Below are 57032 nucleotides of genomic sequence, written 5' to 3' on the forward strand. Positions count from 1 at the left end.
ATTTGAGATTTTGGAAGTACTTGTTTTTTTGCCTGAAGCTACCAAAAGAATTGAAATAGCTCGACCCATTCGACGAGTTAAGGTCAAGCTGGCTCATTATAAATAAAAACCCCCGATTTCTTGGGGGATTTTTGTTTTCATTGCCCACTATACCCTATTGGCTTTTGGCTATTCTATTTGAATCGTAGCATCAGACCGAGGCCAAGTTCTTTTCGGTCAGACGTGCCGGCTCTAGTATAGCCGGCGTCGGCGAATACCCAAATGCCTTTGTAAATCTTTACATCCAACTCGGCTGTGATTCCGTATCTGTCCGAGCCTTCGGAAAACATCCAGAACGGTTTGAGGTGGAGTTCAGCCCGATTATCATAGGTAAAATCAATCGGAAGTTCCAGGGCGGCGAAAGCACAACTCTCTTCTCGGCTGTACAACTCTTTGATTGCTGATGGCTCGCGGTTGTTCACGAAGAGCTTCGGTTTCAGCTGAAACTTCAACTGCCACTCATCTCCTCGGAGAAATCCCGGCCCTTTAAGTTTTAGGAAGTCGATCTCCGCGAACAGCCAGTCTTTAGACTTCCCTCCGACGCCTTTGAATTTCGCGTCGGCGTTGTGCCAGCTGTGATGGCCATAGCCAATCCTGAAGCGTTCATTCAACTCATCTCCCAGAAAGAAAGCGCTTATCTTCGCTTCCGCGTCCAGTCCGACTCGGGAGATTTGATTTTCCCTCGAAACCCAGAAATATGGGTAAGCCTTGATGTGAAAATACTTGCAGACTGCCGCATTGGCGACCAATCCAATCTCTTCATCCGCATGATCATCGTTGCCGCGGTAGTCCAGCTTGATCTGATCAGGCTCATCATTAATCAGGAATTGCTTTACTCGAACTTCGCCGCTTAGTTCGAAAATAGAGGATTCTTCCTTTTCCGGTGCCTGCCTGTCCGGTAGGCTGGGCTCTTCAGCGTAAGTCTGACTGATCAAAAAGAAGAAGGTAATAACTGCCAGAATTTTTTTCACGGGGCCTCTTCCTATAAAACAACTGACCACATCTTAGATGTTTACGGGTGGTAATGTCAACCGAATTTCTATATATTATGTAGGTAACCTGCACACATAAAGCTATGTGTGGGACACAGTATGCTCGAAGGACTAAAAGAATTTAAACTTCCGGAAATCGAGGAGAAAGTCCTTAAATTCTGGAAAGAAAAGAAAATTTTTGAAAAATCTCTAAAAAACCGCGAAGGCGCTAAGCCCTTCCGGTTTTTTGAGGGTCCCCCAACTGCTAACGGCCGACCGGGCCTCCATCACGTACTTGCCCGCGCTTTTAAAGATATAGTTTGTCGCTATAAAACGATGCAGGGGTTTTTTGTGGGTCGCCGGGCCGGCTGGGATACTCACGGGCTGCCGGTCGAGTTGGAAGTTGAGAAAAAACTGGGGATTAAAAATAAAAGTGAGATTGAGAAGTTCGGAATCGCTGAATTTAACTCTCAAGCGAAAACCTCCGTTTGGACTTATAAATCTGAGTGGGAAAAGCTGACCGAGCGGATAGGATTTTGGTTGGATTTTGAGCATCCGTATACCACCTACGACAATTCATATATAGAAAGCCTCTGGTGGGTTTTTTCCTCAATCGCTAAAAAAGGATATTTAAAAAAACTCTACAAAATTGTGCCGTGGTGCCCGCGGTGTCAGACCCCTCTTTCCAGCCACGAACTAGGCCAGCCCGGCGCTTATAAGCTCACGAAAGACCCTTCGGTTTACGTGAAGTTTAAAATAAAGAAAAACGAATCTTTGTTGGTCTGGACTACGACTCCTTGGACTCTGCCGGCCAACGTCGCAGTGGCAGTCAATTCCAAGCTTACTTATACAAAATACAAAGTAGGCGATGAATTCGTCTGGTCATATAGCCCCCCACCTTCTCCAATGGCGGATGAGAACGGGAAGCAGCCGCAGGTGGAAGTAGTGGAAAAAATTTCCGGTAAGAAATTGGTTGGATTGAGATATGAACCGCTGTACAAATTAACAGGCGACCAACAACTAACGACAGACAATCACAAAGTGATCGCGGCAGATTTCGTTTCAACTGAAGAGGGAACCGGTCTAGTGCATATAGCTCCGGCTTTTGGAGAGGACGATTTACGGGTCGCAGGGAAAGATGCGGTGCCGGTCACAATTGATGACCGCGGCTTAATGAATAAAGGTTTGCCCGGAGCCGGAAGATTTATTAAGCAGGCCGATGCTGATATAATCGCCGATCTTCAAAAGCGCGGACTGCTTTACTCGCATGGCGAGATCGAGCATGAATATCCATTTTGTTGGAGATGTTCGACTCCGCTTATTTATTTCGCGCGCTTTTCTTGGTTTTTTGAAACCAGCAAGCTGAAAAAAGAATTTCTGGAAGCGAATAAAAAGATAAATTGGACTCCTGATCATATTCAAGAAGGGCGGTTTGGCGGCTGGTTGAAAGATCTCAAAGATTGGTCCATTTCCCGCAATCGTTATTGGGGTACGCCGATTCCGATTTGGGAATGCGCTAAAAATGAAGAGCACCGGCGAGTGATCGGCTCTTTAGAGGATCTCGATAAAAATCCCTATACGAAAAATAATTTCTTTATGGCTCGGCACTGCGAATCCGATCACAATGTGACCAATATTGTTGCGACCGGAGGAAAATGGAAGACTGCTTCCAAGCTGACTAAGAAGGGGTTAGAACAGGCCGAGAAGCTCGGCAAAGCTTTGGCTAAGAAAAAAATAGAGCTAATCTTCGCTTCGCCGTATTCCCGCACCCAGCAGACCGCGAAAATAATCGCTAAGCACACCGGAGCGAAGATAATCACCGATGAACGCCTAACGGAATTGAATACCGGAATTTTCAGTGGCCGCACGACCGAAGAATTTTTCGGTTTTTTCCAAAATAAATTGGAAGAGTTTACCAAAACTCCTCCCGGTGGAGAAAATTTAACTGATGCGAAAAAGCGGATGCTGGAAGCTCTGCGGGATATCAATTCTAAGTATGACGGCAAAAATATCTTGATCGTGAGCCACGGGCATCCGCTCTGGGCGATGTATGGCGCCGCCCAAGGGTGGACTAATCAGCAAATCGTTGATGGTTATTATCCGTTAGTTGGGGAGTATAAAGAGGTGGAATTGAAAAATTGGCCCTTCGATCGCAACGGGGAGTTGGATGTGCATCGCCCCTTTATCGATGAAGTCTTTTTGAAGTGCGAGGAGTGCGGTGGAAAGATGCAGCGCATCAAAGATGTGGCGGATGTTTGGTTTGATTCCGGTGCTATGCCTTTCGCTCAATGGCACTATCCTTTTGAAAATAAAAAACTACTCGATAAGGGCGAGCAGTTTCCGGCCGACTACATCGCCGAAGGCATTGACCAGACCCGCGGCTGGTTCTATACCCTACTCGCGGTCTCTACTTTGCTTGGCAAGGGCTTGTCGTATAAAAATGTAATTTGTCTTGGTTTGTTGTTGGATAAGAATGGGCAGAAAATGTCCAAGTCCAAAGGTAATGTGGTGGATCCGTGGCAAATAATTCAGAAATATGGGTCAGATGTGGTACGTTGGTATTTTTACACAGTGAATCCTCCCGGCGAACCGAAGCGTTTTGATGAGTTGGATCTCGGAAAGACCCTGCGGAAGATTTTTATGCTCGCCTATAACTCCTTCGTCTTCTATAGCACCTATGGGAAAGATAAATCGAAGCCAAATGTAGTTTTGGATCAGTGGATAACTTCCCGCTTGCACGAAACTGCCGAAATCGCGACTGCCCATTTGGATAAATATGCCATCGGAGATGCCGCTAAAGTAATTGAAGCCTTCGTGGACGATCTTTCAAGGTGGTATATCCGCCGGTCCCGTAAAAATGTGTCGGGAAAAACTTTAAAAATGGTTTTGGAAACTTTGGCAAAGCTAATGGCCCCATTTGCGCCGTTTTTCGGAGAGGCGCTTTGGCAATCACTAACAACAAACGACAAACGACAAACGAACAGCGTTCATTTGGTTGACTGGCCAAAAAGTCAGAAGTTGTCAGTCGTAAGTCGTAAGTTGCTTGAGAGTATGGCCGAGGTGCGGCATCTGGCGAGTTTGGCGCTAGCGGAAAGAGAAAAGGCGGGTATCAAGGTGCGCCAGCCGTTAAATAAGTTAAACGTTAAAAGCGAAAAGTTAAAAAATTCGGATAAGGAATTGTTGGCTATCCTAGCTGATGAGGTGAATGTGAAAGAAGTTGTTTGCAATCCAAAATTAAATCCGCCATCCGCCCTTTCTGGCGGAGGCGGAGAAGTGGAATTGGATACCAACATCACTCCCGAGTTACGTGAAGAGGGAATTATGCGCGACCTCGCCAGAATGATTCAGGGCTTGCGTGGCGATGCTAATTACCAGCCGAAAGATATCGTTATCGTCAGTTTGGAACTGCCGGCGGAGCTGATGGCGGTAGTGGAAAAGCGCTCTGCTCAATTGAAGTCTGACGTGAAAGCCAAATCTATTGAATTCAAAAAAGCGGCAAAATTTGACGCTGAATTAACCTCGAAAATTGAGAATTGGCCGGTTTGGGTAGGCGTTCGGAAGGGGTAGGTTTTTGTTTCTGCCTTTTCCATCCGCCCAAAACGAAGGCAGACAGTTTATCCGGAACATCCCGGAGGCGGTTTAGTTCGTTCGTTATCTATCGAACGATAAACCGTCGAGGGCGAAGAAAATCCGCTAATAAGCGGATTATTCTGTTTCCGGGGAACTGTCTGGCGGAGTAGTTGACAAATAGGCTCACTTATGCTATATTTATTGAAGTCAATTGCACTTTCAAAAACCCCATTTTTAGGAGATGAGTCATGATCCAGACTGTTGTTGTGGACACGAGGAAGTTTCTTGAAGGGGCGCTAACGCCAATTCAAGAAGAGCAAGAGATGGAGCTTGAATGCCTTCGCGCCGAAGAGGCTCGGCTGGAGGTAATCCACCAAGCAGAGAAGACCGGTGGATGGACTTCGGTACGGCAGGCGATGATGCTGATGGGCTCGCATTGCGTGGGACTGAAGCAGATCATCGATCGTTTCGGCTTGAGTCTCCTGCCTCATGAAGTTCGAGGTCTGGAGATCGTGAACTATCCAGAGGACATGCTCTGGAGCCTGCGCAATTCGCATCTGCTGATTGCGGGCGCGCCGGTGACTATGCTCGAGATTAGGCAGGCGGCCTGCAAGAGGCAGAAAGACCAGAAGCTCGGAGATTTCTCATACGACGACCAGTTTTTCGCCATTCGTGAGATGCAGGCGAGGTGGTACCTGGTTTCGCGTGAAATCACCCGTAACTCGCTCTATCGGACGATGCGGGACCATGACGAGCGAATTTTCAACAATCCGATGCATGAGCGTCTTGGCGCTCCGGAGCTCGCCTATGTCGCTTCGGTTTCCCGGTTGATCGTGGGTGAGCCGATGCTCCAGAACGTCGCTGCTTTCACCAGCGATTCCGTTTCCGACGAGTGCGGGCGGAAGTGCCCGGTCTTCGTCGGATTCTCCGGCGAGTTCGGGGTTGCGGTTGGGACCTGTGCCGGTGATCGTCCGATGGCCAACATCGGAGCGATCGTCAGCGTCCGGCCCTGCGCCAAGAAGTAGAGGCGCCGGAGATGGAAGAGTAAGCAGACACCCGAGAGAGGTTCTCTCTCGGGTGTTTTTTATTTGTAAATAATAGACCTTCTTGTTATAAAGTTATCAGTTCGTTGAAGAGGAGGTTGGGATGGAAAACGAAGTTGAAGTGACCCAGACGTTCTATCCAAAGAAGTTTAATTGGAAAGGATGGGCGATTACTGCCGGAACCTTCGTGTTATTTGTTGTCGCTTATTCCACTCTTCTTGAATGGAAGGCTGCGCTGATGTTCTCGGTTTTTCTGTTTATCCATGAAATGGGTCATCTGGTGCTCTGCTGGCGGAAGAAGGCGATGGCCACACCGCCCATTTTCATTCCTTTCATAGGAGCCTTGATTAAGATTGACCCGACGAAATTCACCACAGTGGATGAAGCCGAGGTCGGTTATGGAGGGCCTTTTTGGGGTTCGGTTGCTGCTGCGGTTGGGATGCTAATCTGGACTTTACTGCCCTCTCATCCGGAATTTTTGCTCTGGTCGAGCGCCTTCGCTTTGGCGCTAAACTTTATCAACTTGGTTCCTCTCCGTCCTTTGGATGGTGGGCGGATTACCCAGGTGATTAGCGGTTGGTTTCGTTACCTTGGCCTGCTGGTGGTGTTGGCAGTTGTCATATTCGTACCCGCCAATCCCGCACTCTGGCTGGTGGTCGCGTTGATTATCTATGGGCAGGACGAGAACGGACTACTATTCAAAGGAGCAGCTACTTTGCTGATTGGCGCGGCGATGGTTGTGATGATGAGTTTCGCCGAAAATCCGGCGAAGATATTGTGGGCCCTTCCTGTGTTTCTGGGCTATCTGCATCTTTCTACCGTCAGCAACATTTATAAGCTCTGGAAATTTAAAAATAAATTGAGTCAGTTGGAAGATGAGAAGAAGTTGACTGATATTGCCGATTGGCGGAACAGGGCCGATGCCCTTCTCTACGGCGCTCAAAAACCATTGCCGTCTGTGCGCGTCCGACTCAAGTGGCTGGCCTACTACCTTCTGCTGGCTGTTATGTTGTTGGCGCTGATGTATTGGGCGTTTGCTTCCATAATGGCTTTTCTCCAGCAGTAAATAAAAAATCGGCCTAAAGGCCGATTTTCTTTTTTACCTCCGCCATTTTCTTTTCGGCGGATTTTTTTGCTTTGGATGCTCCGGCGCGCAAAGCAGATTTTAGGCTGACCGGTTTTTTTATCAAGGCCAATTTCTTTTTACGGAAGGGGGCGAAATATTCAATCAGATAATCTGAAAGCGAATGCTTTAATTCCCCATAGTTCATTCCGGAAAATCCGTCAGCTAACTCCTCGATGGATTTTCCCGAGACTGCCGACATCATCCCCAGCATATTCGAAATGCCCGGCTTATTTTTCGGGTCATATTTTATTTCGTTGCCGGAATCAGTGACGGCGGTGCGGACTTTCGATTCAATGATTTCCGGAGCGTCATCGATGAAAAGGCAGCCTCCCGGCCGGGATTTGGACATTTTTTTGGACGGATCATCTAAGCTCATTACTCGAGCGGTCTTTGTCATCACCGCCTGCGGCTCCGGGAAAGTTTCTCCAAAACGAGTATTGAATTTTCGTGCAAGGGTGCGAGCCAGTTCTAGATGTTGGAGCTGATCTTCACCGACCGGAACGAATTTTGCGTCATATAGCAAAATATCCGCCGCCATTAGAACCGGATAGGTGAATAGGCCAACGTTTATATTTTCTTTTTGAGTCGAAGCTTTGTCTTTGAATTGAGTCATTCTCTGCAATTCACCGAAAGGCGTTACTGTTTCTAGGATTTTCGCTAATTCTACAGATTCCGGCACGGCGGATTGTACGAAAATTTTGGATTTTTTCGGGTCCAGACCAGCGGCGAGATAATCGGCGGCCAAATTAAGGATTTGTTCCTGTTTTTGCTGCGGGTCGAAGTTTTCGGTTAGTGAATGATAATCAGCAATGAAAAAATAGCAGTCGTATTTTCCGGAATTTTGCAGGGCAACGAAATTTTTCAGCGCGCCTAAATAGTTACCGATATGCAATCGGCCTGTTGGTTGGATTCCCGACACCAAGACTGGTTTACTCATACAGAAATTATACTTTAAGTGACTGCAAAACAAAAAGCGCCCCTCGGGGCGCTTTTTGCGATCTTTGTGATTTTAGATCTCGATCACTACCGGCAGAATCATTGGCCGACGCTTGGTTCTAGTATACAAAAGTTGGCCGACTTGATCGCGTATCAGAGTTTTCAGATAATCAGCTTCAACGCTCTTGTTGTGTGGCACCCTTTCGAGCACTCCGCGGATTTTACGGCGGATTTCGTTGAGCAGCTCCTGATTTTCTTTCAACAGAATAAAGCCACGGGAAATAATGTCGGGGTTTTTCAGGATCTTTCCGTCGGAGCGGCTGACGGTGGTGATAATCACTACCATGCCTTCCTGAGAAAGCATGCGGCGATCACGCAACACGACTTCTTCCACGTCGCCCACGCCCAAGCCGTCTACCATTACATAGAAAGCCGGCACTTCTTCTTTGCTGACAACGAAGGTGTCTTTAGTAATCAAAGCTACCTGACCATTGTCCATCATGATGGTATTCGCTTTTGGAATACCTACAGACTGCGCCAATTTGGCAGTGTGTTTTCTCATGAAGTAATAGGCGTGCACCGGCACTACGAATTTCGGTTTGACCATTTTCACAACCAGCTTCAAGTCTTCTGAGTGAGCGTGTCCGCTGGCGTGAATATCCAGCAGTTTAGAGTTGTAGATTTCATCTACCTGACGGGCGACGTTGTCTTGCAGGGCTTGAACGCTCCGTTCATTGCCCGGAACTACCGAAGAAGAAAAGATAACCGTGTCAGTTGGTTTGAGTCGCATAGTTTTATGCTCTCCGGTTACGATTTTCATCAATCCGGCGTTTGGCTCGCCCTGCGCTCCAGTAGTTAATACCAAAACCTGATTGTCTTTGTACTTATCGATTTCTTCAATCGTAATAATCTGATCTTTCCGAGTTTTGATGTAGCCGGTAGTCATTGCGATTTGGACGTTATCTTTCATTGAGCGTCCGTTGAGCGCCACCTTGCGGCCCAAACGATCGGCAATTTTCAAGATTTCCGCGATGCGAGTCATCAAAGAGGCGAAGGTGCCTACGATGATTCTGCCTTTTGCGCCCACAAAGAGTTTTTCCAGATTTTCTTCGATATTTTTTTCCGACAGAGAAAATCCTTCGCGAATGGAATTGGTGCTATCCAGAAAGACGGTGTGGATATTCATTGTTCCCAATCTTTCAAAGATTTCGAGGTTAATCGGCTTTCCGTCTTGGGTAGTGTCCAAGCGGAAGTCGCCGAAATTGACCATTTTTCCCGCCGGGGTATCAATACAGATTCCAAGAGCATCCGGAATCGTGTGGGAAATATCGAAAAACTCCACGGTGAAATTTTCCGAGACTTTTATCTTGTCGCCATTTTTTACCACCACGAATTTCGGCTTGGAGACGTTCGGGAATTCGCTAAAACGGCGCTCAATTAAGTGGCGCGTAAAGCCGGCGGTGTAAATCGTCGGGCTGCCCATCTTGTCGTAGAGATAGGGAAGGGCGTGAATGTGGTCGTAGTGGCCGTGCGTGAAAATAATTCCTTTTACGTTTTGTTTTTTTTGCTCAAGGTAGGCGACGTTCGGAATAATGTAGTCTACTCCCGGGGTTTCTTCTTCCGGAAATTGAATACCGACATCGATTACGATGATTTCGTTTTTATATTCGAAAAAGGCGCAGTTGCGGCCGATTTCTTCGAGTCCGCCCAGCGGAACGAACCGCAAGGTGTCTGACGTTTCGGTTTTTGGGGCTACGACTTTTACTGCCACCGGAATTGGGGCTTTCAGCGGGACTCCGCTACGGACACCGGAACTAACTGGGGCGCTTGGCGCGGCCGGAGTTCTCGGTCTGATTGTTGGGACTTTTATCATACTGACGTTTATATTTTTTTATTTTTGTATTACCCAAACACAGCTTATATATGTAGGGTTTTTCGACTTTTGAGATTTTTTCTCAAAGTGCTCTCGAGAGGATTCGAACCTCCATGCCCTTGCGAGCGTACGCACCTGAAGCGTATGTGTCTGCCGTTCCACCACGAGAGCGGTGTGGTTAATTTCGTGTAAAAGAATGTATGGGGAGGCCGGAAACAAAGGAGAAATTAACGTTACTTACATTATATAGGAGGAAAATGACAAAGTCAAGGGCTCGTTAAATTTCTTGCCAAAAGCGGGATTTACGGCTAAATTACCAAGTATTGCCGATGTAGCTCAGTGGTAGAGCAGGGTTTTCATAAGACCAAGGTCGGAGGTTCGATCCCTCCCATCGGCACAAAAATAAACACCCCGGGAGGGGTGTTTTGTTATTCTGCTCTTTCGAATGAAGCCATTCCATACGTCGGTTTGCCGGCGGAGGAAAGTTCAGAAGAGGAAAGAGTCGGGTGATGTTCCCGGACGCTTCCATTGCCGAGCAAGAGGGCCGGAATTAAGTTTTTTTCAATCCGCGAGCCGCCGACGTCAATCCGGGTGTTTTCGTTGATGACATGAATATCTTCTCGGAAGATTGCCAGCACCAAAGCAGTGTGGGCAGGGAAGCGTCGGGAATCAGAGAGTTTTTGGATTGCCGTTTCTGGAGAAATTCCACGCATCGCCCGGCCATCGTCTATTCCGTAGCACCAATACATAAATTTTTTGGGAAGGGGGACTACATTTTCATGTGCTTGGAGTTGCCGCATCTCCAACCTGCTCACAATCCCAAGAAGGGCACATTGCTTGGTCAGGCTGATGAAGGTCTCCGAAATCACCAGAATTCCTCCAACTTTCGGTTTGCCGGCGCACTCTTCAAATTCACCCTCGGTTATTCCGGCTGCTTCATGAAATTGCAACTTAATTAGCTTTTCTACCTGCATAGGTGTTGTGGGTCCCATCTGTCGCCCCCTTTCTTCATAGGTCCCCGTTTCTCTGTAGTTAAGGTACTCACGGAGCATAAAACATCCGTTTGATAAATTCAATTCCTTGTGGTAATATTCGGGCGCGGGGTAGAGAAGCAGTTATCTCGTCAGGCCCATAACCTGAAGATCGGGGGTGCAACTCCCTCCCCCGCAACTAGTAAAGACAAAAGTCGCCCAATGGGCGATTTTTGTTATAATCTAATCAATGAGTAAAATAATTATTGCGAACTGGAAATTAAATCCTTCTTCTCCGGTGGATGCCGAGAAGTTGGCGAAAGAAAGTGATTTGAAGGGTTTGGTAATCGCCCCGCCGTTTCCATTTTTGGAATTCGTGGCCGCTATTATAAAAAAAGCCACACTGGGCGCCCAAGATTTATTTTGGGAAGATGCGGGCGCATATACTGGAGAGGTTTCGGGAGCGCAGCTGAAAGCGTTGGAAGTTGAGTATGTAATAATTGGCCACTCCGAGCGTCGTAAGAATCTAGGCGAGACGGATGAAATGGTGGCGAAAAAAGTGGGCGCCGCCGTGAAAGATGGACTCAAGCCGATTATCTGCGTCGGTGAGACTCGTGAGCAGAAAGATAAGAATAAGACCGCGGAGATAGTGGAGCAGGAAGTTCGCATCGGACTTTCCCGAGTCTCGGGCACCAAAGAAGAAATAATCGTGGCCTATGAGCCGATTTGGGCGATTGGTACCGGCACTCCGGATACGCCGGAGAATATGTTGAAAATGGTAAAGTTAATAAAAGAAGTGGCCGCGAAGATGGATATAACAAATGTGCGATGTATCTATGGTGGCTCCGTGAATGGTCAGAATGCGGAAGACTTCCTCAAGCATCCGGAAATAGAAGGCGCCCTTGTCGGAGGAGCAAGCCTGAAAAGTGAAGAAATTATAAAAATAATAGAAATAGCAAAAAAATATGCCCGGTAGCTACAAGTTGGATAATTTTCCGATTTAGCCGCTGGATGTTAAATAAAAATATGAAGAATAAAAAACAAATCATTTACAAAGTCGCAGTCAATATAAACAATTCAATTTGTAGCACCGGGTATGCCAAATAAATTCGAACAATCAAAAGTATACTTCTGGCCGATACTCAATGTCCTGTTAATAGTAGGAATCTTATTCTTATTGGTTATTGGTAAATCAATTTGGAAGCAGAGCGCTTCTTTGTATCCGGCCCGCACAATCAACGTGTCCGCTGAAGGGAAAACTACAGTTGCCCCGGATTTGGCGACTTTGTCGTTCTCGGTAGTTTCGCAGGGAAAAGATCCGGTAAAACTTCAGGAGGACAACAATACTAAAATCAACAACGCCTTGGATTTCGTGAAGGCACAGGGAATAGACGCGAAGGACATCAAAACTTCCAATTACAATCTTTCCCCGAACTATCACTGGGATGAAAAAACCCGCGTCAATTCTATTGACGGATATACCCTAAACCAATCGGTGGTCATCAAGGTGCGTGACCTAGCTAAAGTTGCCGTTCTCCTTGGCGGCTTGCCATCCTTAGGAATCAATCAGATCGGCGGAGTGGACTTTTCTATTGATGATCAGGATAAATTCCTGAATGAAGCCCGCGAGGAAGCTTTCGCGAAAGCTCGCGCAAAAGCTGAGGCGATGGCAAAGTATGGCGGCACCAGGCTTGGTAAGGTGGTGACGTTCAGTGAGAGCGGCGGAGGATATCCGTATCCGATGTACTACGCCAAAGAGGCAAGCATGGGAATGGGCGGTGATATGGGGATGCCTCCGGCGCCAAGAATCGAGCCGGGCAGTCAGGAAGTCACTGTGAATGTGAATGTGGTTTACGAAATTTGGTAGTCACGATGCAGCTTAAGACCTCTGATGGAGTGAATATCGCCTATGACTGGTATCCCGCCAAAACACCGGCGGGATATTTAGTTTTGGTTCATATGATGCCGGCGACGAAAGAATCATGGAAAGAGTTTGCGGAAGCGGTGCAGAAAGAAAATTTCTCGAGTATCGCCATCGATCTCCGCGGTCACGGGCAGTCCGATGCCGGTCCGCAGGGATACAACGCCTTTGCCGACGAAGAACATCAGCAAAGCATTAAAGATCTGGAGGCGGCGCTGGATTTTTTGAAAACCCAAGGCGCAGAATCCGAAAAAATTACTTTAGCCGGCGCATCAGTCGGATCAAACCTCTGCATTTGGTATTTATCGGAGCATCCGGAGATCAAATCTGCGGTGGCGCTTTCTGCGGGGGAGAGTTACCGCGGAATTCATATCTTGCCGATGTTGGCGAAGCTCCAATCTGACCAGAAGTTGTTAATGTTTGCGAGTGAAGACGATGTAAGAAGTGGGGGGAGTAATGCGTCAGTTAATAAGAGGCTTATAGAAGCTGTTCCGGAAGGAGTCGGCCGGGAGTTGGCTGTCTTCGCTACCGGCGGGCATGGCACAGATTTCTTGCCACAGGCCACCGCGAAGATTTTGGAATTTCTGAAGAGTTGAGTATACTTCATATTATAAAAAGGTCCCCACACATAAAGGAGTGGAGTTATGTATGGGACAAGTCGAAAATAAAAAATAAAAAAATGATTAAAAAAATAATTGTCAGTTTCAGTTTGGTGGCGGCAATGGTTGCCCCGGCTTTGGTTCGTGGAGAAGAAGTGGGCGCGGCTGTCAATGTCGGGGTAAGAGCGGAAGTCAAAGCGGACATTCGCGATCTTAAGTCAGATTTAGAAATGCAGGTTAAGGCTTTGCAAGAAAGAGCCGCGCGTGAAGCGCGCGAAGTTAAGGCGGCGCGTGACGCAGCTTCCGGTCAGGCCACGGGAAAGAGAACGCAGACGGGGACAGAAGTAAAAGCTGAATTTCAGGTTAAGGCTCCGAGAGATTCGGCCAGCGGACAGGCGACGGGCAAGCGTCAGTACGCGCCGATCAGATTACTTAAGGCCGTTGGCGAGGAAACTCAAGAGATGCGGGCTAATCTTCAAGTTGATTTGAAGGCTAGGAGGGAGGTAGTGGCAGAAGAGCTTAAAATGAAGCGTGAAACTTTGCGCGCAGAAATAGAGGTTAAGCGTGAGAGTATGAAAGCTCAAATAGAGGCCAAGCGCGAACAGCTGAAAGAGCGTTTGAAGGTAGTTCGAGATGAGAAAAAGAAAGAAACTGTGGAGAAAATGGATCGTCGCTTGGATGAAATCAACAAGAATCGCACCGACCATTATCTGAATGTTTTGGAAAAGTTGAGTAAGGCCGTAGAGAGGATTATCAGCCGCGCCGATAAGGCCGCGGAGCGTGGTCTTGATGTAGCTGCCGTGCGAACTGCAATTGATGCCGCTGAGGCCGCGATTGCTACGGCAGATGCCGCAGTAAAAGCGCAGGCCGCGAAGACCTATACGATTACTGTTACCACCGAAGTTGAATTGCGCGCTGCTGTGAAAGCCGCTCACGATGCTTTGAAGGCGGATCTTAGGAAAGTTCATGATGTGGTGAAGGCTGCGCATGAAGCTGTCCGTAAAGCAGCTGTTACTTTGGCGCAGATTCCTAGGGTAGACGTAGAAGTTGAGGCGAGCGTCAGCGCAAGCACTAATACTCAATAAAAGCATTAAAAACAAATTACAATGAAAAAAAATCTAGTTTTGATCTTAGTGGCAGTAGCGCTTATCGTATTGGGATTCTGGTATTGGAATTCCGTTAAGGAAGAAGCAGCCCCGCTTTCCGATGATAATAGCTCCGCCATTAATGCGGAATTGAATGGAGTAGACCTGGGAGATTTGGATGCCGAATTCAAGGATATAGAAGCTGAATTAGGCACCCTTTAAAGATTTGAAGCAAAGCCAACTTCTAAAACACCTTTTGGTTTTAGCGGTAAGTATAGGCGCGGCAATTTTATTGTCGCGCCTTGGCGTTTTTGAGCGGCTTTTGGAATTATCAGGCGGGTTCCAATTGATCGGAATCTTTATCGCTGGATTTTTCTATACTTCCGCGTTGACCATTGCTCCCGCTACCGTGGCTTTAGCCGAATTGTCGGTGGGTAGTTCTCCTTTGTTGGTGGCGCTGGTGGGCGCGGTAGCGGCTACTATCGCCGATCTGATTTTGATGACAATCGTGAAAAGGGAAGAGGGGGACGTTGAAGAGGTGCTTCGGCATTATCATCTTTCTCGGGTGCGAAGATTTTCCCATCTACCGCTGGTACGGCTGGGCATGGGAATAGTCGGTTTTTTAGCAATCGCCTCGCCTTTGCCGGACGAGCTGGGCCTCGCTTTAATGGGCGCTTCCGGGGTTCGGCCCACAATATTCGCCGGGTTGTCGTATCTAGCCAACTTTGTCGGGATCTTCGTGCTGTCTTCGGTTGTCCACAGTCTGGTATAGCATTCTCACTCCTCGGTTTGGTATTATTCTAATTACACAACAAAAACGGCCCTGATCATCGGGGAGCGGATTGAGTAGTGCATTTAATTGCCCTGCGTTGGTTGAAAGGATTAGGTATGTGGATGTGAGGTCTACGCACATAATCCTTCTGACTGAATTGCAGACCTGCTCGATTTGCTCTTCAACGAAAGGGGCTTTTTTTGTTGATTCGAACTTTCCCCTCCCTCAACCCGTTCCGTTTGCTCCTACGGCAAACTCCACTTAACGCTCGCGCTAATCGGGTTTTTGTTAAAGATATATTATACAAAAACCTCCTAGCCGATTAAGCTCGCTCGGGTTTCGATGATGGCAAAGTTCGAATCAACAACCTGCGGAGTTGTTGATGGGAAATGAAAAACCCCTCGTCTAGCGAGGGGTTTTGTTTGTACCTTAGGCAATTTCTTTCAGATTGAGAACTTCGAGCATTTGCTTGCGGATTTCCAGGTCATAGGAGGTTTCGGGCGCATCCGCAGCTCTAGCAATCGTATCGGCGGTCCATTGGCTAATGCCCATCTTTTTGGCGGCTTCTAAATAGCGCCTGCAGCCAACCGGTTTACCGCAGCGGCTTGCATAGACTTTCGTTATTGGGCAGGCCGAGCCAGGATTACATCCTGCACGCAAGTTTGAGCTGTAGCGACAACCAATAGAGCTCCAGCTTTTTACGATCTTAAACTTACCTTTGTGCTTCGCCAGTTCCTTCATGAACTGCGCCATTGTCATTTTTGGCTTTTTCTTGGCCACAACTCTTCCTTTCAATGAAACCGAATAGATAATAGCTCAAATCTTTGTTTTTGTCCAGTCGGCGGTCTTCGGTGTATAGTAAGCATATGGACTTCGTCTCTATTGGAATCATTATCGCCGTTCTAGTTGCCGGGTTTGTCGTTCTTTATGTTGCCCTCAAGCCAAAAGAGAAGGCGCCTGACCAGAGCATGTCGATGCTTCAGAATCAGATTCACGAGATTGGGAGGGTTTTGGATACGAGGTTGAGCGAATCTAACCGCGCCATGCAGAACCAGTCGGGCGCAAGCGCCAAATTATTTGGCGATGTGAATGCCAAACTCGCTGTGGTGGAGGAGACTTCCCGTCAGACACTGGCGATGAATGAGCAGATTAAAAAACTTCAAGATACGCTCACCAATCCGAAACAACGCGGCATTTTAGGAGAATATTTCTTGGAAACAGTTTTAAAGAATGTATTACCGCCGGGTTCTTATCAAATGCAATACTCGTTTAAAGACGGCGTAATTGTGGACGCGGTGGTATTCGTGGATAAACGAATTATTCCGGTAGATTCTAAATTCAGTTTAGAAAATTATAATCGCTTCGCGGCGGCAACCGATCCTTCGGAAAAGAAAAAACACGAGGCAGCTTTTGTGGGGGATATTAAAATGCGCATTGATGAGACTTCTAAATATGTGAAGCCAACGGAAGACACGATGGATTTTGCTTTCATGTTTATTCCATCGGAGGCGATTTATTATGATTTGCTTATCAATAAAGTTGGTTCCAGCGCAGAAGATAAAAATCTGATTGCTTATGCCTTTCAGAAAAAAGTGATTATCGTGTCGCCGACTTCTTTCCTCGCTTATCTGCAAACAGTTTTGCAGGGGCTTCGTAATCAGAAAATTTCCGAAGAGGCGAAGCATATTATTAAACAGGTGGATAACTTGAGAAAGCATCTGATTACTTATGAAGATTATTTCGGAAAAATCGGCAAGAATCTGGGAACTACGGTGAGCATGTATAACCACGCCTACAAAGAATTCGGGAAGATAGATAAGGATGTGTTGAAAATTACCGATAAAGGGATGGAGGTTGAGCCGCAATTAGTGGAAGCTCCCGCTATTGAAGAAAAAGAGGGGCTGTTCTAAACTTTTCCTTGGCACTTTATACATAAGGAGATTGTATGCCTCAGATGAAAATCGAGAGCGGTCCGATGATGAATCAGGTAAAGTTGACGACTTCCGCTGAAGAACTTTTTGAGCAGGGTAAGTATGATCTTTTTAATTTCAATATCCCATTTTCGGCGTTTCCCCGCGAAACAGTAATTCTGGCTGGAGAAGATGCGGTACGGGAAGTTCGCGCTGATGATGCTTGGCTTCTGGTTTGCGACACCGATCTGAAGGGCGATGACGCGAGAAGGATGATTGATGAGCTTGGTTTCAAGCCCAGAGGCGTACGTGAAATTTTGTGCCTCGGCATAAACTATCCAGAGGAGCAGATGCGGCGGCCGATTGTGGCCATCAAAGATACCAGCGGTTATCACGCTTATCTCTATGGCGATGAGTGCGAGAAGGCGATGAAGCGCCGCAAGATTTATGTTGGCTCGACCAGTGACTACTGGGAATCCGGTTGTCGGTTCTTGTGCGTAAAGAAGTAATTTTTTCAACCGCCATTCGGCGGTTTTTTGTTTTTGTAATAAAGTTAAGTGGATGCAAGAACTAATCGCAAAAAGGCGACAACAGGTTTTACATGATGAAAAATGGCAAAAGTTTTTAAATCGTGCCCGGCTTTTCCGGTTTATTCCATTTGTTGATTTAGCTCTGGCGGCCGGCTCGATGGCGGTAGGAAATGTGGGTCCGCAATCAGATTTTGACGTAATCGTCGGCGCCAGGCTCGGGCGGATTTTTACCGCCAGATTTTTTGCGGTGCTGGCTTTTGGAATTTTCGGCTGGCGGAGAAAAAAATTAAGCCACAAAGAAGCGGCGGCGGATAAGATTTGCCTGAATCATTTTGTGACCGAGCGGGCCTATCGGTTGTCTGGTCCGCATGATGCCTATTGGAAGAAGCTTTATCAAAACATTGTTCCTCTTTTTGGCTCCGTGGAGACAGTGAATAAGTTTTTTTCCGCCAACAATGATTGGGTCGGGGTGCCTGTAAGTTTCGTGGACGATTTACGCCATAATCGGAGCCGCCGCGCTTTCTTGAGAATCTTCTTGGAAAAATTACTATCCGGTCAGATGGGAATTCTTCTGGAAAAAGTTCTTCGGAAAATTCAGATAGAGCGAATCGAGCGGGGATTGAAGAACGACCCGCCCGGCTACAAGCCCCGCATTATATATGGAGACGACGAGTTGGAGTTTCATCCCGATACTAGAAGAATTGAAAAGCTAAACGAAACGTTGTAGCCTGTCTTTAGTTACTCGACACCTTCTACTTCATGAGGAGCCACAGTGGAAGCGTTCAACGTCTCGGAAGATTTGATGGATAAGTGCCTGAAAAAACGGCCCAATCAGCTGAAGTTAATGAGGGCCACCCACAATCATCAACTCGACCAAGACGGAGTGGACTTCCTTATCTATTTTAAATTTAAAGACGCTGACGGCACTCTCCAGTTTTTCCCGCTGGCTTTGCCGGTACAGGTGAAGACTTCTGATGATGCTAATACGGTCGGGGTCATTTTGCCTCTGCCGGATGCACTTCCCCCAAAGCTGAAAAACCGGATAACACTAAGAAAACTGGGCCGTATACGAAGGCATCAGGGAAAGCATGGTCACATTTCCTGCATCTTGTTTGTGGGCCGCCCAGCGGACGGGAAAACTGAAGCTGCCATTTTGGAAGACATCTGGCGTGAGCTGAAGAAGATGAAAGATTTTATCAAAAGGTATCGGTTCCCGCATTTTAAATAATCAAAATCTCCCCCACTGGGGAGATTTTTTTATCTTATTTACTTTTGCAGAACTGGGAATACAATTAAATCTAGAACTTAGATAAGGAGAGCCTGCAGTGAATACTTCACTGACGCGCTTGTCGTGCGCTTTGATCCTTTTTGCAGTTGCCGGCTGCGCTGCTGTTCCCGTGGCTCCGCCTGTAGCGCTGGAGTCTCGTCATGGATTCACGGTTCGTGGCGACGTGACACAGGAGGTGGTAGATAAGTTGGATAGGATTTTGGATGATATGGAGCCCGACCCCGTTTCGGCTATTCACTCTGTCGAGGTAACAAAAGATCATTCCAAGTGCGAAGATTGTAGCGCTTATTGTACGCCGAGCGGCCACATCCTGTTTCTGGATTATTCCGTCAATGCGGCCGACACGGTTTTTCATGAAGTGGCGCACGCGCATCATTTTGCCCGAGGCTGCCGTAGTCATGTTTGCTCCTGTGGTTTCTGCAGCGAGTGGCGGAGAATTGCTGGTGATGTTTACGGGAAAGGGAAGGATTACCGTTATGGTAAGCCGGATGATTATCCCGGCTACGGAATGGTCTCTTACTACTCGAGCAAGAGTTACTGGGAGGATGTCGCGGAGATGACCAGTGACGCTTACTGCTACAAGACCGGCCGAGATTCCGCGCTGCGCCGCCTGAAGGCTGCCGGCGAGCTGGATGAGGACCCGAGATACGGGAAGAAGCTGAAACTGCTCGCCAAGTATGGATTCATCAGTCAGAAGTTGTGTGATGAGATTCTAAAGCCTTGACTATTTGAAATAGTTAGATTATAATGAATTTATTCACTGATTGGTCGCTCTCCGAGCGGCCAATCTTTATAAAAAGTCCAAAATAATAAAAATAAAAAAATGCTTTTCGATCTCAAAACATTGAAGCGGGCGGTCGACCAAATTGCGGAAGAAAAAGGAATTGATTCGGCCAAGATATTGGAGGCCATCGAGTCATCGATCGCCGCCGCGTATAAAAAGGAATATTGCCAGAAGGGCGAGCTGATTAAATGCAAATTTGATATCAAAACCGGAGATATGAAATTTTGGCAGGTAAAAACCGTTGTTGATGAGACTACGGTCAGGTTCGTTGAAGAAGGAGCCGCCCCCGAAGGGGGCGAGCCTCGTCCAGTTGAAGCTGGGCGGGAGGAGGTTGGCGCCCAGGGCGAGATTTTATTGCCCAGATATAATGAAGACCGGCATATTTTGGTTGCCGATGCTCAGAAAATTAAAGATGGCTCTAAGGTTGGCGATGAATTGGAGTTCGCCTTGGTGACCAAGGAAGATTTCGGCCGTATTGCCGCGCAAACTGCCAAGCAGGTTATTTTGCAAAGACTTCGCGAAGCGGAGCGGGACGCTATTTTGGGCGAATTTAAAACCAAAGAAGGTGAAATTGTGAGCGGCGTTGTGCAACGCTTTGACCGCGGCAATGTTTATATCGATCTTGGCCGCACCGTCGGCGTGCTTTTTTTCAACGAAACTATTCCGGGCGAACATTATCGCGCCGGAGAGCGGATGAGGTTTTATGTGACGGCAGTTCAGGCCGACGCAAAAACTCCGGGAATTATTTTATCGAGGGCCCATCCGAAATTCGTGGCCAAACTTTTTGCCATGGAGGTTCCGGAAATTAACGACGGCGTTATTGAGATTAAAGCTTTGGCCCGTGAGCCGGGGAGCCGCACCAAGATTGCCGTTATTTCTAAAGTAGATGGTGTGGATCCGGTAGGTTCCTGTGTTGGTCAGAGGGGAACTAGAGTGATGGCGGTGAGTAATGAATTGGGTCAGGAAAAATTAGACATCGTGGAATGGTCCGAAGATCCGGCAAAATTCATCACTAATTCTCTGTCTCCGGCGAAAGTGAAGGAGGTGCAGATTTTACAGAATCGCGCCGCGAAAGTTTTTATTCCGGAGGATCAGCTAAGTCTGGCAATCGGCAAGGGCGGGCAGAACGTCCGCTTGGCCGCTAAACTGACCGGATGGAAAATCGATGTCCGTTCGGCGGAAAAGCCGGAGGTTGCTCCGGAAGGAGGAGTCGCTGAAGTCGTAGAGGCCGAAAAGGCAGTTGGTGAAGGTGATGCAAAAATAGAGGCTTAATTACTAAAGAACTAATAACCAATAACTTATAACTATGAACCTGTATTACTTAATATTCACTCCGGTAGCAGTAGCCATCGCTTACAGCGCCTACATTATGCTGTGGCTGAAAAAGCAGCCTTCCGGAAACGATCAGATGCGCGCTATTTCTTTGGCGATTCAAGAAGGCTCGGCCGCTTATCTCAACCGTCAATATAAAACTATTGCTTGGGTGGCGTTGCCGGTATTTGTGATTTTGTGGCTGGCTCTTGGGCAGACCACCGCCATCGGATTTTTGATTGGAGCGGTAGCTTCTTCGGTGGCCGGTTATATCGGTATGAATGTTTCGGTGCGCTCTAATTCCAAAACAGCAGAGGCAGCTCACAAAGGCTTGGGAGCGGCTTTATCTTTGGCATTCAAAGCCGGTTCGGTAACCGGATATATGGTAGTCGCTCTCGGTCTGCTTTCTGTAGCGGGATTTTATTTCCTGACCGGAGATCCGAAATCTTTGATTGGCTTGGGCTTCGGCGCTAGCTTGATCTCTATTTTCGCCCGCTTGGGTGGTGGAATTTTTACTAAAGCCGCCGACGTTGGTACCGACTTGGTTGGTAAGGTAGAAGCAGGAATTCCCGAAGATGATCCTCGGAATCCCGGAGTAATCGCTGATAACGTGGGCGACAATGTTGGTGACTGCGCCGGTATGGCCGCCGACCTTTTTGAAACCTATGCGGTCACTTTGACCGCCGCGATGTTGATTGGGGCGCTTACTTTGTCCGGTGGCCAGCTGGCCTTCCCGTTGGTGCTGGGCGGATTAGCAATCGTTGCTTCAATTTTAGGCGGATTATTCGCAAAACTCGGAAAGAGTAAATCCATAATGGGGGCTTTGTATAAATCTTTGATTTCCGCCTTAGTTATTTCCGCCGGTCTTTTCTATTGGGCCTCGAGTGTTTATTTTCCCGAAAACACTTTGAACATTTTCTTCGCGACCGTGGTTGGTTTGGTAGTTACGATTCTGATGGTGGTGGTTACTGATTATTACACCGCTAAGAATTATCGCCCCGTTAAATCTATCGCCGAAGCTTCCCGCTCCGGTCATGGCACGAATATTATTATGGGTCTTTCGGTCGGGATGGAGTCTACTGCCTTGCCGATTTTGATTATTGTTGGCGGAATTTTGGCGGCCTTCTCCTTGGCCGGACTTTACGGCATCGCTTTGGCGGCAACCGCCATGTTGTCGGTCGCCGGAATCGTAGTGGCGATTGATTCCTTTGGTCCGATTACTGATAACGCCGGTGGCATCGCCGAAATGTCTAAAGCTCCGCAGGAAGTTCGTGAAATTACCGATGCTTTGGACGCGGTGGGCAACACCACGAAAGCGGTGACTAAAGGCTATGCCATTGCTTCGGCCGGATTAGCCGCTTTGGTTTTGTTTGCTGGTTATGTGGAAGAGCTTTCAGCGGTAGCGAAAGATGTGGTTTTTGAATTGCAGGATCCATTTGTGGTGGTCGGCTTATTCTTGGGCGCCGCCATTCCTTTTTTGTTTGGTTCGATTGCGATGCGCGCAGTTGGAGAGGCGGCAGGGGCAGTCGTTGAAGAAATCCGTCGTCAATTCCGGGAAATTCCGGGAATTATGGATGGAACCGGTAAGCCGGACTATGCCCGTGCCGTGGATATCGTTACAAAAGCTGCTCTTGGAAAAATGATTGTGCCGGCGATTTTGCCGATTGCCGCTGTCTTAATTGTCGGTTTCACTTTGGGCCCCGCCGCTTTGGGTGGCCTGTTGATCGGAGCGATTGTATCCGGTTTGTTCGTGGCCTTATCAATGACTTCCGGAGGAGCCGCTTGGGATAACGCGAAAAAGTATATTGAATCCGCAGGAGCTAAGGGTACTGAGTGGCACAAGGCCGCTGTTACCGGAGATACCGTGGGCGATCCGTATAAAGACACCGCCGGTCCGGCAATTAACCCGCTTATTAAAGTCATCAGCATCGTAGCGCTTTTGATTGTTCCGCTTCTTTAAAGAAATCCGACTTGTCCCTCACATAGCTTGCTATGTGAGGGATTTCCTGCTATAATTCCTTGGTTCTTCAGCACTTTAAGGAGTTGTCTATGTCCTTTTGGGGCGGGCTCGGAGTCCTCGCGCTGTTGTTCTTAGGGGTGAGTTTTGTAATTTGTGTGGCGTTGGGAAAACTCCTGAGAGTAAACCGTTTGCAAATGGAGGACTGCGGAATAGCCGATGCCGTTTGGGCAATACGGAAATTCATCGATCAAGAGGTTACCGGAGATGTTCAATTCCACATTCGCCGGCGTGATTATTACGACGAGATTGTTCCGGAAGAAGAAGCCGGAATTCCGGAGGCGTGCGTTGTCTGCCGGGCATTTGACCGCAAAGATACAGAAAAGGAAGATGCCCGCCCGCCACTTCTAGTGATTGACGGGCACTACATTCCTCTCTGCTCTGGGCACAAGGATTTCGTAAAGGAATTCGAAGGTCGTATCAAGGAAGGGATTTCTTCTTCTGACGAGTCGGAAAAAGCCCCTTCTGGATAAAACCAGAAGGGGACCTTATATAAATTATTAATAATTAACAAATAACTTAATTCAATGAAGTCCAGTTTTAAAAAAGTTACAGGTTCGCAAATAGTGGTGGAAGTTACCTTAGAGCAGGAGGAATTTTTGCCGTATTATAAAAGCGCTTATGACAAGGCGCTGGCTTCAGTGCAAGTGAAAGGCTTCCGCCCGGGTGCCGCGCCTAAAGAAATGGCTGATCAAGGAGTGGACAAAGAAGCAGTTTTTAATCAGTCCGCGCAGGCGGCAATCCGTTGGAGTTTAGATGAAATTTCCAAAGACAAAGAATGGACTTTAATTGATGCCCCGAAGGTGGAGGTAGAAGAGGCGAAGTTGGGGATTAAATATAAAGCTACCCTGACTGTTTTTCCGGAGATTAAACTCGGCAATTATAAAAAAATCGCCAATAAGGTAGTGAGTGAGAAAAAAGAAGTTTCAGTTGAGGCCGGTGAATTGGAAAAAACTTTGGAGTGGCTTCGCCAGTCCCGCAAAGAAGGCGAGAAGGTCCCGGAATTGAATGATGAGTTTGCAAAAACAGTCGGGAAATTCCAAACCCTTGAGGAGTTGAAGAAAAACGTGAATGAAGGAATTTTGATGGAGAAGCAATTCAAGGAGCGGGACAGGCTACGTTTGAAAATGCTGGAAGAAATAATCAAAGCTTCGGAAATTGATTTGCCTTTGATTATGGTGGAGAAAACAGAGGCGAGTATGGCCAAGCAGCTTGCCGCGATGCTGAAGGCTTCTGGTAAAACCGACGAGCAGATTCACAAAGAACTACACGAGCGCGCCGGCCATAACGTGATGAGCAACCTAATAATTTATAAGATTGCCCAAGATGAGAAGTTGGAGCCTACTCCGGAAGAGGTTGGAGAAGAGGGGGATTACAACTATAATTATGGTGTGCTTCTGAATGAGAAAGTTTACGCATTCCTAGAGAAACAATAGGCCAAAACTAACGACAAATGACTAACGACAAAAGAGAAATAAGAAACGATTATTTGATACCGACAGTCATTGAGCGCGTCCCGGGAGGCGAGCGAGCTTTTGATATTTACTCCAAGCTATTGAAAGAGCGCATTATTTTCTTGGGCGGTCAGATTAATGACGGCTTGGCTAATGTAGTCATTGCCCAGCTTTTGCACTTGGAGCATGAAGATCCGAAGAAAGATATTAAGCTTTATATCAACAGCCCGGGAGGTTCGGTGACTGCCGGTTTGGCAATCTACGACACTATGCAATACGTGAAGCCCGACGTTTCCACGATTTGTGTTGGTATGGCGGCTTCCATGGGGGCAGTTTTGCTGGCGGCCGGAAAAAAGGGAAAGCGTATTTCTTTGCCTAATTCGGAAATAATGTTGCATCAGGTGATGGGAGGCGCTGAAGGCCAAGCCGTGGAGGTAGAGATTGCCGCTAAGCATATTTTGAAGATTAAGGATCGCTTGAATCACATTCTCGCCAAGCATACCGGTCAGACATTGGCGAAGATTGAAAAAGACACCGACAGAGATTATTTCATGAGTGCGGAAGAAGCGAAGGCTTACGGGGTAGTAGATGAGATAATTAAGAGCAAGAAATAAGGTTAACTTCTTTAGCTTCCCTCAACCCGGAAATTTTATCCCAGCGAAAAATTTCCTTGTCCTCGCAACGGCGGGGTTTTTATGTCGCGTTCGCTCCAAATTATATAAAAACCACCTAGCCCGCCTGCTGTGGGGTTTCGGATAAGCCAAAGAAGCTCCACTCAGTCTAATTTGACATTAGACATTTTGCATTCTATTATCTAGCCAGCATTGCGATTGAAGTTTACAAGGAAAGAGGAGGTCAGATGTTCGGAATGTCGATTTTTACCGTGGCGTTCGTAGTTTTCCTGATTGGCTACGCGATTCATTATATGAAGGGCGAGGAACCGAATGCGACTTGGTGTTTGGTGATGATGGTTTGTGGAGCGGTGATGACGCTTGGCAACGTGCTCGGTCTTTTGATGGGGAGCCTCATTTCGGGATTGCTGCTTTTTATGACCGTCCCAATGACGGTTCAGTATTATCGGATGTGGCAGATAAAAAAGAGAGGATGGTAAATTTTCAGCCCCCTGCGTTTTGCGGGGGTTTTTCTTTTCAGTTAGAATAAAAGGAATGAATGAAAATCTTTTAACTCGCGGGATAGAGGACGTAATCGTGAAGGAGCATCTGGAGGAGGCTTTATCCGCCAGCCGGCGGACCGGTAAAAAGTTACGGATTAAGTTCGGCGCTGATCCGACCGCGCCCGACCTTCATTTGGGCCATGCCGTAGTTCTGCGAAAGCTGAAAGAGTTCCAAGATGCCGGGCATCAGATCGTTTTGATCATCGGGGATTACACCGCCAAGATTGGCGACCCGTCGGGCCGCTCCAAAACTCGCCCATCGCTAACCGACAAAGAGATTAAGGTAAATGCCAAGACTTATTTCAAGCAAGTTGGAAAGATTTTGAACTTGCGCAAAACGGAAGTCCAATACAACAGTAAGTGGTTCAAAAAAATGAGGTTTGCCGACGTGCTGGAGTTAATGGCAAAATTTACCACTCAACGAATTTTGGAGAGAGACGATTTCACTAAACGCATCAAAGAGGGGGTAGAGGTCTATTCGCACGAACAAGTTTATCCGATGATGCAGGCCTATGATTCAATCATGGTGAAAGCCGATGTAGAAGTTGGCGGCACCGATCAGCGGTTTAATATGCTCGCAGGCCGCGATCTCCAGCGTCATATGGGTTTGCCCGAGCAGGATGTGATCACCTTTCCGCTTTTGGTTGGCACCGATGGAGAAAAGAAAATGTCCAAGTCCCTGGGTAACTATATCGGCATTACTGAAGCGCCGGATATGATGTTTGGCAAAGTGATGTCAATTCCCGATAAGTTGCTGGAGCAGTATTACAAGCTTTGCACCAGCCAAGAGCGCACCCTACCCGACCCGCGCGAGGCAAAGCTTCGTTTGGCAAAGCTGATAGTGACGCAATATCACAGCGAGAAAGAAGCAGAAAAGGCGGAACAGGAATTTATTCGGGTGGTTTCGCATGGCGAGGCGCCGGCGGATCGGCCTAAGCGCAAGGACTTGGCGGGAAAATCAATTCTCGATGCGATTAGTGTAGTCAATATAGTTTCCAGCAGGAGCGAAGCTCGTCGCTTGATAGAGCAGGGAGGCGTGGAGATAAATGGCAAAAAAGTCTCCGACCCTAATGGGATAGTCCCATCCGGAGCCACCGTAAAAGCAGGCAAGCGCCACTATTTCGATACTTGAGACCTCTTGTGTAATTACTTTTCTACTGCAATTTCCATATTTTGGCTACGGCTTTGTAGAAATTTCTTGAAATATAATTTATATATTCCTTCGTAATTTTTACTTTGCCTCGCCTAAAATCTGGAAGTTTCGTCACGAAAAGAATCACACAAAAGATCTCTGGATAAAAGCGCGAAAATCCTCTATAGTAAGGCCGTTATGAATAAAGGCGGAAAATTTGCGCGGATAATGAAATTTGGCGGTTCTTCCGTCGGCTCGGCCGAGCGGATAAGGAACGTCGCCAAAATTGTCTTGGACGCCCTTCGGCAGGCTCAGGGCAAGCCCACAAAAGGCGGGGTTGCCGTGGTGGTTTCCGCTATGCAGGGAGTGACCGACAAGTTGCTGGCTTTGGATTTTGATTTTGTGAAAGAAAAGCATCTGGCGGCCGCCAAAGAGCTAAAAGTGCCGGCGCCGATGGAATTGCTCAATGAGCTGGAGCTGGTCATCAAGGGTATCAAGCTTTTGGGCGACGCATCGCCGATGGCCTTGGATCTTGTCGCCAGTTTTGGCGAGCGCCTCTCTTCGCAGTTGGTCGCCTCTTATTTAAATAAGAAAACTCTTAGTATTGCCGTAGATTCCCGTGAATTAGTAAAAACCGATTCCAATTTTCAAAATGCCGCCGTAGATTTCACCGCGACCAATCGCAATATCAAAAAGTTTTTTTCCAAACTCGTCGTCAGTCGTCAGTCGTCAGTTGTTGTTCCCGTTATCACCGGCTTTATTAGCTCCGATTCTGCGGGCAAGACCACTACGCTGGGCCGAGGCGGCTCCGATTATAGCGGGGCAATTTTTGGCGTGGCCTTGGGCGTGGACGTGGTGGAGATCTGGACCGACGCCGATGGAATTATGACGGCCGATCCTAGAATAGTGAAATCTGCCGCTACTCTTCCCCAGGTCAGCTACGAGGAGGCTTTTGAAATGGCTTATTTCGGGGCTAAGGTGGTTCATCCGGCGACAATGTTGCCCGCTATTAAGAAAAATATTCCGGTTTTGATTAAAAACACTTTCAATCCGAAGCATCCCGGCACAGTCATCATTGGGTCGGCGGCTAAGGATGGAAAGATTGTAAAGAATGTTTCGGCAATTGATGGAATGAGTTTAATCAATGTAGGTGGCACAGATTTGGCCGGTGTTCCGGGGACTGCCGAGCGAGTCTTTCGCGCAGTTTCTGAAGCCAAGGCCAACGTGGTCTTAATCGCCCAAGCATCCTCCGAGCACACTATTTGTTTAGCAGTTAGGAATTTTGAGGCCGATCGGGCGGTGAATGCTATAAAAAAAGAATTTGAAAACGAGGTGCGGCGCGGGAAGGTGGCAGTCGAGAGGAGAGATAGTCAGAGTATTGTGGCGGTAGTCGGAGATAATATGAGGGGAACGCCAGGAATAGTGGGTCGTGTTTTCGCCGCGCTTGGCGCGGCGAAGATAAATGTTTCCGCCATCGCGCAGGGCGGCTCAGAGCGGAACATATCTTGTGTGGTTAATGAAGGCGATAAAACGGCCGCGATCCGGGCGTTGCACCGGGAATTTTTTGAAAACGTCGGAGAGTTGAAGATATTTTTAGTCGGCACAGGAGTGGTCGGAGGGGAATTACTCAAACAAATCAACTTACAACTTACAACTAACGACTTACAACTGAAGATTTGTGGGATCGCCGATGTTGAGAAGATGTATTTGAGCGAAAAGGGTATTGATTTAAGGAATTGGAAGAAGTCCGTGAGAGCCGGTGAGAAGACTGACCTTTCGAAATTCATCGCGGAGGCGGCGGTGATGGGGGGTGAAAAAGTTTTTGTGGATTGCACCGCCAGCGAGAAGATCGCCAAAATGTATCCGCAGTTGGTGAAGTCGGGTTTTCATATAGTCACGCCCAATAAGAAATTCAATGTCTCTAGCCATAAAGAATACACTAATTTGCGTTCTTTATTGGCGACACATCAAAAATCTTTCCACTATGATGCCAACGTAGGAGCCGGCTTGCCAGTGATTTCGACAATTAAAAATTTGTTAGCCGCAGGAGACCAAATCAAGAAGATCGAAGGAGTATTCTCCGGCACTTTGAGTTATTTATTCAATAATTTCGACGGTAAAAGAAAATTCAGCGATTTAGTGGCCCAAGCTAAGGCTTTGGGTTATACCGAGCCGGATCCGAAAGAGGATCTGAGCGGACAGGATGTAGGAAGGAAGCTTTTGATCCTTGCCCGAGAAACCGGCTTGCCAGCAGAGCTTGCCGAGGTAAAATTAGAGAACCTAGTGAAGCCCGATAGCTATTTCGCCGGGCGGATTAAGAAGGCAAAAGCGAAGAAGTCAGTTTTACGGTATGTGGCGACGGTTCAAAACGGAAGAATGGCGGCATCTTTGAAGGAAGTTCCAATGGGCAACCCTCTGGCTAGTTTGTCCGGGGCCGACAATGTCTTCGCTATTTACACAAAGTATTATAAAAATCCGCTGGTGATTCGTGGCGCGGGCGCTGGAGCGGAGGTTACGGCAGCAGCGGTACTGAACGGAATTCTAAGGATTAAAAATGGAAAAACAAATTAAGAAATTGAAGGTTGGTATCTTGGGAGCTACCGGTACGGTTGGGCAGAAGTTTATTGTGCTTTTACAAAATCATCCGTGGTTTGAGGTATCTGCTGTGGCAGCCTCAAAAGAATCAGCCGGGAAAAAATATGAAGAAGCAGTGGCGGGGAGATGGAAGCAGGAAGTAGATATTCCGGAGTCGGTTCGGGCGATGGTTGTGCAAGATGCCTCCAAGGCGAATTTGAAATGCGATTTTGTGTTTTCCGGTTTAGACGCGAATGTCGCCGGAGAAATCGAGAAGGCTTTTGCGGTTGCCGGCTATCCGGTGATTTCTAATACGAAAAATTATCGTACCGAGCCGGATGTTCCGCTTTTAGTTCCGGAGGTTAATGCTGACCATATTGCCGTAATTCCCGTTCAGCAGGCACGGCGTAAATGGAAGGGTTTTATAGTGACTAATCCTAATTGTGTGGCGGTTCCGTTGGCGATGGCGTTGAAGCCGATTCATCAAAAGTTCGGAGTCAGTAAGGTGTTGGTCACTTCCATGCAGGCGATTTCCGGCGCCGGTTATCCGGGCGTTCCTTCTTTGGATATTTTAGATAATGTAATCCCACAGATCGGCGGCGAAGAGCCGAAAGTGGAATGGGAGCCTTTGAAATTGCTGGGAGAGTTAAAGAAGTCTGGGTTCAAATTGGCAAATATAAAGATTTCCGCTCATTGCAATCGGGTGCCGACGAAAGATGGGCATTTTTTAACCGTTTCATTCAGTACTAGAAAACCGGCGAAGTTAGGAGAGATTAAGCGTTTAATAAAAAATTTCAAAGCCGAGCCGCAGAAATTGAAACTTCCTAGCGCTCCGGAGCATCCGCTTTTTTACCACGAAGACAGCTTCCGTCCGCAAACTCGCTTAGACCGAGATCGCGAGGGTGGGATGTCGGTATCAGTCGGCAGACTGCGCGAGGATCCAATTTTGGGATTTAAAATGGTAGTACTTGGGCACAATACAATCCGTGGAGCTGCGGGAGTGGCGATTTTAAATGCTGAGCTTTTGTATAAGAAGGGATATTTAAAATCTTGGAAGTAGTTCGTGGGATAACTTTGATCGGTATGCCGGGCTCCGGAAAATCGACCATCGGTCGGCTGCTAGCCGAAAAGATTGGTTTTTCTTTTGTTGACTTAGATAATTTAATCCGAGACCGTGAAGGCAAAACCCACACTCAGATTATTTTGGAAAAAGGAGATAAAGAACTCGTTCGCCTTGAAGAATTTTATACCGCCACTTTAAATTTAGAAAAAACCGTTTTCGCGCCGGGTGGCAGTATCGTGTATTCGCCGGCGGCAATGGAAAAATTGCGTCAGGAGACCGTAGCTATTTATCTTTCAACGCCGATTGACGTGATTCGGAAAAATCTCGGAGATCAAATTGAACAGCGGGGAATAGTTGGCCTGAGAGGAAGGGGGCTCGAGGGGGTTTTTGCGGAGCGTAGCCCGCTTTACGAAAAATATGCGCATTTTACTGTAGATTGCGGCTCAAAATCTGCCGAAGAGGTATGTGATGCGGTAGCTGGTCTTATTGTTTAGTTTGGCCTATTATATTTCCAGAACTTTGAAGGGCGGACTCTGATAAAAAGAGGAGGCCAAATGCGATATCGTAGCACCGAACGGCAGGCGCCGCTGGTGGATTTCCAAGAGGCGCTATTGCGCGGATTGGCTCCTGACGGTGGTTTGTATATGCCGGAGGAGATTCCAAGGAGAAAGATTTCTGATGGAAGTTTTCCGGAGATGGCCGCGGAAGTCCTGCGGGATTTTGTACCAACTGAAGGTCTGGTGGAGATTTGCCAAAGCGCCTTTTCTTTTCCGGTGCCCTTGCGTCATTTGAAAGATAATTTGTATCTGCTAGATCTCACGATGGGCCCGACGGCTTCCTTCAAAGATTTTGGAGCGCGTTTTATGGCGAGATCAATGTCGCAGGCTTTGAAGCCTGGTCAGCTGTTGAATATTGTCGTTGCGACCTCCGGTGATACGGGAGGCGCGGTAGCGGCGGGGTTTGCCGGCGTTGCGGGAATCAAGGTTTTTATCTTGTATCCCAGCAAGAGGGTGACTAATCTCCAAGAAAAGCAGATGACAACGCTTGGCGGGAATGTCTGCGCCCTGGAAGTGGACGGTGATTTCGATGATTGTCATCGAGTGGCAAAAGAAATTCTCAAAGACGAGATATTGCGTAAGGAAATTCCTATTTCTTCAGCGAACTCCATCAATATCGGTCGGCTTCTTCCTCAGATGACTTACTATTTCTGGGCGGAGGCAATGTTGCGGCTTGGCGGCGTGAAACGGAGGCCGATTTTCGTGGTGCCGAGTGGAAATTTCGGCAACCTGACTGCCGGTTTGTTTGCCCGAGCGATGGGCCTGCCATCCGAATTGTTTGTGGCGGCGGTAAATCGTAACTGCGCGGTGCCGGAATATCTGGTGACCGGAAATATGTCTCCCAAGAAGACGGTACGGACTCTCTCGAATGCGATGGATGTCGGCAGGCCAGACAATTGGGATCGAATTATGGATCTTCACGATTACGATCGGGGCCGAGTCGGCGCAGTCATGAGGACGGGCATGGTAGACGACCGGCAGGTAGAAAAGAAAATGGCCGAATTCTGCCAATACGAAAATCGGGATATCGATCCGCATACTGCCGTTGGGCTGTGCGTTGCCTATGAGCTTTGCCACAACGAATACAGGAAGACTCCGGTGGTTGTACTTTCCACTGCTGACGCCGGAAAATTCAAAGAAGTCTGGGAGAAGGCGACCGGTCGCCGCTTGGAACTCGCCTCAAGGCTGAAAGAAGTGCTTGCGAAAAAGAAAGAAAGCATTCTGGTGTCGCCGAATAAAGAAGAAGTAGTGAAAATAATCAGATCCCGCCAATAGGCGGGATTTTTATTTTCCAGTTGTGCCGAAGCCGCCGCGGTTCGCGCCTCCAAGGTCGTCTACCTCCTCCCATTCCACTTTCTCGTATTGTTTAATAATCATCTGGGCAATCCGATCTCCGCGTTCTATTTTTACTGGTTGGTCGGTGTAGTTATAAATTGGTGCGTGGTATTCATCATTATTGCCGCAGAAGTCTTCATCGCCGATTCCAACTCCGTGCGCCATAAATAAACCTCGCTTCGGGAGTGAGCTGCGTGCGGCAAGAAAAACATAATGACCGACAGGCAGTTTGATACAGACATTCAATGGCACCATCGCCAATGTTTTTGGCGCGACGATTACCGGAATGCGCGCGGAACAATCTAAAGCCACTGCTCCGGAAGTTTTGTAGGCGGGTAAATCTAAGGTCTTATCGATTCGTTTAATTTTTACTTTCATTGGGGCTGCATATGAATATTAGCTCTCGCCGCGTTGTTAGGCAAAATTCTTTAGTTCGCGAAGGAGCATCTTGAGCCATAGACTCTATTGCCAGGATGAGCTGACAAAGAAATAAAGAATTTTGCCAACAACCCTTCGGGACATCTCAAATTTTACTTGATAGCTTTGTTTCTCGGGCTAGAAGTAGAGTCTACATCTGCGCCCTCAAAACTTCACTCTCAAAGATAAAATTTGAGTGTCGCGGGGGAGATTAATATTCATATACAGCCCGGATTATATCAGGTACAATCGTACTTAGCTTTTTGAGGTAAAATAAATCCATGAATCAAAAGAATGGCATTTTTCTAGTTTTCGAAGGCGGCGAAGGGAGCGGCAAGACCACCCAGGCGAAATTGTTGGCTGATGAGCTACGGAAAATGGGGCACGAAGTTTTGCTTACTAAAGAACCCGGCGGAGATGAGGGGATTTGCCGAGATATCCGAGCCTTGCTTCTGAATCCGGTCTATAGCGGGAAGATGTCCAACTTGGCCGAACTGCTTTTGTTTGAGGCTGATCGGGCCCAACATCTTGAAAAGGAGGTGCGACCTGCTCTGCAAATGGGAGTAGTCGTTATCAGCGACCGTTTTGAGGCTGCCACTTTCGCCTACCAGTGCGTCGCCCGTCAAGTTTGTAGCCCTGATGATTTCTGGCTCATTAATAACATAGCGACTAATAGGTTAAGGCCCGATATGACATTCTGGATTGACGTGGAGCCTTCGCTTGGATTACAGAGGAACATCAATGCTAAGAAACGTGACCGTTTTGAAATGGAAAACGTCGATTTTCATAGAAAGGTTCGGGCAGGATACCGAAAATTCTTTGACTCCTATGTTTTAAGCTTTCAGGGTGAGAAGTTTGACGGCGCTATGAGTATTAATGAGTTGCATGTTCAAATTCTTGAGGCGGCGAAGAAGATGATATCTGGGAAATTAGGAAAGTAGGCGGCTTGTATAAGCCGCTTTTTTGTCTTAATATCCCAGCAGAACTTTAAGGAGCTAGCTCGAGTGATTAACTCCAAGCTAATGGTCGGGCTGACCTATTTTGCCAGACTCAATTTAGCCAGAGGGCATCCGCCAATTGCCGCTTGCCTGACGGTTGATAATGCAATGATTGCGTTCGGTTGGAATAAGCGTTTTTTGTTGAACGACCCAACTGCGCACGCGGAGATGATTTGTTTGCGCAGACCGAAAGTAGGGATGCTGAAGCCTGCTGATTTCCGGCGAGCGGTTCTCTATACCACTCTTTCGCCCTGTTGGATGTGCTCCGGGACTATTTTGATGCTGGGTATCAAAATAGTTGTAGTTGGAGAAAATACGACCTTCAAAGGCCCCGAGGATATTTTGAAAAGTAACGGCGTGCAGATTTTTAACTTGGAGAGCCTGAAGTGCATCAACTTGATGCGCCGGTTTCAGAAGCGGTATCCGGGTCGCTGGAAAAGAGACATCAGCCAACTATGAATCGCGAACAGATTTTCCGCCGCCTTGCATGGAGCCTCGCCTTACTACTAGGCTCGTTACTTGCCCTCGTAGTACTCTCAAGATTTTTCTAAACAAAAACCTCCGCATTCGCGGAGGATTTTTAATTAAGAGGCCTTTACGGCTTTAGGTTTGCATCTGGACACTTCCATAGTGATACTCGGATCATCTTCTGTGGGATAATAGCCGATCTCTCCCTTCACCGTTTTCCCGTCGATTGTTTCTCCGGTAAAGTTGAAGTGATGGCGACTGTCATGCGGCTCCAGCGTTTTCAGTCTTACATAAACAGTTGAGCCGTAAAGTCTCGGAAATGCAACAATAATGTTCCGCTCAACGATTGCCGCCTTCAGCCCTTCTTTAGTTGGACCGTACCACTTGTTGTCATGACTCCAATCCATGCATCCCATCTTTGACCTCCTGAAATGTTCCGCCACCTATTATATACAAATTTCCTCGAATGTACAGACCGTCTATTGAGCGGGTAACGGGAATCGAACCCGTGTATTTTGATTGGCAACCAAACGTACTACCATTGTACTATACCCGCGACAATGAAAATCTTATATCGTTTTTGCCAATAAATCAATCCATTTTAAGACCTTTTCTTTAAGGTAGGCACTATTCACGATTATCATACAGATTCCATTTTCTAGCCGTTTTGTGGGGTGTCGGCCGACTATGTATTGAGTTTTATAGAATTGATTTCGCGGCAATCCAGAGGTTTCCGACCAAAATTTTTCAGCCTGTTTTTGAGAAATGTCTTTATATAATATCAATCCGACCCTAATTTTTTCTTTTGGTACTTTGAGCGCGCGATGTAGGAACTTAGTGTATAGCGCGATCATGTCGGCGCTAGAATTTGTCAGGCGTAGTGGGTTTTTTGTTTTGCTGTCGCCCTCCCCCCAATAAAGCATCAGCCCGGCAATAAAGAGGGGTTTTGATGCCTGTTGCCGAAATTCTGATTCGGCTTCAAATCGGGCTTGTTGGCGCCACTTCAACCATTTTTCTCTGTTCGTGGAAACAAACTTTTTGATTCTCTCAGCCACCCGGGGGCTATTCGCCCTACTAAGTAGTCGTTTGACTCTTTCTGAATCCCGGTTATTTTTGAACCATTCTGATAATGTGCTTTTGGCAATTCCCAAAGTTGTGCTAATTTCGTTGTAGCTTTTATTTTGTTGACGTAGGCTGATAGCCAGGTTCTTTTTGGGATTCATTGCGATATAATACTTGAGTATAACACAAGAGTCCGGTTCTGGGCTACCTATAGTGCCACTTGAACGATGCTGATTATCGGCTATTACTAACCACTAGTAGCTAGTCGCTATTTTACCGGAGGGGCTTCGGACGGTCCCTTGGTGGACGGTTCACCAGTCGGACCTTCGAAATTACTCGGGGTTTGCGCAGGTTGGCGAATCGGTATTCCGGCCAAAACGTAACTTCCGACCAAGCCTAGAATTACTAAAACGACGAAGATTATTTTGAGTGTGCTTTTCATATTGGTATAATGTAGTATATTAGAACAAATCTTTTAAGCCTGCAATAATCTATATGAAAAACATCGCTTCGAACATTTTCTGGGCAATTATCACTCTCTTAGTTATCTCGGTGGCATTTTCTTTTTTTCTAAGTCCCACCGATGAGCCTGCGAGGGTTAGCATTAATGAATTAGTAAATAAAATAAACAAAGGCGAGGTAGCTAAGATAGTTATTGCCGGCAGTGGCTTGGATATTGAGCTGAAAGACGGAGTGAAGTTAGTCGGGCAAAAAGAAAATGAAGCCGGCCTATCAGAAACTTTAAGGAACGTCGGGGTAGATCAGAAAGCTTTGCAGTTGGTGGCCCTAGAAGTGAAGGACGAATCCGGTTTTAAATTCTGGGTCGGCATTTTACTGCCGGCTCTTTTACCTCTGCTTATCATAGTGGCAATGTTTTGGTTTGTGTTCCGACAGGCGAAATCAGGCGCCTCCCAAGCATTTACTTTTGGTCGCGCCAACATCCGGCTTTCTACTCCATTTAAAGATCGTGTCACCTTTAAAGATGTGGCCGGGCTGAAAGAGTCCAAGCAGGAATTGGAAGAGGTGGTGGATTTTTTGAAGAATCCGAAAAAATATTTGGAAATCGGCGCGCGCATTCCCCGCGGAGTTTTATTGATGGGTCAACCGGGCACGGGCAAAACGTTGCTTGCCCGAGCCGTAGCCGGTGAGGCCGGTGTGCCATTCTTCCATATTTCCGCTTCTGAATTCGTGGAGATGTTTGTTGGCGTAGGAGCTTCCCGCACTAGGGACGCTTTCGCTACCGCCAAGAAGGCTTCCCCGGCAATTTTGTTTATCGACGAAATCGATGCCATCGGACGCGAGCGGGGATCGGGCATTGGCGGAGGCCATGATGAGCGGGAGCAGACTTTAAACCAGATCTTAGTGGAGATGGATGGCTTTGAGCGGAATACCCGACTGATTGTGCTTGCCGCCACCAACCGGCCGGATGTTCTAGATAAAGCTTTATTGCGCCCCGGCCGCTTTGATCGGCGCGTCGTGTTGGATATGCCTGATATTAATGACCGGGAAGAAATTTTGAAGATTCATGCACGGGGCAAGGCCCTAGAAAAAGGAGTGGAGCTCCGCAAAGTAGCCGTCCGTACCCCCGGATTTTCCGGCGCCGATTTGGCTAACTTGTTGAACGAAGCCGCAATTTTTGCCGCCCGCAAAAATCAACGTCTTATCACCGAGCAGGATATTTTAGGCTCCATCGAAAAAGTGATTCTTGGTCCGGAACGTAAAGGCAGAGCAATAACCGATAAAGATAAACAGATTACTGCCTATCATGAGGCTGGCCATGCTTTGGTTGCGGCGAGCTTGAAGGATGCCGACCCCGTGCATAAAGTGACCATCATCAGCCGAGGTTCCGCCGGCGGCTATACTTTGAAATTGCCGTTAGAAGAAAGTCACCTCACAACCAAAAAGCAATTTATGGCCGACTTGGCGACGATGCTTGGCGGGCAGGTAGCCGAAAGATTAATATTCGGAGATATCAGCACTGGCGCCTCTAATGATCTCAAGCAGGCCTCGGAGTTAGCGCGTCGCTTGGTCACCAAGTACGGAATGAGCGATAAGCTTGGGCCGATGACTTTCGGGAAAACCGAGGAATTAATTTTCTTGGGCCGAGAGATTAGTCATGAAAAGAACTATTCTGAAAAGGTTGCTTCCGAGATTGATGAAGAAGTCAGCGGTTTTATAAACAAAGCCCACGAGTTGGCTAAAAAGATAATCAGCACCCGCAAGAAAGTTTTGGACGTTATTGCAAAAACTTTGGTGGAAAAAGAAATGCTCGAGCAGGAAGAGTTTTATGCGATTTTGAAGCCTTTTAATTTGAAGCCGCTAGCTATCTAGGCGTTCTAAACTAGGCATTGAAAAATGCCCACTTTATGGCTAAAATGAGCTAAATTGGGCCAGTAGCTTAGTGGCTAAAGCACCGAGCTTATACCTCGGCGAGCGATGGTTCGAGTCCATCCTGGCCCACAAACATAAACCACCACTTTCATGTGGTGGTTTATGTTTGTGTGTCTTTACAGTTCGGAATGATTTTAAGGATTGTGGTAACATTTAGTTATACCAGCCGTTACTAAAAATGTTTGTGGTGATGTAGTCGGTTAAAAGTTTGGTCAGTATATAAAAAAATAGACACAATGGCGAAAAGCGATAAGAGTGGCTTTAGGACAACTTTCACGGCCTTTTTTGTCGTTGTCGCAGTCATTGCGGTGGGAGTAATCAGTTATTTGATGTTGCGCAAATTTAGTGCCGAGGATTCGGCACAGACCCAGCAAGGCCCACAAACACCGGGTGTAGTTCTAGACACTGCGCCGTCATTTGCTCCGTCGGTAGATACTTCGAAAAATATCCTGAAGACTGATATTTCTACGCAACCAAGCGACAAATATAAAACTTCTGCAGATGTGGCCGTTTCAAATAGCGATACGACTAAGGAATCTACCGATTTTTCCTTAAAATTTGGCATAGGCGCTTCGGGAAACCGCGTGACCAGTTTACAAAAATTTCTTTCTCAATTTCCCGAAATCTACCCTGAGGGCCTAGTAACTGGATACTTTGGCTCGCTTACCGAAAAAGCAGTCAAACGCTTTCAAAACAGAGAGGACATTGAAGAGGCGGGGGTAGTCGGACCAGAAACACTACAGCGGTTGAGCGAGCTAGGGCTGAACCTTCAAGAAGGGTCCATCAACACCGTTACTACCGAGTCCGCACCAGAGTCAGCGCCAGCCGCTCCACCCGCAGTGGAAGCATTCTTAAAAATCAACTCCATAGACCAATCCACGCTTCCAGAGAATGTCGTTGGGGGGTTCGACACTTTATTTGCAAGATTTCGAGCGTCTGGAGGAGACACAGCAATTAATCGGATGGTTCTGGTGTCCGATTCCATCGACGCCGACAAAAACATTTTGTTGGTGAAAGCGCATGTTGTGTACGATCTGACAAATTGGGGGAGGTCGCCTCTATTTGTCACATCCCCCACATTTCCTATGCACGTTCCTCAATCTGGCTCATCTCCTGAATACTGGTGGTGGTCGGTTGACCTGGCACCTCCCCGCTCCGTGCCCAATATAAGCTATCAAATAAGCTACGTGAACGGTATCGGGACCGTTACCACGACAACCGTGCCAGCCGTACCAAATGTCTGGGTTTCGCCGAAAATCATCGCAAATGACTCCAGCGCGATAATCAATGTTGAGGCCTACTGCGCTCATCCAGCCCGGTTTAGAGTTGGGATTATGAGCGTGGATGCTGTTTCTGGTTCATTATTCGGCGAAACCAATATCACTGGCAAGCCCGTTATTAGTGGTTTGTCTCAACCCCTATACGATCGCTACATTGAGTGCATAGTTATGCCAGACGGCTCGATACGATCATCTCAATCCGGTACGTAACTTCTTGACTTGCAGAGTTAAATGAACAAGCCCCGGGCTTTAGCCCGGGGATGCGACCTATTGACAATAATAGGGCAAGTATGCTATATTATTTAAACGTTCATCGATAATTTTCGCGGATCGGATGGCGCCAATATGGCCTCCCCGAGCCCCGCGATACTCCAGTGAGGAGATGCGCCCAATGCGACGCTTCATCACCCACACCGCCGTCTAAATTGTCCAGGAGCGCCGGCCTCGTACCCGCAATTGCATAACGCCGATAGGGCTGTGTAGTTGCGGCCAGTACAAGACCACGTCCAACGGTTATGCCGCGGCACCGTGCCAGACTAAGTTCGCGGTTGGGCATTCAACCAAACCCATGGAGGGTAGAGGGAGAAAATGGGTGGCCAAAGGTGGCCCGCCCGGCCACAGATTGGGTTGTAGCCCGTAAAGGCCTAACAACAAAAGGATCTCGAAAGAGATCCAGATGTTCGCCGTACCCACAGAGGACGACCAGCGACCCAGCGAAACTGCTAGCCCCGGCCGCATCCCCTCAAGGGACGCGCGGCGGACCACTAGCCAAACTCTAACCATCGGAGGTGCGACTATGGGTCGTTATCCGTACGGTGCAATAAAGCCCGGTTAGTTAATTGAGAAGCGCGGATTTGGACAGAATTCTTAACCCCCCGCCTATCGCTAGCCGGGCGAGCGCCCAGCGCAAAAAAGGACGCCCACTCCGAAAGTGGGCAACCGCCCCGAGCTTAGCTCGGGGCGTTCTATTTTACCAACCTATTTTCCCAGCCCTTGACAAAGTAGACCCATCTATGCTATCATTAAACGTAAGATTCGTTGGTAGTCCTTTAATCAAACAACCCCATTTTCCCAAGGAGAGAACCATGCAGGGCGATCGATTCCGTGACGAGCTCAAGACTCGAAAGATTGCCAGCGCCGAAAGGGCGGCGATCAGCAGGAAGCGTTCTGGTAAGAGCCCCAACCGGGCTCTGCGGTTCGGCGATCTGGATCGCGAGCAGGTTCGTCAGGTTCGCGAACTGGCGGCTCCACGTGAAAGCTGGCTCGGGATGAATCCCGAATACTAGCCTACCTACGGTAGGCAGGCCGGGTGATCGGCTAACCCCAGCGTGGGCGTCCACAGGACGCCATCTCGAAAAAGGAGGAAAGTGTGCGCCTCATAACAAACCCCGTCGCTTTTGCCCTGGGGCGGTAGGGGGAACGGACAAAGGGTATTAAATCCAGACGCAAAGCCCCCGATAAAACGGGGGCTTTCTTATAGTTGATTTTTTCCCAGACATGTTATAATATAGGCAAACTTTACAATGTTGCGCCTAGAAACCGAACTCGCCAAGATTAATGGAATCGGGCAAAAGTTTATCGATAAGCTGGATAAGCTTAAGATAAAGACCGTCAAGGATCTTTTGTGGCATTTTCCGTTTCGCTATGATGATTTTTCGACCGTAGCTAAGATTGCTGATCTTAAAGTTAATCAATCTGCAACCGTCCGCGCAGTGGTTAAGAAGGTGTCCACTCGTCGTTCTTGGAAGAAGAAAATGGTAATCGTAGAGGCTCTAGTGGCCGACGAGACTGGCGGCATCAAAGCCATTTGGTTTAACCAGCCATTTATCGCAAAAGCATTAATGCCCGGCCGGCGGGTTAATTTTGCCGGTAAAGTTGCGATGTCTAATGATGAGATATTTCTACAAAGTCCGACTTACGAACTTTTCCAAAATACTACCGAGACTATGCATACCGCCGGTCTTATTCCGGTCTATCCCGAGACTCGGGGACTCACTTCAAAAGGCATCCGATTTTTGACTGGAGCGCTTTTGAAAAATTTGGAATCTATCCCTGATTTTTTGCCGGAAGAAGTTTTACTGCAGGCGGAAATGCCGAGTGTTGCTTCTGCGTTGAAAAATATCCATTTCCCCAAAAAAATTGAGCAGGCGGAAAAGGCCCGTGAGCGGTTTGCTTTTGCCGATATCTTTTTGATTCAATTGATGAATTTACGAAACCGGATGCTGCTTGCCAAAGAAAAAGCTCCGCCGCTGAATATAGATAAATCGGCTATTACTGATTTCATCGCCAGACTTCCTTTCGAGTTGACCGGCGCCCAGCATCGGAGCATAGATGAGATCGTCCATGATCTTGCGAAGCCCAATCCGATGAACCGTTTACTGCAGGGAGACGTCGGGTCGGGCAAAACCGTAGTCGCCGCAGTGGCCGCTTTGATGTCTGCGCAAAACGGAAAACAAACCGCTTTTATGGCGCCGACTGAAGTTTTAGCGCGCCAGCATTACAGAACTCTTTGCGCTATTTTTAAAAACTATCCGATTGGAATCGGAATTCTCACCGGCAGTGAGTCGAGGGCATTTTATGGCGAGGGGATGGAGAGCAAGCTGACTAGGCCGAAATTTCTGGAGGAAATAGCGCAGGACAAGATAAAAATAATTTTGGGAACCCACGCCCTGATTTCCGAAGTGAAGGGTAAGAAGTCCCTCATCTTTAATGACTTGGCTTTAGCAATCGTGGATGAGCAACACCGCTTCGGAGTGGACCAGCGCGCCTCTTTGGTGAAAAAAGAATCCGCCAGTCGGCGGACCGCCGGCTGGCGGACCGGCGAAACAACTACCGTCCATTTCCTTTCGATGAGCGCCACGCCGATACCCCGCACGCTTTCGCTGACATTATTCGGAGATTTGGATTTGTCGATTATTGATGAAATGCCCAAAGGCAGAAAAGAAATTGTTACTAAAGTTATACCGCCATTAAACCGGAAGAAGGCTTATGATTTTATTCGCGGAGAGGTTAAAAAAGGCCGGCAGGCTTTTGTGATTTGCCCGAGAATTGAAGAGGCGGAAAAGCCGGAAGTGGCGAAGGTTGGTGACAAGAAAAAAATAAATCTTTGGGCGGACGTGAAAAATGTGACAGAAGAATATGAGAGATTATCAAAAACTATCTTCCCTGACTTGAGAGTAGCGATGTTGCATGGCCGGATGAAGGGGGTAGAAAAGGCAGAAATAATGGCCGACTTCGCGGCCGGCCGCACCCATCTTTTGGTATCCACCTCCGTTATCGAAGTGGGAGTAGATGTGCCGAATGCTTCCATAATGATGATTGAGGGCGCGGATCGTTTCGGCTTGGCCCAGCTTTACCAATTCCGCGGCCGTGTCGGCAGGGGAGAGCATCAATCATATTGTTTGCTATTTACTGATTCTGAATCCGCCTCTACTGCGCAAAGGTTAGATGCCTTAATTAAAGCGAAAAACGGTTTCGAGCTTGCCGAGCAGGACTTGGCTATTCGTGGCCCAGGAGAATTTATCGGCGATAAACAGACCGGCATTCCTGACTTGGCAATGCGTTCACTAAACAATATTGCGATAATTAAGCTCGCTCGCGCCTCCGCTGAAGTGTTGATAAAAAAAGACTACACCCTTTCCAATTATCCGCCCTTGAAGGCTGAGCTTGCCAAGTTTCAAAACAAAATTCACCTAGAATAAGATTTACCAGCCAAAGTAGTTTTGGATGCTGTAGAATCCGGGACCGGCTGTAGCTAGGACCAAAAGCGAAGCGAGTAAAACCAAATCAAGCTCATATCCGTTGATTAGTTTCATTCCTTGTTTCTTTTTCCAAAGCGCGGCAACCGACATATTGATGGCGAGCAGAATTCCGATGATGGGCAAGTAAATTCCTAACAAAACCGCTAATCCGCCAAAAACTTCTACAAAGGCGACTATCGTGCCCCAAAAAGCGCCCGGTTTAAAACCCATCATTCCGAAATTGATAGCGTTTTGTTTAAGATCCTTAATCTTCGGCCAGCCGTGAGCCAGAAATATGGCGGCAATTACTATGCGAAGCGCGAGTAAGGCCCAGTCGGTGAATAATGGAAACAATGAAATAGTGTTCATCCAAATATTGTAGCACTTTATTTACGCGTTATATTATAGTATTATAAGGCGAACAAAGTCGCCGCATGGCGGCACTTATGGCCTCATCGTCTAATGGCTAGGACAGCCCCCTTTTCCGCCGGAGGCGGATCCTCCTTCGGAGGACACGGCACATATATGTATTATCTTTACATTCTGGAAAGTTTAGAATATAAAAGGCATTACATAGGCACGAGCGCCGATGTTAAAAACAGGCTCTCTGAGCATAACAGCGGTGAAGTGCGGTCAACTAAGGCTTATCGTCCATGGAGGTGCGTATATTCAGAAGAATTCTTGGATAAAACATCGGCGCGCAAGCGAGAGTTGTTCTTGAAAAGAAACGCCAAGGCAAGAGAAGATTTGTTCAAGTAAAATATGGTCTCGTCGTCTAGTGGCTAGGACATGCCCCTTTCACGGGCAGAACACGGGTTCGATTCCCGTCGAGACTACCAATGAAAATTTTAGCGATAGAAACATCTTGTGATGAGACTGCGATGGCCTTGGTGGATTGCAAGGGCAACCCACTATTGAAAAACCGCTCCGCCGGCTGGCGGATTAAAGTTTTGGAAAATATTGTTTCTTCGCAGATTGCTATTCATCGCCCATTCGGCGGCGTAGTTCCGAATTTGGCAAAGCGCGAGCATATAAAAAATCTCCCAAAAATTTACCAGTCGCTAGTCGCTAGTCACAAGTCGCTAAAGTTTGACCTAATCGCAGTTACCGTTGGTCCGGGTCTGGAGCCGGCTTTGTGGGCGGGAATTGAATTTGCGAAAAGTTTAGCGAAAGAAACCGGCAAGCCGTTGGTTGGCGGAAATCATATGGAGGGACATCTTTTTTCTAATTGGCTGCCGCATAGCGTCATTGCGAGTGCGGCGAAGCAATCTAACAAAAATTTAAGTAAGATTGCCACGACCCCTTCGTGGTCTCGCAATGACAAGATTAAATTCCCGGCAATCGCGCTCGTGGTCAGTGGCGGACACACGATGGTCATCAAAATGGATTCTTTAAAGAAATGGAAAAATCTTGGCGAGACTCGCGATGATGCTGCCGGTGAAGCTTTCGATAAAGTTGCGCGCTTGCTTGGCCTTCAGTATCCGGGCGGACCGGAAGTTGAGAGGCTGGCGAAAAATGGAAATCCGAAAGCGGTAAATTTTCCGAGGCCGATGTTGAATCCGCCAGCTGGCGGAAAAAATTATGAATTTAGCTTTTCCGGATTGAAGACTTCAGTTCTATATTATTTGCGAGATCATCCATTTGTCGTCAGCCGTCAGTCATTAGTTGCCGATGTCGCTGCAAGCTTCCAGCAAGCCGTTATCGATACACTGGTTGGAAAAACTATGCGCGCCGCGGAAGAGTTTGGCGCGCAATCAGTTTTGCTTTCCGGCGGGGTGGCGGCGAATAAGAGATTAAGAGAAATTATGAAATTAGAAACTGAGAAATTGGGGCGGGAATTTTTTGTGCCGGATTTTCAATACAATACCGATAACGCGGTGATGATTGCCGCCGCCGCCTACATTGCCAAATTGCGCGGGAAAAAATATCCGATGCGCGCCAACTCGAACCTTAGCTTGTAAAGATATTTTTCTGTGGTAAAGTATTCGGCAGTTCGTTCTTAAGGAAGAGGCGAGTGATAATGCCAATCAATCTTCTGAAGAGGTATGAAATTTCTTTCCGTTGCCAAGGAGTGGAGACGGTATCCGAAGGAGAAGGCACGATTCACGGTGAGATGACGGCGAACGCTGTTCAGTCTTCTTACATAGGAAGCCTCATGTGGGTTTTGAGTGAGCATCGCTTTTTCGTTTATGCATTAAGTTGCGAAGAAGCAATCACCGCTCTTCAACTGATGTCTCCTTCGTTGGCGGAGATCAAAGAGAATCCGAGGCGGATTCAGTGCGTCGGGTGTGAGCTTGCCGATCGGGAGCTATCTATCGGTCGGGGTGCCGTTCTTGCCTTTGGCTCTAAAATAATCGATAAAATGCCTTTGGGTGGGGAAAAATTCGCAGAGGAGCGCCTGCTCTACCCGGTCGCTTGAAGTTGACTGTGCCCAGTGCCACAACGATAGCACGCCACCTAATTAACCTGATTTCCTGATTAAAACTGCTTTATGTCGCGCAATATTTAAGTAGGTTGTGGCACCGGGTGTGGATAACTCCACTTGCGCGCTTCTGTTAATACTGTAAATTAATAAATAGCTCATCGATAATAAAAATCTAATTGCCGTCGACACAAACGACGGATCACGTGTAGGCGCTGCTTACACAGACAGTTCATTTCTTTCTACCCATAACCCCGACCTCCTGTCGGGGTTGTTTTTTATTTGCCAATTTTCTCAATTTCTAATTTCTCAATTTCTAACTTATAATGATTCCAATGTCTGAAGAGCTGCCAAAGGCCTACGACCCGAAAGCCACCGAAGACCGCATTTATAAAATGTGGGAGGACGGCGGGTATTTTAAGCCAGCGACTAGCGACTCGCGACTAGCGACTGGGAAAACTTACGCCATCCATTTGCCACCGCCGAACGTGACGGGTTCTTTGCATATGGGTCACGCACTCAACGCGACCATCTCCGACATTTTAATTCGCTATCATCGGATGCGTGGCTATGAAACAGTTTGGTTTCCGGGCACCGATCACGCCGGTATCGCTACGCAAAGCGTGGTTGAAAAGAATTTAAAAAAAGAAGGCATTAGCCGCTGGGATTTGGGTCGCGAAAAGTTTATTGAAAAAGTTTGGGAGTGGAGAAAACAATATGGAGATATTATTATCAGTCAGTTAAAAAAACTCGGCGCTTCCGCGGACTGGTCGCGGACCCGTTTCACGATGGACCTCGAATATGCCGGCTGGGTAAAAAAAGTTTTTATTCATTATTTCGAAAAAGATTTAATTTATCGCGGCAAGCGAGTGGTTAGTTGGTGTACCGCTTGTCAGACTTCTTTGTCGGATTTGGAAATTGAATATAAAGAAGAGAAAACAAAATTGTGGCAAATTAAGTACCCACTGACTGACGACAAAGGACAAACGACTAGCGACTTCATAATCGTTGCGACGACTCGGCCGGAAACGATGCTGGGCGATTCGGCGGTTGCCGTGAACCCGAAAGATAAGCGTTATGAAAATTTAGTTGGCAAAAAAGTTTTGTTGCCGATCCAGAATCGCGAGATTCCGATTGTCGCGGACGAAAAAATTGATATGGCTTTCGGGACGGGCGCGGTGAAGATCACGCCGGCGCATGATCTGCTGGATGCTGAAATAGGGGAGCGACATAAGCTGCCTTTTGTTCCGGTAATCAACGGAATAGGGAAAATGACCGCCGAGGCCGGAAAAGATTTTGAAGGACTGAAGATCGCTGAGGCGCGCGAGAGGGTGGTGGCGGAGTTGGAAAAACTTGGCCTGATAGCTAAGACCGAGGACTACACTCATAACTTAGCAATTTGTTACCGGAGCGCCACACCCATTGAACCGCTTTTAAGCGACCAGTGGTTTTTGAAGATGAAAGATCTTGCCGCGACGGCATTGGAAACCGTGCAGTCAGGGAAAACCAAAATTATTCCGGAGAATTTTTCTAAGCCTTATATTTCTTGGCTGGAGAATATAAAAGATTGGTGTATCTCCCGGCAAATTTGGTGGGGGCATCAGCTTCCGGTTTATTTTTGCAAAACTGATCCATTGAAGTTTGTCGTTTCGGAAGAAAAGCCTGCAAAATGCTCGGAATGTGGAAATTGCGAGATGGAGCAATCTCAAGACGTTTTGGATACCTGGTTTTCTTCCGCGCTTTGGCCATTCGCCGGGCTTTCCGAGGAAGATCAAAAGAAATTTTATCCTTCGAGTGTTTTAATCACCGCCCGCGATATTATCAATCTTTGGGTCGGGCGGATGATCTTTTCGGGAATGGAATTTATGGGTGAGACTCCTTTCCCGGATGTTTTGATCCACGGCACAATTCTCACCAAAGATGGCAAGCGTATGTCTAAAAGCCTAGGAACCGGCATTGACCCAATCGGTTTGATAGATAAGTACGGCGCCGACGCGACCCGGTTTGGCATAATTTGGCAGGCGATGGGCAATCAGGACATTCACTGGGACGAAACCGCCCTAGCTGGCGGCAAGAAGTTTGCTAACAAGCTATGGAATATCGCCCGGTATATTCATGGCGTAGGTATTGTTCCGAGAAATTTAGATGTTCAACGCGTTGAACATGTTGAAGACAAGGAAATTTTGGAAAAACTGGAAATTTTGAAGAAAGAAGTGGAAAAGGGGACCCAGGAGTATGATTTCGGACAAACTCTGCACAAGATTTACGACTTCGTCTGGCACGATTTAGCTGATAAATACATAGAAACCTCAAAAGATCGCACCGATGAAAATGTTAAACTGATATTAAGCGGCCTCCTGATGGACGTTTTGAAGATATTGCACCCGTTTATGCCGTTCATCACCGAAGAGCTCTATCAAAAGCTCTTTGCTAAGGATTCCGCCCTGATTGCCGCGGAATAATGCTCACCACGATACTATTAATCACTCTCGGTACAATTCCGGCTCTAGCTTGGCTCGCCTTTTATTTAAAGGAGGACTCGCGCCATCCCGAGCCGAAGAAGTTGATACTTTACACTTTTATCGCCGGATCACTGGTTACTGTTTTTGTATTGCAGTTCCAGATTATTATCAACGACTGGACTACTGGGCAGGGCCTACATACCTATAGCCTGTCCTCTTTCCTTTTATTGGGGGCGGCGGAAGAAATTTTTAAATTTTTGGCGGTGTATTTGGTGGTTAGCCAGAGGAAAGAATTTGATGAACCGATTGACGCAATGGTGTATATGGTCGTGGCGGCATTGGGGTTCGCCACAGTAGAGAATGTTGCCTCTATCTTACAATCAGATGTTCTATCGATTGCATCACCCGGTCCTTTGGAGACCACGGCGCTTAGATTTGTGGGCGCCACTCTGCTTCATAGTCTAGCTTCGGCTGTCGTCGGCTACTATTGGGGGCGGTCTATCGCTAAAGGCGGGAATCGTTTCGTGGCCATTTCCTTGGGTTTGGTCATTGCCACTTTGTTGCATGCAGTTTTCAACTCACTTATAATTAAATCGGAGCCCGTAGCGCTGCCGTTAATATTTTTAATGTTTATGGCGCTATTTGTTCTCAATGATTTTGAAAAACTGAAGAAACCCAAGGATAATTAAAAGTTATAAGGTTATAAAGTAAAAATATGGAAGACGAAGAAATAAACGAAGAAGAAACTATAAGCGGGGAATCAATCGCGGCCGATGAGCCGGAGATTGATTTGGTTAAATCGGGCTCCGCCGTGCGGGAGCGTCACGCCGATACTGCCGAAGATCTCACCGATGAGGACGAAGGCCAACTTACCATCGATCTTTATCAGAGCGCCGATGAGATAATCTTGGAATCCCCAATAGCCGGCGTGAAGCCGGAGGACTTGGATATCGCGATTACCAGTGAATCCGTAACTATTAAGGGCAAAAGAGAAAAAGATCGTCGGATAAAAGATGAGGATTATTTTTATCAGGAGTGCTATTGGGGTCGTTTCGCCCGCTCTATTATCTTGCCGCAGGAGGTAGATGCAGAAAAATCCGAAGCCGCGATTAAGAATGGAGTTTTGGTTATTAAATTACCTAAATTGAACCGTCAGCGCTCGAAAAAGATTAAAGTTCAGGCGGAATAATTATCTTGACCTAGCTAGCGCCGCTCTATACCATAGGGGGTAGTTATCTGTTCCTTAAAAAGGCGGACTTCTTGGAAAGGAGGAGGTAAGATGCCCGAAAAAATCGGATTGGCGATTAGCGGGGGCGGCTTCCGGGGTTCTATTATCGGACCTCACAAAGCCCTTTGGAGACGCAATAAAATCCCGGATAAGATTCAGGGAGTTTCTGTCGGCGCTTTGAATGCTGCTAAATTGGCTGAATCCGGTATCGAGGCCTTGGAAGAAAACTGGCGCATTATTGGGGCTGGCCATCCAAGTGCGATTTTCAACAAGCTGGACATCATTACACGTTTTAATAGCAATGCTCCGTTTAGTGACGCCGGATTGAAGAGGTTGATTGGCAAGCTGGATCCAGTGAAGATTATTAATTCTCCTATTGAATTGGAGGTGGTAGTCAATAACGAAACGAAGCGGCGCATGCAGGTTTTTTCTAGTCGTGATTTGATCTTTCAGGTTGACAAGGAAAATCCTAAAAATCCGAATCGGGGCCCGCATTTACTGCTTGACGCCATCAAGGCATCTGCGTCTTTGCCCGGATTCTTCCCACCCGTGAATATTTTGGGTGAATGGTTCTCCGACGGTTACTGTTTTCATTTGGAGCGCTTCGCCGATTTCGATACTCTTTTCGTAGTGTTGCACGACGATCCGGAGCCGCGAATTTTTCCCGAAAGCCATTGGTTCCGGAGAATCTTTGCCGGACCGCAAAGAGTGCTGAGTGATCACGAAGAAGGTAAAATCCATGACTTTTTGAGGGATCACCCCGACAAGTTCACCGAGTTCAAGTTTTCTTCCAAGCTGGGCTTGGTGGACAGAATACTCACCTTTTTGTCCAAAGGAGTCGATAAACTTCAGGGGAAGGGGCGATTGGTCCTTTTCAGTCCCGACTTCTCTATCCCGACCTTGGAGTTGGCCAGTTTTCAAAGGGGCGACATTGAAAAAGCAATCGATATGAGTTTCTTGCAGGCAGAAAAATTGTTGGATGAAATTTATCCGCCTACGCCCACCGTTTAATGGTGGGCTTTTTGTTAGAATAATAAAGATGATAGAGCATTACACACGAGCCATCGTTCTCGATAAAGAAGATTACGGGGACTTAGATTCCCGGGTAGTTTTATATTCCGCCGATTTGGGTCGCATTACTGCCAGAGTAAAGAGTTCCCGCAAAATCACTTCCAAGCTAGCGGGTCATTTGGAGCCGGGGAAGTTCATCCGGGCTCGGATTATTGAACTGGGGGGGTTCCAGGTGGTGGATGCCCTCTCGGATGGCTTTCTGCCCATCTCTCCAAAAACGATGGCCGGTCTGCGGATGCTTAAGGATATGACCGTAGAGCGTGATCCCGACCCGGAATTATGGGCGTTTATCGAAAGGGGACAATTGGGGGCTGGAGAAATCCTTTCCTTATTGGGATTCGCCCCGCAATTTGCTTCCTGCCGCACCTGTGAATCCGGTCAGCCGACGCATTTTTTATTGAAAGAGCTTGAGTATTCCTGCCATCCCTGCCTAGTTCAGTCCGGTAGGCCGCTGCATTTCGCTCTATAATTTTTTATCAGAATGCTAACATTATAGTAATGAGTAAAAAAGCCGTTGTAATTTTAAGCATAGCGGTAGTAGTGAGTTTGATGATTATTGGTTTCTTTATTTATCGCGCGAGTATCGCTCGAGGGATGGAGGTTGAGATAGCGCCTCCGGCCAAGGTGCTTATCGGGGTTCCTTTTGATGTGAGGGTGGGAGTTTCGAATAAATCCTCTAATCTTTTTAAAAATGTCCGCCTGTGGTTGAAGTTGCCATCCGGATTGGCGTTTGTTGGCTCTCCAATATCACAAGAATCCGTTTCGCGGGAACTTGGCGCTCTTAGTGGGAATGGTTACAGCCAGCAGACTTTCACTTTAATCGCCCTGAACGGAGAAAACACCTTCAAAAAAATATCAGCCGATGCTATTTATGATTCCGGTTATTTCGATGCCGAATTCGATAAAAAAATAGACCAAAATCTTACTGTGGGTGGGCACGGAATTGAGATGGATATTGCCGCTCCGCAAAAAATTCTCAACGGGCAAGCCTTCGAAACTGAGCTATCTTTTAAAAATGTTTCCGGTGTTAATTTAAGCGAATTGAAAGTCAGAGTTGATTATCCGCCCACCTTTACCTTGTCCGGCGCCACTCTTCCTCCCGATGTCGGCAACAATACTTGGGTTTTGGGCAATATGCTCAAAGGTTCAGAGGTTAAGTTTAAAATTACCGGCAATGTGATTGGCCCTGATGGAGCGTTTTTTGATTCTTTGGCGACCGTTGAGGCATTACTTGCCGGTGAAATCTACCCAATCAACAAGAATGCGGCGACTATTGGTATCGCTCCGGCCCCGATTACGCTGAAGATTAATTTGAATAATGACAATGAATATATCGCCGCCCCCGGCAGTGATTTACGTTATACCTTGAATTATGTAAACAACACCGACATCGGACTGCGTGATTTGATAGTCCGCGCTAAATTGTCGGGCATAATGTACGACCTTTCAACTCTTTCCTCCAATGGAACTTTCCGTTCTAGCGATAACTCTGTTACCTGGACCGCTGCTAACTTTCCTTCGCTGGTTTATCTTGCCCCCGGCCAGTCCGGTTCAGTTAGCTTCAATGTCCGCGCTAAAAGAGACTATCCTATTAAGAAGGCTTCCGATAAGAATTTTCTTTTGAAAGTTTCGGCTACCATTGATTCCCCGACGGTGCCGTACTTTGTTAACGAGGGTAAGGCGGAAAGTTTCGCCAGCATTGAAAATAAGGTTCAGGGCTTAGTGGACTTGGACGCGCTGGCGTATTTCCGGGACGCCGCATCAGGAATTACAAATAAGGGCCCGATGCCTCTTCGTCTTGATCAGCCGACCAATTTTACAATTCACTGGCGAATTACCAATTACGCTACCGACGTCAAAGATATTGAGGTAAGGGCTTTTTTGGGTGGCAACGTGAGGGCCACCGGCGTGATGAAAAGCAACGCCGCTACCATTCCTTTTTATAATGAGCGCACTCAAGAAATGATCTGGCAGTTGCCGAAAATAGATGCCACCACGGGCGTTATCGGCAAGCCGATTGAGGCTATTTTCCAAGTCGAGGCCGTTCCTTCTACTAACGATTTAAACAGGGACATGTTGCTGATTCAGGATTCTTCGCTCACTGCAACTGATGACTTTACTGGCGTTGCGTTGTCTAGCCAAGATGACGAGATAACCACCGGCTCGCTTGATGACCAGACTGTTAGCGGGCAAGGGACGGTGTTGCAGCAGCCACAAGTATTGCAGCTCCAGCAGACGCATCTGGATGAAAGGCAGAAGCTTCTTTTGTTGCTGGCGCAGCAAAAAGCGTCTCGTGCGGAGCAGGATGCGCAATTGGCGGAATTACAGGCTCGGCAGTCTAGCGCGCAGACAGCGCTGGAGCGGCAGTTACAGAAATTACGCGACGCATATAAACCGCCCGTAATTCTGCCGCCGGTGATTGCAGGTGGCGAAGGCGGTGGCGTGGTGGTTGACGAGGAATGCGCGAACCAAGCCGCCAGCAATCGGGACGCTGAGTTCGCTGCCGTGGATGACAATCACGATGATGATTTGAATGCTGCTTTGGAAAAGCGTCGGAATTTGCTGATTGCCGCCGCCCTAGTCGGCGACCCTCATCTCCGGCATATTCTCATTGTGGCGGCTCTGGTTGGTTATGAAAAAGATGAGAAGGAAATTGAAGAGGATTGGAACGAAGGACGCGCAGCGGCGCAACGCAAATATCAGCAGGACATGGCGGCCTGCAACGGTGGAGCCGGTCTTTAAAGCTCCTTAATTTTGACTTATAATTCAAGGAATGAATCGTAGGGCCATTTTCATTGTAGGTGGGGTAATTCTTCTGAGCCTGACGGCAATCGGGTTTTTGACCTATCGCGCCAGATTTTCGCGGGGTTTGGAAATTGAAGTTTTTGCCCCGGAAGAGGTATCTATCGGCATTCCTTTTGATCTTCGCGTCGGTATCTCCAATAGCTCGGCCAATATTTTGGAAAATGTCCGATTGGCATTCACTTTGCCCGAGGGTCTAGCTTTCGTGGGCTCACCGGTCGGAAAGAACCTGGATTTCCGTGATTTGAATAATCTTGGTTCCGGCAGCTTGAGTCAGCAGACTTTCAAGTTGGTAGCTTTGAGCGGCGAAAATACTTTCAAGCGGATTACCGTCGGAGCTAATTATATTTCCGGCTCCTTGAGTTCCCGTTTTGAAAAAGAAGTTACTAAAGATATTGCCGTGGGAAGCTACGGTTTAACTCTCGATATTGCTGCGCCGCAAAAAGTTTTCAATGGGGAGTCTTTCGACGCTGAGATTTCTTTCAAAAATAATTCCGATATTGATCTTGATAATTTGAAATTAAAAATAGATTACCCGCTCACCTTTATCCTCGCCAAGTCTACTTTGCCCCCCGATATCGGCAATAACACTTGGGTTTTGGGCGGATTACGGAAAGGCTCGGATATGAAATTTAAGGTCTCCGGTAATCTTATCGGCCCCGAAGATGCTTTGTTTGATCTCAGGGCGACCATTGAATCGGTCTTTAGCGGGCAATCATATCCGATTAGTTCCAACGTCGCTGCTATCGCAATCGCCGCCTCGCCAATTTCATTGAAGATTACTTTAAATGGGAATACTGATTCGCTGGTTAAAATTGGCGAAGACCTGACCTACAAACTTAGCTATGTGAATAATACCGATGTCGGCTTGCGCGATGTGATTGTTAAGGCGCAGCTGTCGGGTGTGATGTTTGATCTTGGGACCCTTAGCACCAATGGCTCCTTCCGTTCTTCCGATAGCACCTTGTCTTGGAACGCCTCCAATGTTTCTGAGTTGCAGACGCTCGCTCCAGCGGAATCCGGCTCCGTAGAGTTCCGGATCCGTTCTAAGAGCGCTTATCCAATTAAGCGTTTAAGTGATAAGAATTTCACCTTGAAGGTCGTGGGCACGATTGAATCGCCCACAGTTCCGCATTTCGTTTCCGAGGGTAAAGCCGTCAGCTTTGCGAGTATTGAAAATAAAGTACAGGGGCGGGTGGAATTAGCCGCGTCGGCCTTTTTCCGCGACGCCATCTCCGGGATTTTGAATAAGGGTCCGATGCCGCCGAAAGTTAATCAGCCGACTAATTTCACCATTCATTGGGCGATTACTAATTATTCGACCGATCTTAAAGACGTGGAGGTAAGGGCATTTCTTGGCGGAAATGTGAAATGCACGGGAATAGCGAAGAGTAGCGTTTCTACTATTCCGATTTGCAACGACCGCACTCAAGAAGTCATCTGGCAGGTTCCCAAGGTAGTGGCCACCTCCGGGATTACCGGGAAGCCGGTTGAGGCGATTTTCCAAGTTGAGGCCGTTCCTTCATCTGCCGACTTGAATCGCACGATGGTGATTATTCAAGATACCAGCCTAAAAGCGGTTGATGAATTTACCGGTATGGAGTTAACTAATAAAGATTCTGCTATCACCACTCAATTGCCCGATGATCCGACTGTGAACGGACAGGGAGTGGTGACACAATAAACAAACGACTAACGACTTACGATAAAGAATATGCCGACACCAAAAGCAAAAACAGGAAATGATCTGATGGATAAGCTTCTTAGCTTGTGCAAAAGGAGAGGTTTTATTTTTCCGGGCTCGGAAATTTACGGCGGCTTAGCTAACTCTTGGGACTACGGCCCGCTTGGCGCTGAATTAAAAAAGAATATTAAAGACGAATGGTGGAATCGCTTTGTCCGCCAGCGTACCGATGTAGTTGGAATTGATGCCGCTTTGATGATGAACCCGAAGGTTTGGGAGGCGAGTGGCCACGTGGCCGGTTTTTCCGATCCGTTGGTGGAGTGCAAAAAATGCCATGAGCGTTTCCGCGCTGACGCTCTCGAAATTTCGAAATCCGATGTCAAAATGTCGAAATCTCCTGTCGAAATGTCGAAATCTGATGTCAAAATGTCGAAATCTCCTGTCGAAATCTCGAAATCTCGAAATGTCATTCCCTGCCCGTCTTGTGGTGGTGAGCTGATGGAGGCCAAGCAATTTAACCTTATGTTCAAAACGAACATCGGCCCGACCGAAGAAAAGGGAAGTGCGGTTTATCTCCGCCCGGAAACGGCGCAGGCGATGTTTGTGGATTTTAAAAATGTATTAGACACCACGCGTAAGCGTCTGCCGTTCGGTATCGCCCAGATGGGCAAGGCTTTCCGAAATGAAATTACTCCCGGCAATTTTATTTTTCGCACCCGTGAATTTGAGCAGATGGAAATTGAATATTTCGTAAAAGAATCCGAATGGGAAAAGCATTTTGAGAATTGGTTAGGCGAAATGAAGGCCTGGCTGGAACACTTGGGAGTTTCCGAAAAAAATCTGCACTATGCCGAGATTCCCGACGGGGAGCGCGCTCATTATTCCAAGCGCACCGTGGATATTGAATATGAATATCCTTTTGGTCGCAAAGAGCTTTACGGTTTGGCTTACCGCGGGAACTTTGATCTTACCCAGCATGAGAAATTCAGCGGACAGGATTTGCGCTACACCGACCCGAATCCGCCGGCTGGCGGACCGAAGGAGAAGTTCTTGCCGCACGTCATTGAGCCGACCTGGGGCGTGGATCGTTCGGTTTTGGTGGCGATGCTAGAGGCGTACCATGAAGAAAAAGTAGAAAGTTCCGCCAAAGGCGGATCCGCCTCCGGCGGAAAAAGTGAAAAGTTAAAAGTGAAAAGTGAGGGAGAGGAAGGGGAGGACATTCGGGTAGTGATGCGTTTTCCGAAGTGGCTGGCTCCGGTGAAAGTAGCGATTTTGCCGCTTTCCAAAAAAGAAGAATTGGCGAAAGTTGCCAAACCCCTCTATGAAGAATTAGCCAAAAAGTTTGTCTGCGAATACGACGAAACCCAGAGCATCGGCAAGCGTTATCGCCGCCAAGACGAGATCGGCACGCCTTATTGCGTGACGGTGGATTTTGATTCGCTCGAGGACAAAGCCGTTACTGTCCGCGACCGCGACACGATGGAGCAGGACAGGATCAAAATTTCCGAGCTTGTGGATTACTTAGGAAAAAGTTTAGAGAAATAAAACCGGCCCTTATGGGGCCGGTGGGGTCGGATCTTTTCGGCGTGTTTTGTGTTCTGCCCAAATGCTGACCAGAAGTAGCATCGCGCCGGCAGTAATTAAAACCGTTTGCTCTACGATTCCTTCGGATGAGATGATGCCTAGCATAAGCAAAAAGCCAGTAGTAAAACCAGAAAGAGCGTTCGGGCAGTACGGATCTTTCCAGAAACCTTTCATTTTTGACTCCTTTCCCTGGGGTTTTGAAGGAACTTCACGAACGACGCCATTATGGCATATCTAAATCTATTTTGCAATACCCGTGAGAGAATGGGCAAAATCTGATAGAATTTACCCATATGTCTAAACCCTTTATCAGAAAAGTTTTAAAGAACGGCTTGCGGGTGGTTTTGATTCCGGAAAAGGAAAATCCGGCGACGACGGTGTTGGTTTTAGTAGAGGCTGGCTCAAAATACGAAGCCAAGGCCATCAACGGCATCTCTCATTTTTTGGAGCATCTTTGCTTCAAAGGCACGAAGAAGCGCCCCAGCGCTTTGATGATTGCCGGAGAGCTGGATAGAATTGGCTCGGAGTACAACGCCTTCACATCGCAGGAGTGGACTGGCTATTACGCTAAGGCCGCCGCCAAACACACCGACCTTATTTTAGAAACCGTCAGTGACCTTTATCTGAATCCTATTTTTGACGAGAAGGAATTAGAGAAAGAAAAAGGAGTAGTGATTGAGGAATTGAATATGTATGAAGATATGCCGCAACGCAAAGTGCAGGATTTGTTTCTGGAGTTAATGTATGGAGATCAACCCGCGGGTTGGGATGTGGGCGGAAAGAAAGAAATCATTCAGAAGATTACCCGAAAGAACGTGCTGGATTATCGGGGGGAGCATTATGTGGCGAGCGCTACGGCGGTGATCGTGTCCGGAAGTTTTGACCCGAAAACTATTTTGCCGAAGATCGAAAAGCACTTCGCTAATATTCACGACGGAAAGAAATCCGGCAAACTCAAAACAATTGATAAGCAGGCTAAGCCGGAAATCTTTATCAAATTCAAAGAATCCGACCAGACCCATTTGGTGCTGGGCGTCCGGGCATACAATTTGTTTGATAAGCGGAAATACGCGTTGGAAATCCTAGGTGATATTTTGGGCGGGGGAATGAGCTCGCGCTTATTCCAAAAAGTGCGAGAAGAATTGGGCGCCGCTTATTATGTGAAAGCCGGTTCTGACGCTTTAACCGACCATGGAATGTTTGCCGTCTCGGCGGGCATTGAACACAGCAAGATTGATATTGTGATCAAGGCGATTTTGGGCGAATTGACCCGAATTGCTAAGGGAGATATCACCGAAAAGAATTTGGCGGATGCGAAAGAGCATTTGTCGGGCCGGTTGTTGTTGGGATTAGAAACTTCCGACGCAGTGGCGATGTTTTACGGCGGT

55 protein-coding genes and 6 tRNA genes (2 of these 61 only partly in view) are annotated in these 57032 nt (G+C 47.5%); 48 read left to right on the top strand and 13 right to left on the bottom strand.

Annotation, left to right across the window (positions count from 1 at the left end):
- Positions 1–59, top strand: partial view of a hypothetical protein gene (locus Q7S83_02830; GenBank protein MDO8467053.1) — the end only. Its footprint begins 226 nt before the window's first position; 59 of the gene's 285 nt are visible here — the last part of the coding sequence; the start codon falls outside the window, past its left edge; its stop codon occupies positions 57–59.
- 114 nt (positions 60–173) lie between these two features.
- Here Q7S83_02830 and Q7S83_02835 read toward each other — a convergent pair whose 3' ends face one another.
- A complete protein-coding gene (locus tag Q7S83_02835; protein ID MDO8467054.1) occupies positions 174–1010 on the bottom strand; it encodes a hypothetical protein in 837 nt (278 codons plus the stop codon).
- A gap of 120 nt (positions 1011–1130) precedes the next feature.
- On the opposite strand from Q7S83_02835, the gene Q7S83_02840 reads away from it, so the two are divergent.
- The 3 genes from Q7S83_02840 to Q7S83_02850 all read left to right on the top strand — a co-directional run bounded on the left by Q7S83_02840 (position 1131) and on the right by Q7S83_02850 (position 6689).
- A complete protein-coding gene (locus Q7S83_02840; protein MDO8467055.1) occupies positions 1131–4577 on the top strand; it encodes a class I tRNA ligase family protein in 3447 nt (1148 codons plus the stop codon).
- 251 nt (positions 4578–4828) lie between these two features.
- Positions 4829–5605 (top strand): hypothetical protein, encoded by a 777-nt coding sequence (locus Q7S83_02845; GenBank protein ID MDO8467056.1) that lies wholly within the window; start codon positions 4829–4831, stop codon positions 5603–5605.
- Between the two features lie 121 nt (positions 5606–5726).
- Positions 5727–6689 carry a hypothetical protein gene (locus Q7S83_02850; GenBank protein MDO8467057.1) on the top strand — a complete coding sequence of 321 codons (963 nt, stop codon included), beginning with the start codon at positions 5727–5729 and terminating at the stop codon, positions 6687–6689.
- A gap of 13 nt (positions 6690–6702) precedes the next feature.
- Here Q7S83_02850 and trpS read toward each other — a convergent pair whose 3' ends face one another.
- From trpS to Q7S83_02865, 3 genes are all read right to left on the bottom strand, one after another.
- Positions 6703–7686: a tryptophan--tRNA ligase gene (gene trpS / locus Q7S83_02855; protein ID MDO8467058.1), complete on the bottom strand. Its 984-nt coding sequence runs from the start codon at positions 7684–7686 to the stop codon at positions 6703–6705.
- Between the two features lie 72 nt (positions 7687–7758).
- The gene (locus Q7S83_02860; protein ID MDO8467059.1) at positions 7759–9558 is read right to left on the bottom strand and encodes a ribonuclease J; all 1800 of its coding nucleotides are present in this window, start codon (positions 9556–9558) and stop codon (positions 7759–7761) included.
- A gap of 88 nt (positions 9559–9646) precedes the next feature.
- Positions 9647–9729: transfer RNA gene (locus Q7S83_02865), tRNA-Leu, on the bottom strand.
- A gap of 154 nt (positions 9730–9883) precedes the next feature.
- Between Q7S83_02865 and Q7S83_02870 the strand changes: the two genes are divergently transcribed.
- Positions 9884–9955: transfer RNA gene (locus tag Q7S83_02870), tRNA-Met, on the top strand.
- Positions 9956–9986: 31 nt separating this feature from the next.
- On the opposite strand, the gene Q7S83_02875 is transcribed toward Q7S83_02870, so the two are convergent.
- Positions 9987–10550, bottom strand: a complete 564-nt coding sequence (locus tag Q7S83_02875; protein MDO8467060.1) for a DUF5701 family protein — start codon at positions 10548–10550, stop codon at positions 9987–9989.
- A 105-nt stretch (positions 10551–10655) separates the two neighbouring features.
- Between Q7S83_02875 and Q7S83_02880 the strand changes: the two genes are divergently transcribed.
- The 7 genes from Q7S83_02880 (at position 10656) to Q7S83_02910 (ending at position 14906) form a co-directional block, all read left to right on the top strand.
- Positions 10656–10728, top strand: a tRNA-Met gene (locus Q7S83_02880).
- A 51-nt stretch (positions 10729–10779) separates the two neighbouring features.
- Positions 10780–11505, top strand: a complete 726-nt coding sequence (tpiA, locus tag Q7S83_02885; protein ID MDO8467061.1) for a triose-phosphate isomerase — start codon at positions 10780–10782, stop codon at positions 11503–11505.
- 120 nt (positions 11506–11625) lie between these two features.
- Positions 11626–12396 carry an SIMPL domain-containing protein gene (locus Q7S83_02890; GenBank protein ID MDO8467062.1) on the top strand — a complete coding sequence of 257 codons (771 nt, stop codon included), beginning with the start codon at positions 11626–11628 and terminating at the stop codon, positions 12394–12396.
- Between the two features lie 5 nt (positions 12397–12401).
- Complete coding sequence (locus tag Q7S83_02895; protein ID MDO8467063.1) at positions 12402–13046, top strand: alpha/beta fold hydrolase; 645 nt, start codon at positions 12402–12404, stop codon at positions 13044–13046.
- A gap of 83 nt (positions 13047–13129) precedes the next feature.
- Positions 13130–14134: a hypothetical protein gene (locus Q7S83_02900; GenBank protein MDO8467064.1), complete on the top strand. Its 1005-nt coding sequence runs from the start codon at positions 13130–13132 to the stop codon at positions 14132–14134.
- A gap of 21 nt (positions 14135–14155) precedes the next feature.
- Positions 14156–14356: a hypothetical protein gene (locus Q7S83_02905; protein ID MDO8467065.1), complete on the top strand. Its 201-nt coding sequence runs from the start codon at positions 14156–14158 to the stop codon at positions 14354–14356.
- 4 nt (positions 14357–14360) lie between these two features.
- A complete protein-coding gene (locus tag Q7S83_02910) occupies positions 14361–14906 on the top strand; it encodes a hypothetical protein (GenBank protein ID MDO8467066.1) in 546 nt (181 codons plus the stop codon).
- A 429-nt stretch (positions 14907–15335) separates the two neighbouring features.
- On the opposite strand, the gene Q7S83_02915 is transcribed toward Q7S83_02910, so the two are convergent.
- Positions 15336–15686, bottom strand: coding sequence for a hypothetical protein (locus Q7S83_02915; GenBank protein MDO8467067.1), 351 nt, complete (start codon positions 15684–15686; stop codon positions 15336–15338).
- An 86-nt stretch (positions 15687–15772) separates the two neighbouring features.
- Between Q7S83_02915 and Q7S83_02920 the strand changes: the two genes are divergently transcribed.
- The 16 genes from Q7S83_02920 to thrC all read left to right on the top strand — a co-directional run bounded on the left by Q7S83_02920 (position 15773) and on the right by thrC (position 31975).
- Complete coding sequence (locus tag Q7S83_02920) at positions 15773–16816, top strand: DNA recombination protein RmuC (protein MDO8467068.1); 1044 nt, start codon at positions 15773–15775, stop codon at positions 16814–16816.
- A 44-nt stretch (positions 16817–16860) separates the two neighbouring features.
- A complete protein-coding gene (locus tag Q7S83_02925; protein ID MDO8467069.1) occupies positions 16861–17325 on the top strand; it encodes a hypothetical protein in 465 nt (154 codons plus the stop codon).
- A 52-nt stretch (positions 17326–17377) separates the two neighbouring features.
- A complete protein-coding gene (locus tag Q7S83_02930; protein MDO8467070.1) occupies positions 17378–18073 on the top strand; it encodes a hypothetical protein in 696 nt (231 codons plus the stop codon).
- Positions 18074–18118: 45 nt separating this feature from the next.
- Positions 18119–18574 carry a hypothetical protein gene (locus Q7S83_02935; GenBank protein MDO8467071.1) on the top strand — a complete coding sequence of 152 codons (456 nt, stop codon included), beginning with the start codon at positions 18119–18121 and terminating at the stop codon, positions 18572–18574.
- Between the two features lie 97 nt (positions 18575–18671).
- Complete coding sequence (locus Q7S83_02940) at positions 18672–19358, top strand: hypothetical protein (protein MDO8467072.1); 687 nt, start codon at positions 18672–18674, stop codon at positions 19356–19358.
- A gap of 99 nt (positions 19359–19457) precedes the next feature.
- A complete protein-coding gene (gene nusA, locus Q7S83_02945) occupies positions 19458–20690 on the top strand; it encodes a transcription termination factor NusA (GenBank protein ID MDO8467073.1) in 1233 nt (410 codons plus the stop codon).
- Between the two features lie 34 nt (positions 20691–20724).
- A complete protein-coding gene (locus Q7S83_02950) occupies positions 20725–22689 on the top strand; it encodes a sodium-translocating pyrophosphatase (protein MDO8467074.1) in 1965 nt (654 codons plus the stop codon).
- Positions 22690–22778: 89 nt separating this feature from the next.
- Positions 22779–23219 (top strand): hypothetical protein, encoded by a 441-nt coding sequence (locus Q7S83_02955; GenBank protein ID MDO8467075.1) that lies wholly within the window; start codon positions 22779–22781, stop codon positions 23217–23219.
- Positions 23220–23273: 54 nt separating this feature from the next.
- Entirely contained in the window at positions 23274–24182 is a 909-nt protein-coding gene (locus Q7S83_02960; protein ID MDO8467076.1) for a trigger factor, read from the top strand.
- A gap of 17 nt (positions 24183–24199) precedes the next feature.
- On the top strand, positions 24200–24814 hold the full coding sequence (gene clpP, locus Q7S83_02965; GenBank protein ID MDO8467077.1) for an ATP-dependent Clp endopeptidase proteolytic subunit ClpP: 615 nt from the start codon (positions 24200–24202) through the stop codon (positions 24812–24814).
- A 254-nt stretch (positions 24815–25068) separates the two neighbouring features.
- Complete coding sequence (locus Q7S83_02970; protein MDO8467078.1) at positions 25069–25311, top strand: hypothetical protein; 243 nt, start codon at positions 25069–25071, stop codon at positions 25309–25311.
- A 55-nt stretch (positions 25312–25366) separates the two neighbouring features.
- Positions 25367–26506 (top strand): tyrosine--tRNA ligase, encoded by a 1140-nt coding sequence (gene tyrS, locus Q7S83_02975; GenBank protein ID MDO8467079.1) that lies wholly within the window; start codon positions 25367–25369, stop codon positions 26504–26506.
- Positions 26507–26704: 198 nt separating this feature from the next.
- Complete coding sequence (gene thrA / locus Q7S83_02980; protein ID MDO8467080.1) at positions 26705–29077, top strand: bifunctional aspartate kinase/homoserine dehydrogenase I; 2373 nt, start codon at positions 26705–26707, stop codon at positions 29075–29077.
- Positions 29073–30140 (top strand): aspartate-semialdehyde dehydrogenase, encoded by a 1068-nt coding sequence (gene asd / locus Q7S83_02985; GenBank protein ID MDO8467081.1) that lies wholly within the window; start codon positions 29073–29075, stop codon positions 30138–30140. Before thrA ends, asd begins: the two co-directional genes overlap by 5 nt.
- A gap of 23 nt (positions 30141–30163) precedes the next feature.
- Positions 30164–30637, top strand: a complete 474-nt coding sequence (locus tag Q7S83_02990; protein ID MDO8467082.1) for a shikimate kinase — start codon at positions 30164–30166, stop codon at positions 30635–30637.
- A 60-nt stretch (positions 30638–30697) separates the two neighbouring features.
- Entirely contained in the window at positions 30698–31975 is a 1278-nt protein-coding gene (thrC, locus tag Q7S83_02995; protein MDO8467083.1) for a threonine synthase, read from the top strand.
- 9 nt (positions 31976–31984) lie between these two features.
- On the opposite strand, the gene Q7S83_03000 is transcribed toward thrC, so the two are convergent.
- The gene (locus Q7S83_03000) at positions 31985–32413 is read right to left on the bottom strand and encodes a dUTP diphosphatase (protein MDO8467084.1); all 429 of its coding nucleotides are present in this window, start codon (positions 32411–32413) and stop codon (positions 31985–31987) included.
- 320 nt (positions 32414–32733) lie between these two features.
- Between Q7S83_03000 and tmk the strand changes: the two genes are divergently transcribed.
- Positions 32734–33393, top strand: coding sequence for a dTMP kinase (gene tmk / locus Q7S83_03005; GenBank protein MDO8467085.1), 660 nt, complete (start codon positions 32734–32736; stop codon positions 33391–33393).
- A gap of 63 nt (positions 33394–33456) precedes the next feature.
- Complete coding sequence (locus tag Q7S83_03010) at positions 33457–33909, top strand: nucleoside deaminase (protein ID MDO8467086.1); 453 nt, start codon at positions 33457–33459, stop codon at positions 33907–33909.
- A gap of 125 nt (positions 33910–34034) precedes the next feature.
- Here Q7S83_03010 and Q7S83_03015 read toward each other — a convergent pair whose 3' ends face one another.
- The 4 genes from Q7S83_03015 to Q7S83_03030 all read right to left on the bottom strand — a co-directional run bounded on the left by Q7S83_03015 (position 34035) and on the right by Q7S83_03030 (position 35422).
- On the bottom strand, positions 34035–34325 hold the full coding sequence (locus Q7S83_03015) for a hypothetical protein (protein ID MDO8467087.1): 291 nt from the start codon (positions 34323–34325) through the stop codon (positions 34035–34037).
- 78 nt (positions 34326–34403) lie between these two features.
- Positions 34404–34474 (bottom strand) — tRNA-Gly (locus Q7S83_03020).
- 13 nt (positions 34475–34487) lie between these two features.
- Positions 34488–35141, bottom strand: coding sequence for a hypothetical protein (locus Q7S83_03025; GenBank protein MDO8467088.1), 654 nt, complete (start codon positions 35139–35141; stop codon positions 34488–34490).
- Positions 35142–35248: 107 nt separating this feature from the next.
- Complete coding sequence (locus Q7S83_03030; protein ID MDO8467089.1) at positions 35249–35422, bottom strand: hypothetical protein; 174 nt, start codon at positions 35420–35422, stop codon at positions 35249–35251.
- A 53-nt stretch (positions 35423–35475) separates the two neighbouring features.
- Between Q7S83_03030 and ftsH the strand changes: the two genes are divergently transcribed.
- The 5 genes from ftsH (at position 35476) to recG (ending at position 42352) form a co-directional block, all read left to right on the top strand.
- Entirely contained in the window at positions 35476–37311 is a 1836-nt protein-coding gene (gene ftsH, locus Q7S83_03035) for an ATP-dependent zinc metalloprotease FtsH (protein MDO8467090.1), read from the top strand.
- Positions 37312–37367: 56 nt separating this feature from the next.
- Positions 37368–37440, top strand: a tRNA-Ile gene (locus Q7S83_03040).
- A gap of 167 nt (positions 37441–37607) precedes the next feature.
- Positions 37608–38861, top strand: coding sequence for a peptidoglycan-binding domain-containing protein (locus Q7S83_03045; GenBank protein ID MDO8467091.1), 1254 nt, complete (start codon positions 37608–37610; stop codon positions 38859–38861).
- Positions 38862–39664: 803 nt separating this feature from the next.
- Positions 39665–39937, top strand: a complete 273-nt coding sequence (locus Q7S83_03050) for a hypothetical protein (protein ID MDO8467092.1) — start codon at positions 39665–39667, stop codon at positions 39935–39937.
- 237 nt (positions 39938–40174) lie between these two features.
- Positions 40175–42352 (top strand): ATP-dependent DNA helicase RecG, encoded by a 2178-nt coding sequence (recG, locus tag Q7S83_03055; GenBank protein MDO8467093.1) that lies wholly within the window; start codon positions 40175–40177, stop codon positions 42350–42352.
- A gap of 3 nt (positions 42353–42355) precedes the next feature.
- Here the strand turns inward: recG and Q7S83_03060 are convergent, their stop codons facing one another.
- Positions 42356–42760: a DoxX family protein gene (locus Q7S83_03060; GenBank protein ID MDO8467094.1), complete on the bottom strand. Its 405-nt coding sequence runs from the start codon at positions 42758–42760 to the stop codon at positions 42356–42358.
- A gap of 93 nt (positions 42761–42853) precedes the next feature.
- On the opposite strand from Q7S83_03060, the gene Q7S83_03065 reads away from it, so the two are divergent.
- The 12 genes from Q7S83_03065 (at position 42854) to Q7S83_03120 (ending at position 55605) form a co-directional block, all read left to right on the top strand.
- Positions 42854–43150, top strand: coding sequence for a GIY-YIG nuclease family protein (locus Q7S83_03065; protein ID MDO8467095.1), 297 nt, complete (start codon positions 42854–42856; stop codon positions 43148–43150).
- Between the two features lie 5 nt (positions 43151–43155).
- Positions 43156–43230 (top strand) — tRNA-Glu (locus Q7S83_03070).
- A complete protein-coding gene (gene tsaD, locus Q7S83_03075; GenBank protein MDO8467096.1) occupies positions 43231–44352 on the top strand; it encodes a tRNA (adenosine(37)-N6)-threonylcarbamoyltransferase complex transferase subunit TsaD in 1122 nt (373 codons plus the stop codon).
- Positions 44353–44411: 59 nt separating this feature from the next.
- On the top strand, positions 44412–44810 hold the full coding sequence (locus Q7S83_03080; protein ID MDO8467097.1) for a hypothetical protein: 399 nt from the start codon (positions 44412–44414) through the stop codon (positions 44808–44810).
- Between the two features lie 338 nt (positions 44811–45148).
- Positions 45149–47275, top strand: a complete 2127-nt coding sequence (locus tag Q7S83_03085) for a valine--tRNA ligase (protein MDO8467098.1) — start codon at positions 45149–45151, stop codon at positions 47273–47275.
- Positions 47275–47964, top strand: coding sequence for a PrsW family intramembrane metalloprotease (locus Q7S83_03090; GenBank protein MDO8467099.1), 690 nt, complete (start codon positions 47275–47277; stop codon positions 47962–47964). The genes Q7S83_03085 and Q7S83_03090 overlap by 1 nt, the downstream gene beginning before the upstream one ends.
- Positions 47965–47990: 26 nt before the next feature.
- Positions 47991–48464: an Hsp20/alpha crystallin family protein gene (locus Q7S83_03095; GenBank protein ID MDO8467100.1), complete on the top strand. Its 474-nt coding sequence runs from the start codon at positions 47991–47993 to the stop codon at positions 48462–48464.
- A gap of 90 nt (positions 48465–48554) precedes the next feature.
- A complete protein-coding gene (locus Q7S83_03100) occupies positions 48555–49514 on the top strand; it encodes a patatin-like phospholipase family protein (GenBank protein ID MDO8467101.1) in 960 nt (319 codons plus the stop codon).
- A gap of 28 nt (positions 49515–49542) precedes the next feature.
- Entirely contained in the window at positions 49543–50043 is a 501-nt protein-coding gene (locus tag Q7S83_03105) for a recombination protein O N-terminal domain-containing protein (GenBank protein MDO8467102.1), read from the top strand.
- 29 nt (positions 50044–50072) lie between these two features.
- Positions 50073–52316, top strand: a complete 2244-nt coding sequence (locus Q7S83_03110) for a hypothetical protein (GenBank protein MDO8467103.1) — start codon at positions 50073–50075, stop codon at positions 52314–52316.
- A 31-nt stretch (positions 52317–52347) separates the two neighbouring features.
- Positions 52348–54060 (top strand): hypothetical protein, encoded by a 1713-nt coding sequence (locus Q7S83_03115; protein MDO8467104.1) that lies wholly within the window; start codon positions 52348–52350, stop codon positions 54058–54060.
- A gap of 30 nt (positions 54061–54090) precedes the next feature.
- Positions 54091–55605: a glycine--tRNA ligase gene (locus tag Q7S83_03120; protein MDO8467105.1), complete on the top strand. Its 1515-nt coding sequence runs from the start codon at positions 54091–54093 to the stop codon at positions 55603–55605.
- Positions 55606–55614: 9 nt separating this feature from the next.
- Here the strand turns inward: Q7S83_03120 and Q7S83_03125 are convergent, their stop codons facing one another.
- Positions 55615–55818 (bottom strand): hypothetical protein, encoded by a 204-nt coding sequence (locus tag Q7S83_03125; GenBank protein ID MDO8467106.1) that lies wholly within the window; start codon positions 55816–55818, stop codon positions 55615–55617.
- 119 nt (positions 55819–55937) lie between these two features.
- Here Q7S83_03125 and Q7S83_03130 point away from each other — a divergent pair, with 119 nt between their 5' ends.
- Positions 55938–57032, top strand: partial view of a pitrilysin family protein gene (locus Q7S83_03130; GenBank protein MDO8467107.1) — the 5' portion only. It continues 180 nt past the right edge of the window; only the first 1095 of its 1275 coding nucleotides appear in the window; it begins with the start codon at positions 55938–55940; the stop codon falls past the right edge of the window.

It is taken from the genome of bacterium (assembly GCA_030646995.1).
Lineage (GTDB): Bacteria > Patescibacteriota > Minisyncoccia > UBA6257 > WO2-44-18 > JAUSKF01.

What these genes read in the sequence shown, in the direction of transcription:
- Q7S83_02840 (MDO8467055.1), top strand. Translation starts at nt 1,131, where the DNA reads ATGCTCGAAGGACTAAAAGAATTTAAACTTCCGGAAATCGAGGAGAAA.
- Q7S83_02845 (MDO8467056.1), top strand. Translation starts at nt 4,829, where the DNA reads ATGATCCAGACTGTTGTTGTGGACACGAGGAAGTTTCTTGAAGGGGCG.
- Q7S83_02850 (MDO8467057.1), top strand. Translation starts at nt 5,727, where the DNA reads ATGGAAAACGAAGTTGAAGTGACCCAGACGTTCTATCCAAAGAAGTTT.
- trpS (MDO8467058.1), bottom strand. Translation starts at nt 7,686, where the DNA reads ATGAGTAAACCAGTCTTGGTGTCGGGAATCCAACCAACAGGCCGATTG.
- Q7S83_02860 (MDO8467059.1), bottom strand. Translation starts at nt 9,558, where the DNA reads ATGATAAAAGTCCCAACAATCAGACCGAGAACTCCGGCCGCGCCAAGC.
- Q7S83_02875 (MDO8467060.1), bottom strand. Translation starts at nt 10,550, where the DNA reads ATGGGACCCACAACACCTATGCAGGTAGAAAAGCTAATTAAGTTGCAA.
- tpiA (MDO8467061.1), top strand. Translation starts at nt 10,780, where the DNA reads ATGAGTAAAATAATTATTGCGAACTGGAAATTAAATCCTTCTTCTCCG.
- Q7S83_02890 (MDO8467062.1), top strand. Translation starts at nt 11,626, where the DNA reads ATGCCAAATAAATTCGAACAATCAAAAGTATACTTCTGGCCGATACTC.
- Q7S83_02895 (MDO8467063.1), top strand. Translation starts at nt 12,402, where the DNA reads ATGCAGCTTAAGACCTCTGATGGAGTGAATATCGCCTATGACTGGTAT.
- Q7S83_02900 (MDO8467064.1), top strand. Translation starts at nt 13,130, where the DNA reads ATGATTAAAAAAATAATTGTCAGTTTCAGTTTGGTGGCGGCAATGGTT.
- Q7S83_02905 (MDO8467065.1), top strand. Translation starts at nt 14,156, where the DNA reads ATGAAAAAAAATCTAGTTTTGATCTTAGTGGCAGTAGCGCTTATCGTA.
- Q7S83_02920 (MDO8467068.1), top strand. Translation starts at nt 15,773, where the DNA reads ATGGACTTCGTCTCTATTGGAATCATTATCGCCGTTCTAGTTGCCGGG.
- Q7S83_02925 (MDO8467069.1), top strand. Translation starts at nt 16,861, where the DNA reads ATGAAAATCGAGAGCGGTCCGATGATGAATCAGGTAAAGTTGACGACT.
- Q7S83_02930 (MDO8467070.1), top strand. Translation starts at nt 17,378, where the DNA reads ATGCAAGAACTAATCGCAAAAAGGCGACAACAGGTTTTACATGATGAA.
- nusA (MDO8467073.1), top strand. Translation starts at nt 19,458, where the DNA reads ATGCTTTTCGATCTCAAAACATTGAAGCGGGCGGTCGACCAAATTGCG.
- Q7S83_02950 (MDO8467074.1), top strand. Translation starts at nt 20,725, where the DNA reads ATGAACCTGTATTACTTAATATTCACTCCGGTAGCAGTAGCCATCGCT.
- Q7S83_02955 (MDO8467075.1), top strand. Translation starts at nt 22,779, where the DNA reads ATGTCCTTTTGGGGCGGGCTCGGAGTCCTCGCGCTGTTGTTCTTAGGG.
- Q7S83_02960 (MDO8467076.1), top strand. Translation starts at nt 23,274, where the DNA reads ATGAAGTCCAGTTTTAAAAAAGTTACAGGTTCGCAAATAGTGGTGGAA.
- clpP (MDO8467077.1), top strand. Translation starts at nt 24,200, where the DNA reads ATGACTAACGACAAAAGAGAAATAAGAAACGATTATTTGATACCGACA.
- Q7S83_02970 (MDO8467078.1), top strand. Translation starts at nt 25,069, where the DNA reads ATGTCGATTTTTACCGTGGCGTTCGTAGTTTTCCTGATTGGCTACGCG.
- tyrS (MDO8467079.1), top strand. Translation starts at nt 25,367, where the DNA reads ATGAATGAAAATCTTTTAACTCGCGGGATAGAGGACGTAATCGTGAAG.
- thrA (MDO8467080.1), top strand. Translation starts at nt 26,705, where the DNA reads ATGAATAAAGGCGGAAAATTTGCGCGGATAATGAAATTTGGCGGTTCT.
- Q7S83_02990 (MDO8467082.1), top strand. Translation starts at nt 30,164, where the DNA reads ATGCCGGGCTCCGGAAAATCGACCATCGGTCGGCTGCTAGCCGAAAAG.
- thrC (MDO8467083.1), top strand. Translation starts at nt 30,698, where the DNA reads ATGCGATATCGTAGCACCGAACGGCAGGCGCCGCTGGTGGATTTCCAA.
- Q7S83_03000 (MDO8467084.1), bottom strand. Translation starts at nt 32,413, where the DNA reads ATGAAAGTAAAAATTAAACGAATCGATAAGACCTTAGATTTACCCGCC.
- tmk (MDO8467085.1), top strand. Translation starts at nt 32,734, where the DNA reads ATGAATCAAAAGAATGGCATTTTTCTAGTTTTCGAAGGCGGCGAAGGG.
- Q7S83_03015 (MDO8467087.1), bottom strand. Translation starts at nt 34,325, where the DNA reads ATGGATTGGAGTCATGACAACAAGTGGTACGGTCCAACTAAAGAAGGG.
- Q7S83_03025 (MDO8467088.1), bottom strand. Translation starts at nt 35,141, where the DNA reads ATGAATCCCAAAAAGAACCTGGCTATCAGCCTACGTCAACAAAATAAA.
- Q7S83_03030 (MDO8467089.1), bottom strand. Translation starts at nt 35,422, where the DNA reads ATGAAAAGCACACTCAAAATAATCTTCGTCGTTTTAGTAATTCTAGGC.
- ftsH (MDO8467090.1), top strand. Translation starts at nt 35,476, where the DNA reads ATGAAAAACATCGCTTCGAACATTTTCTGGGCAATTATCACTCTCTTA.
- Q7S83_03045 (MDO8467091.1), top strand. Translation starts at nt 37,608, where the DNA reads ATGGCGAAAAGCGATAAGAGTGGCTTTAGGACAACTTTCACGGCCTTT.
- Q7S83_03050 (MDO8467092.1), top strand. Translation starts at nt 39,665, where the DNA reads ATGCTATCATTAAACGTAAGATTCGTTGGTAGTCCTTTAATCAAACAA.
- recG (MDO8467093.1), top strand. Translation starts at nt 40,175, where the DNA reads ATGTTGCGCCTAGAAACCGAACTCGCCAAGATTAATGGAATCGGGCAA.
- Q7S83_03060 (MDO8467094.1), bottom strand. Translation starts at nt 42,760, where the DNA reads ATGAACACTATTTCATTGTTTCCATTATTCACCGACTGGGCCTTACTC.
- Q7S83_03065 (MDO8467095.1), top strand. Translation starts at nt 42,854, where the DNA reads ATGGCTAGGACAGCCCCCTTTTCCGCCGGAGGCGGATCCTCCTTCGGA.
- tsaD (MDO8467096.1), top strand. Translation starts at nt 43,231, where the DNA reads ATGAAAATTTTAGCGATAGAAACATCTTGTGATGAGACTGCGATGGCC.
- Q7S83_03080 (MDO8467097.1), top strand. Translation starts at nt 44,412, where the DNA reads ATGCCAATCAATCTTCTGAAGAGGTATGAAATTTCTTTCCGTTGCCAA.
- Q7S83_03085 (MDO8467098.1), top strand. Translation starts at nt 45,149, where the DNA reads ATGTCTGAAGAGCTGCCAAAGGCCTACGACCCGAAAGCCACCGAAGAC.
- Q7S83_03090 (MDO8467099.1), top strand. Translation starts at nt 47,275, where the DNA reads ATGCTCACCACGATACTATTAATCACTCTCGGTACAATTCCGGCTCTA.
- Q7S83_03095 (MDO8467100.1), top strand. Translation starts at nt 47,991, where the DNA reads ATGGAAGACGAAGAAATAAACGAAGAAGAAACTATAAGCGGGGAATCA.
- Q7S83_03100 (MDO8467101.1), top strand. Translation starts at nt 48,555, where the DNA reads ATGCCCGAAAAAATCGGATTGGCGATTAGCGGGGGCGGCTTCCGGGGT.
- Q7S83_03105 (MDO8467102.1), top strand. Translation starts at nt 49,543, where the DNA reads ATGATAGAGCATTACACACGAGCCATCGTTCTCGATAAAGAAGATTAC.
- Q7S83_03110 (MDO8467103.1), top strand. Translation starts at nt 50,073, where the DNA reads ATGAGTAAAAAAGCCGTTGTAATTTTAAGCATAGCGGTAGTAGTGAGT.
- Q7S83_03115 (MDO8467104.1), top strand. Translation starts at nt 52,348, where the DNA reads ATGAATCGTAGGGCCATTTTCATTGTAGGTGGGGTAATTCTTCTGAGC.
- Q7S83_03120 (MDO8467105.1), top strand. Translation starts at nt 54,091, where the DNA reads ATGCCGACACCAAAAGCAAAAACAGGAAATGATCTGATGGATAAGCTT.
- Q7S83_03125 (MDO8467106.1), bottom strand. Translation starts at nt 55,818, where the DNA reads ATGAAAGGTTTCTGGAAAGATCCGTACTGCCCGAACGCTCTTTCTGGT.